This is a genomic window from uncultured Psychrobacter sp., from assembly GCF_947500265.1.
GTDB lineage: Bacteria > Pseudomonadota > Gammaproteobacteria > Pseudomonadales > Moraxellaceae > Psychrobacter.
This window is the reverse complement of sequence record NZ_CANMRN010000010.1, coordinates 1-57,671: the sequence shown is the minus strand read 5'-3', so window position 1 is coordinate 57,671 and position 57,671 is coordinate 1. Positions and strand designations below refer to the sequence as shown.

Sequence of the window (57,671 nt, the reverse complement as noted above, 5' to 3'; positions counted from 1 at the left end):
AGCAACCTGTGATTATGACGGCATTGCCGATGTATCATATTTTCTCATTCACCGTATGTGGTATGTTCGGTCTGTATCGCGGTTGTGTTGTATTATTAGTACCAAACCCGCGCGATCTTGATAGCTTGTTAAAAGCATATAAAGCCAATCCACCAGCGTTCTTCCCAGCGGTAAACACGTTGTTCAACGCACTTGCCAACAACGAAGAATTTATCGCGATGGATCATAGCAAGCTGCGTCAATCGATGGGCGGTGGCATGGCAGTACTGAGCCCAACAGCAGAGAAATGGCGTCAAGTAACTGGTAATATTATCATTCAAGGTTACGGCCTGTCTGAAACAGCACCAGTAGCGACCTCTAATCCTAGCAACAGCAAGACATTCACAGGTACCATTGGTGTACCGATGCCAGCAACAGATGTGGCAATTTTGGATGATGCAGGTAATGAAGTGGCACTTGGTGAGCGCGGTGAGATTAGTGTTCGTGGTCCACAGGTCATGAAAGGTTACTGGAACCGTGAAGATGCTACTGCCGAAGTCATGACAGCAGATGGGTTTTTCCGTACTGGTGATATCGGTATCATGGCTGACAACGGATATGTGACCATCGTTGATCGCAAAAAAGACATGATTTTGGTGTCTGGTTTTAACGTTTATCCGAATGAAGTCGAAGAAGTCATGGCTGGACATCCTAAGATTTTGGAATGTGGTGTCATCGGTATCGAAGATGAGAAGAGCGGTGAGATTCCTAAGATCTATGTTGTCCGTAACGATCCAAGTCTGACCACCGAAGAAGTTCTTGAGTACGGTAAAGAGAACCTAACAGGTTATAAGCGTCCTCGTCGTGTTGAATTTATTGATGAGCTGCCAAAATCGAACGTTGGTAAGATTTTGCGTAAAGATCTACGCGTACTTGAAGAAAAAAACCACGGTTAACTTGCTGATACACGTACCTAGAGAGTTGTTTGATAGCTGCGTGTATTATTAGCCAAAGACACATGTGAAAGTAACGTACGATTAGATACTGTCGTAACTAAAGTAGTAACCAAAAATGATAAGGCTGCAACCATGCTGTCTTATCATTTTTTTGTCTTTATCGCTTTTGACATTTGCGGATGACAGCTACTATTAATAGAGAATATCTATTAAAACTGCTATAGTGCCCATCGACGTATTTTTGTTTTTATCCAAAAAATCGTACTGGTTTTACTTAAGGTAACTGGTGAAATCATGGTAGTAAATATCGTTTTCGACTTAGTCGTGCTGAGTGGTAGTATTATTTATCATAGACCCAGTAACATACTTTAATTTGCAAAGCTTATGAATGACAAACCCGATCATACTTATCTATTTCTTATTCATAAGCTTCTGCTGTCAGCAATAATCATAAAAAATGGTGTTTCCATTAGCATATTCAATGTTTTTAACAGTAACATTTAGGGAAAATTATGACGGATAATATTAATAAAAAAACGACAGATAATAGCGCTGCAACTGATGATAAAGCCAATACTACCAACGACGTTTATCAAAGTAATGCGTTTCCTACTATGCCGACCATCGACAGTGATAGTCCGTGGCTGAGCGCTTATGAGCGCTATAGCATCGATGCTACCATCGAGATGCCAGAAGACAATACCTCTTTACTTGATGTGTTCGAGCGTAATTTTAGCCGTTATGGCCAAAAACCTGCCTATATCTGCATGGGCTCATCGATTACTTTTAAGCAATTAGACCTATATAGCCGACAGATTGCCAGTTATTTGCAATCAATAGGACTGGTCGAAGGCGATAAAGTTGGGGTAATGATGCCCAACGTCTTGCAGTACCCAGTGGTTGCTTTGGGTATCATTCGTGCAGGGATGGTCTTGGTCAATGTAAACCCTCTATACACTAGCCGTGAGCTGTCACATCAGTTGCATGACAGTGGTGCGAAAGCGCTATTTATCGTTGAAAACTTTGCTAAGACGTATCAAGATGCCGAAGACAAAGGTCAGGTAGAGCATGTAGTGGTGTGTACCATTGGTGATATGTTAGGTACGATTAAAGGAGCCGTGGTCAACCTCGTGGCTCGTCATGTCAAAAAGATGATTCCTGCTTATAGCATACCGAATAGCGTGAGCTTCAAGCATGCCTTAAATGCTGAATCAGCCAGTAAGTACCAGCGCCCTGAGTTAAACTTAAGCGATGTGGCTCTACTGCAATATACCGGTGGTACGACAGGAGTAGCGAAAGGCGCGATGCTGTCTCATGGCAATCTAGTCGCCAATATGCTACAGGTCAGTGCGCTGATGAATAGTGCATTTGATGATGATATAGATGGTAGAGATGTGATTTTGACCGCACTGCCGTTATATCACGTATTCTCATTTATGGTCTGCGGTATGTGTAGTATGTATCAAGGCTATGCCTCGCTACTCATTCCGAATCCGCGCGATCTTGATGGGCTTATCAAAGAGATGGCCAAGTACAAGCCAGCGTTTATCCCTGCGGTGAATACCTTGTTTAATGGGTTAGTACACAAAGATAACTTTGCTGATTTGGACTTTTCTAATCTAAAAGCGTCTATCGGCGGCGGTATGTCAGTATTACCTAGCGTAGCGAAAGAGTGGCACAAAATCACTGGTCTGCCTATCGTTGAAGGTTATGGCTTGTCTGAGACCTCACCTGTCGTAGCATTTAATCCGATGACTATTGCGGAATTTACTGGAAAAATCGGTATTCCTGCCCCTAGCACCGATATCGTACTCATTGATGATGACGAAAATATAGTAGCCATGGGCGATCGTGGTGAAATCTGTGTAAAAGGTCCACAGGTCATGATTGGTTATCAGAATCGTCCGAAAGAAACCGCTGAATCCTTTACGGGTAGTGGTTACTTAAAAACGGGCGATATCGGCATTATGGACGAAAAAGGCTTTATCAAAATTGTCGATCGCAAAAAAGACATGATTTTAGTCTCTGGTTTCAACGTTTATCCAAACGAAATCGAAGAGGCGATGAGTGAACATCCAGCAGTCGTAGAATGCGGTGCTATTGGTGTTCCGAACGATGATCGCGGCGAAGAGCCAAAGCTGTTTGTGGTCAAAAAAGGCGACGTGACTGAAAAAGAACTATTGGAATATGGCAAAAAACAACTGACTGGCTATAAGCGCCCACGTCATATACAGTTCGTTGACGAATTACCAAAGTCGAACGTTGGCAAAATCCTACGTAAGGAATTGCGTAAGATGGAAGGGTTAGAATAGTTTATATCTGACATTCTGTTGATAACGGTGGCGTAATGGCAGGAGCGAATCTTGCTATTGCGCCGTTGTCACGTTAGGATATCTTAAGATTTTAGTCGACTACATGCCTATCAATGTGTTTACTGACAACTGATAGGTATTTTTATGACACTGCTTTTATAACATTGTACTAGGAATTTTTATGCGTATTGACAATCGTGAGCTTGACCAACTTCGCTCGATCAGCTTTGAGCGCCATTATACAAAGCATGCTGAAGGGTCAGTATTGGTAAGTTTTGGCGATACCAAAGTACTATGTACTGCCAGTGTAGAATCTGGTGTGCCGCGCTGGCTCAAAGGTAAAGGCAAAGGTTGGATCACAGCCGAGTATGGTATGTTGCCACGTGCGACCAACACGCGCAATCAGCGTGAAGCGGCTCGCGGTAAGCAGTCAGGTCGTACGCAAGAGATTCAGCGTTTGATCGGTCGTAGCTTACGTGCCATGATTGATCTAAGTAAACTTGGTGAAAACACCATCTATCTTGATTGCGATGTGTTGCAAGCGGATGGTGGTACTCGTACGGCTAGTATCACTGGTGCTGCGATTGCGCTTATCGATGCGCTAGAGAGTATCCAAAAGGCCAAAAAACTCAAAGCAGATCCGCTAATCGGACTGGTTGCGGCGGTTTCTGTTGGTATGAAAGATGGCGAAGCGTATCTTGATCTGAACTACGAAGAAGACTCTAGCTGTGATACCGACTTGAACGTCGTGATGACCCAAAAAGGCGAGTACATTGAGCTGCAAGGTACTGCTGAAGAAAAGCCGTTCACTCGTGCTCAAGCAGATGCTATGCTGTCATTAGCTGAAAAAGGCATTGCCGAATTGATTAAAATGCAACAGACGGCACTTGGTTGGTAGACTAGCGCTTAGATATAACACACTGTCTTTGTTTTTAGTGTCAATAACTGCCTGTTAGCTGCTAATAGGCAGTTTTTTAATAGAAAATATTCGTACATTACGTAATAGGTAACAACACATGCTCAAGCTAACTGATGATGGCGCCAAAATCACCTTACAAGGGCAATCAAATGCTGCTGATAATGGCATGTTTTGGTTTGGTTCTGCCTTATTGGTAGGAGCCGTCGCAGTCGCCATGGCGATGAGTTTGTTGCCTGAGCGTCTAGCCATCGGTGCGCTTGCACTGCTTATTATTGGTAGCTTTATTTTTAATAAAAAGCGCCAACAGCATAAAAAGGCTATGAGCGGTATGATTAGCAGTGGCACATTGTGGGTAAGGGCTGGCGAGCTGGTCCATGACAACCTAGGTAAGCGTGAGCATATTCATTTAACGGATGGCGATAAGATAACGCTGATTGGCGAGCAATTACAGATTGTCGATAGCAGTGATGTTCGCAAATATCGTATTACTGGCTTTGAGAGTGCTCAAGAAGCAAAAGCTGCGAAAGCTATCTTAGAAGGGCAAGCGCTAACGAAACGCCATGTAAATATTAAAATGAAGAGTAATTAGTATCTTTTCTCAATTTCATACTTTACCAAAGCATAGCTATTGTCTTCGTATTATCTACACTTTAAACTCAAGTGTCATTTTAGATCTCACTCGACGTATCTCTCCAATATTGTCATCTATCAGTATATTTATACCGTCTATCACCTATCGCAGGCGAATAGTGCTTGCAGATTTGTGCGCAAATGGTTTATAAGTAGGATTATAAAATTTATCCTTCTTATTATTGATACTGTCATTGAGATTTAGTTGACAAGGAGTTAGTCATGTCGCGTTTGTCTATACCGTCAGTCGCCGCGTCGTGCGGTTTTTTACTATTTACCTGCGGCATGGTAGGGCAAGCCCATGCAGATAGTATGAGCATGCTTATCGCTCAAAAATCTACTCAACTAACGACGAATATGTCCTATCGTTATCCTGAGGTACAGCGTTCAGCACCTACAGTCTTACCAGCGTTTTTATCAGGCAACTATGACAATGTCGATAGCGAGTATCTACCGCTATTAAGCAATGCCGAGACGCAGAGTAGTATGGCAGCACGTGAGGTGGTCAGTACCGCACGCAAAATGGCACTTAACGAGCGCACGATTATTCAAGGTGGCTGCTGGGACTATTTAAATACTGTATTTAATCGGGCAGGGGTATCGCGTAATACCATACACAAAGGCACTTATGCGCAAGGCCCCTATGCTAGTAGCAGCGAGATTGAAGCAGGCGACTGGCTCTATTATATCAATCATGGCTACAATGGCGTCGAGCATAGTGGACTGTTTGTCGGTTGGGTCGATGAGCGTGCCAAGCAGGCATTGATACTGAGCTATGCTGGCGAAAATCGCCGTGAACCAGCTCGTTATCGCGTTTATGATTTAAGCAATGTTTATCAAATTATGCGCCCAAGCGTTTAGTGTTTGATATTTCCAGTTTGACAACCTGTTTTATAAGTGAATAAAAAAGCGTCCGCAACTCATTGAAGTTACGGACGCTTTTGTTTTACAGGTTAAATGGTTTTTCTGATACTAAAACGGTTTTACCACAACTAGAATCACAATAATCACTAAGGCAAATACAGGCACTTCATTAAACCAGCGCCAGAATTTATGCGTTTTATAATGTGGATTATCAATTAGCTTCTTACGGTAAAAGCCGCAAGCACCATGATAGCCTGACAGCAGCACTACTAATAGCAATTTGACGTGTAGCCAGCCTTGGGTTTTGTAGACATCCCAGCCCAGACCTAACATCCATAGACCAAAGATCCATGTCGCTATCATCGATGGGGTCATGATGCCGCGATACAGCTTGCGCTCCATAATGGCAAAGCGCTCATGACTGATGCTATCGTCGCTCATCGCATGATAGACAAACAGGCGCGGCAAATAGAATATCGCCGCAAACCAGCAGACCATCGAGATAATGTGCGCCGCTTTAATCCAGTTAAAATAATCTGCCATCATAGTTTCTCTTGCTTAGCTTGTATTTTTTAGCGTGGGCTTGGGCTTAATCTGCCAATACAACTTGTGTTTGATGACCATTCATAGCATCCATCACAGGCAGTACTTTAGGTGCTCTTGGTGTGGCAAACTGTTTGGTTAGGCCAAGCTCACGCATGAGTCTATCGTCGCCTGATTGACTTGCATTACCAGTGGTAAGAAGCTTGTCACCATAAAAGAACGAGTTAGCGCCTGCCATAAATGCTAATGCTTGCTCAGAGTCAGATAGACTTTCGCGGCCAGCAGATAGACGCACGTAGCTAGTCGGGCAGCAAATACGGGCGACCGCAATAGTACGAATCCATTCAAGTACAGACAGCTGACCTTCGGCCAATACTTTATCACCAATCGGTGTGCCTGCGATAGGCACCAGTAAGTTGACTGGAATTGATTCAGGCGCTTTTGGCATTTTTAGCAGCTCAAGTACCCAATCGATGCGGTCGTCACGGCTTTCGCCCATACCAACGATATTACCACTACAGACATTAATGCCAGAGTTACGCACGTTTTCTATCGTATCTAAACGCTCATCATAGCTGCGCGTGCTGACGACTTGCTCATAGTAGCTACGCGAAGTATCTAGGTTATGGTTGTAATAATCTAACCCTGCATCGGCCAACTGCGTTGCTTGATTGGTATCGAGCATACCCAGTGTCATACAAGTTTCAAGTCCCAGGGCTTTTACTTCTTTGATCAGCTCAACCACATAAGGCATGTCTTTGGCACTTGGATGTTTCCACGCGGCACCCATGCAGAAGCGCGATGAGCCACTGTTTTTGGCTCGTTTGGCCGCTGCGATGACTTTGTCAACTTCTATGCGTTTTTCTGCTTGTAGTTTGGTGGTGTCGCGATGATGACCTGACTGTGAGCAGTAGCCGCAATCTTCAGGGCAGTTGCCCGTTTTGATAGAGAGTAGCGTGCTGATCTGTACTTCATTGGCAGTAAAATGCTTTCTATGAATAGTCTGTGCTTGTAACAGCAAGTCCATTAGAGGTAAATCAAACAGTTGCGCGATTTCTTCACGGCTATATGTCGTAGCTACTTTACTATCAGTTTGAGTCGCGTCTGTGGCTAGACTGGCCAAAAAATCACTGTTGGTCGTATCTGGCTGAGTGGCTACATCAGTTGGCTGGGTGGCGTCAGGTTCGGAGATGCTAAGCAATCCTGCCATAAGGTAAGTCCTTTTATAAGAATGAGAGGGTATTAAATAAAACCAATGTTTTTATCTATTGTCATTTATAAGGTAACAAAAAAGGTTGCCGTATAGTATACCGCAACCTTTTTAGAAAATCAGAACACTGCTAGACAGTATGTATAATTGTCACAGTAGCGCACATAAATAGTAACTATACGTTTGGCTATCTAGTTCTATATCATCCATTCTACCAATGACTACCGCTCAGTGCACCATTCTTTTTATTTACCAAGTTTGTGCTTAGCGATACCAACCCAATGCTCAGCAAATTTCTGTGCTTTATACGCGTAAGGTTTGGCTTTTTGAATATATGGTTTGCACTCTTCTGGGATAGCTGGAACGATATGCTTAGCAAGTTTGTTGAACCACATCATTAGGCTATAGTCGCCTTCAATGCTCAAGTTACCTTCTTGTACAGCAGTCATAAAGGCAGGTAAGCTACCTTTGGTTAGCAGTCTAACGCCAGTCATAGAGTCTTTGAAAGTGATGGTCAAATCGGCTTCTTTTGCATGACCGCTTTGTTGACTAAACTGTCCATTGTCAAAGCTAAAAAAACGGGCGATATCAGACTCAGTACTAGCAAATTCAATCGTAACTTGACGATCAGCGAATAACGCTTTGACGTCTTCGTTATCGCTATCAGCTAACATAGACAAACGATAGCCAACGACAGCCAATAAAGCATCTAATGGATCAGATTTGATATCTAATACAGGAACAGTAAACATAGCAGAACTCCTAAAGAAATGAGGCATAAAAATAAAGCGTACTTTATACCAGTTTTTATGACAAATATATAACTGGATTATAAACTATCATAGGGTGCCAACTCTTTAGGAGTTAAGTAGAGAGCGTTAAGTATCTTGTAACATTCGATGTCACTGACGTAAGTAAGGTGTTGATATAGACAAACAGAGGTATAAATAGGACAGTTTTAACGGAAACGTGGCTGATAATTATCATCATAGACAGGAGTATGCTCGATATAGCGTGCGGCTTCTAGCTCACGTTGCTGGCTAACTGTCTGACTCACATCATCATAGCGTAATGCCCGATACAGTACCCAAGCTGCCAACGGTAACCAACTGATGCCCATAGCGATGATATAGCGATGCCATGACGATAGCTCAATCAACATAGGGCGACCTGCTAATATATTTTGAATCAACTCAACGGTGAACCAATAGGCCATCCCGCCAAACAGATATAGCAGTAGCCAACGATATGACGATACGGCAAGCACCACTACTAAACTGGCTAGCAGTCCATAACCAAGCCATACCGCGCCGCTCCATGCCTCTACACCGATAAAAGAAAATATAGTCATTAACATCATTCATCTCGCTATTCATAAGGTGAATTCCAATAAGACTATTATGAGAGGTTATTGAGTAAAGCTGAAGAGGGTGCAGGCGACTTTGCGACAACCGTTGACGTTTGGTTTTTTGGCTTGTTTTGCGATATTTGATGGCTAGGTTTTAGGCTAAGCGCCGTAAGGAGTGGCGCTTATTTTGAGTGATATGGAAATGGTTTTGTTTGCTCGGGAGGGTGTTTGTTAGCTAGCAAAGTAAAATAGCAAACAGGATTGACAGTTTGCTAAATACTTAGACTCGGTTGGTGCGATTACCCCACCACGATAATAACGAAACTAGAATAGCACCGAGCAACATAAGTCCTACTGTCGTTGACCACTGTGCGCCAGTAGGGTATTGCCATGGCATGACATTATGGACGGCTTCAGTATTTAACGAGCCTAGCGCATCTACTTTCCATGGCCATACTTTTATTAGAGAGCCTGCGATAAAGCCTGTCAGCAATGCCAAGGTAGCCTGATAATAATGTGAGAGTAGCCACTTGAGTGCACGCGTGAATAGCAATAGCCCAGTCGCCATACCCGCAATGACTGTGAAAATGGCGCTCAAATTCATCGTATCGACTGCTTCTAATACTGCATCGTAAGCGCCTAGCAATAGCAAAATAAACGACCCTGATATTCCCGGTAGGATCATGGCACAAATAGCAATTGCCCCTGCAAAAAACAGATACGGTAAGCTAGGCGTGGTCGTGAGTAACGGCATACTACTAATGGCCACAGCGGCAATAAGCCCAGTCGCAAACAGTGCGACACGCCCTATATTCCAGCGCTTAATTTCACTAAGTAAGATAAACACCGTTGCGACGACCAGTCCAAAAAAGAACGACCAAATAAGCAATGGTTGATTGTCCAATAAATGCTTAATGATACCGGCTAAGGTCGCAAAGCTAGTAGCAATACCCAGTAGCAAACACAATAGAAACGTCGCGTCTACTTGTCGCCAAATCGCCGCGAATCCTTTGATGCCACCTTCTTGTCGAAAGATCGCCCAAAGATTGGGGCCGATGCTGCCAAGTGCGTTAATCAAGCGCTCGTAAATCCCTGCAATCAGCGCAATAGTGCCGCCAGAGACGCCAGGCACAATATCAGCTGCTCCCATGGCCATCCCTCTGACATAGATACCTACCAGCTGCTTGGGGCTATCGGTACGTACAGGTACCGTATCTTGCTCTAATGGTGTTGGCGCTGACGGCTGAGTTGGCCGTGGAGATTGTGATGCCGTCATGGGTATTCCTTTATCATTTAAAAATAAGTGTTATCTGAAAGTAAGCATTGGCTAAAAACAGGCGTGAGCTAAACATCAGTGTGCATAGCAGATTTTATTAATTATCATCACGTACTAAGGCATGTCTTCAATTCATTTGATAGTCATTTAACTGAACTAAAAATGGATAAATCTTGTCAGACATCGTCAAATAGCTAGTTAATATATCGGTACTATCTACGCTATTTTTCTTGTCTAAGCCGCGCCCTAAAGCATAAAAGCCAGATTAATGACAAAACATTAACCTAGCTTATTGAATGGCATAAAGCGTTCTGCAATTACTCAGTAGGCGCCAGTGCCGGATAGCCAAGAGCGTACAGAGTCCCTTCAAGCCCTGTCACGTTGATAGCGGCATCAGCACGTGCTTGAACGATTGGTTTGGCATGATAGGCCACACCCAGATCGGCCAATGCCATCATCGGTAAGTCATTAGCACCGTCACCGACACAGACCACTTGTGACATCTCAATACCTAAGCGCTCAGCGGTATGCTCAACGATAGCAGCTTTTTTAGCACCATTGACAATAGGCCACTGTACATGACCAGTAACTTCACCTTCTTCAATATCTAAAGCATTGGCATGTACTTCATCGATACCCAGCTGCTCAGCGATGTAACGAGCAAAATAAGTGAAGCCGCCTGATACTAGCACCGTATGATAGCCCAATGCTTTTAGCGCACTGATCGTCGTACGCGCACCAGTCGATAACGTTAGACGACTACAGATATCATCCAGCACATCAGTAGAAGTACCTTTTAGCAAAGCCACACGCTGAGCAAAAGATTCATCAAAATCAATCTCACCGCGCATTGCGGCTTCAGTGATGGCTTCAACTTCTTCGCCAATCCCAGCTGTTTTTGCCAGCTCTACGATGACTTCTTGCTCGATCAAGGTTGAATCCATGTCAAAGCAGGCAAGCTTGTGTGTCCGTAGCATATGACCGACAGACAGGATATGACAGTCCACGACATTTAGGTTATCGGCGCTGTCGGCACTGCGTGTGTTGTTATATTCTTCAGTTAGGTCACGACGCAGGCGAGCGGTCAGCTGATCATCAATAATGTGAGCGGCTGCGGTTTTTTTGCCAGGGTGCATCAGCGTGTCAGTGACTGGCACTAACAGATAACGGTAGACCTGAGTATGGGTAAAGGGTAGGCGCTGTGCGTCCGCTGCTGTAGGCTCTGTATCAGATACCGTGATATTGACGAAGCTAGCGTCAGTATCTTCGGCAACCGTCACTAGATGCCAGCTTGGCTGCTCATCGACCCACGACTGAACGTACTGATGAATATCTAATGCAGATACCTGAGTCGGCAGTACTACGATGAGCGCAAAAACAGGTAGCGACTGTAGCGCATCAAAGTCTTGCAAATTGGTATTTTCGGGTAATAATGCCGCAATAGAATCGACGGCTTGTTGCCATGCTTTGCTGTCTTTTGGTAACGAATAAGATGTATTTTTTGGCATGGCTCAATTGTCCCTTGTATGCTCATATAAGATTAGGAATAATAACAGTTTTACTGGGCAGCGCCTATAGATGACGCGCAAAGTAACAATGATGCTAAAAAACAGATTTTATGGCGTAAGAAGCCATAGAAAATGCGATAAAGTTATTATGATAAATTTATAAAGCGCTCACGCTATAAGTCTTATTATGGTGATATAGTAGATGAGATAAGCTGGCTGTTTATCTAGGTACATTCGCAAAAGATTGCAAGGTAAAAGGTATTAACGTTGGCAACGATATTGACGGTAGTCATAGTAATGATGTCATCAGTAGTGCTTTAGATACAACAGTGTCTTAGATGTAATAGTGCTGTCGATAGTCGCTAATAATCTGTACCGCTTTATCACTATGTGCGCATCACAGTTGGCGCATATCAAAATTGTTTAAAAATTAGCCAAAAAATGAGCAATAGCCTCGTTTTTTAATTTCTTCTCTCCAAAAAAGTTTAACATATCATGACGTATTTAGCGCCGCGGCAAGGGTTGTTTGCCATTATTCTTCTGGTTAGTTTTTGTTTGCAGACGCTGTTATTGGTCATTAGTACTGACCAACAGCTGAGCAATAGTCGTGCGTTAAAAGGCGAGCAGATGGTCGCCCAGCTGATTGATGAAGCAAGGTTGTCTTTAGAAAATAAAGACCGTGTGAGTTTAAGCGTTATTGCCAACCGCTATACCAGCGAGCAAGACGTCACACGGATACTGATTAAGGACAACAACGATGATATCTTGGTGCCAGTAGGCAATGCGCCGATGCAGCAAGGTGACACTATTCGTCAAATCGCCACCAATGGCGATGCAGTGATCGGTAGCGTTGCACTGACTTTGAAAGACGTCAGCAAAGGCGAGATCATCGCCATGCAATGGCCGTTTGTTATCGGCACCATGCTGTTACATTTAATGCTTTGGTTGATTTACGGTTACCTTGCTCGTCCGACCAAAGAGCAAATCAATGCATTGAGTCGAGATATCCAAGAGCTGTATCGTGACCAATATAGACCAGTCGATCAACGCGGCTACGACCGTGAACTTGAGCGCCAATCAGCGTCTCATTTAGCAGACAGTCAAGTAGCGACTGATAATACGGATAATGCTATAGATGACGAAGTAACTAATGCCCGCAAATTTAATGTGCATAACGAAGTGAACGAGTATCTTAGAACCCAGCAAAACCAAGAGGCAGGTAGTGATACTGACAATCTAGCAAGTGCGAGTGAAGGTAGCGAAAGTGAAGTAACAGATACAGACGGTGTCACTTCTCAAGCTGTCAGTCATACGTCTAAACTGTCTGCCACACGGTCCGTTGATAGCGTCAAAGTCCAAGTCGTATTCCATGATGAGTTCAATATGCTTGAACGCCTTGCACCTGCGCAGCGTCTTCCGTATCTAGCACTCTGCACCCAGCTGCTCAATCAGGCCGTGACTGAGCTACTAAGACAGCCATTGCTGTTGGGTGTGAGTGCGATGAATGAAGCTCACTTCGAAGACAATGGCGCAAGTGTGGTACTAAAGGCTGATAATAGCCATGCAAAAGTGGCACTCGCAGGCGTGATGCTTGCCAAGCTATACTTAATGCTCAACAAAATTATCCACGATAAGCACATTGAGCTGTCACGTTTTGCTTTGCCAGCGAAAGCGGGCGTGAGTGATGATGCGCAGTCAGAGCCAATGACTCACTTGCTCCAGAGTATCGGCAAAAAAGAGCAGCTATTGATACTATTGCCAAATGCCGGTCTCAAGCAAATCAGCAATCATGTACAAGTACATAACATCATGCGCCCAACCACTGTCTATGAGCGTGAGTGTGCGATATTTGACGGTGCTAACGACTCATTGATTCAGCGTTTGGCCGATGTGCGCAATGCAGTTCTAATGATTGAAGATGAAGATGAGCTACACATTTAATGCCGACTGTATTTGGTCATTTGTATTACAATTGTCTGTTATATAGCCTACTGAACTATCTTAATCGTAGGGTTGAAATGTACCATATTGCGAAAAAGGATTGACAACATTCAATAGAGACTTTATAAGGCATATATATATTGATGTATTCTTAATACCCTTGCCTAAAAATGATAGGAGTTTGTCATGAGTGACGCTGATATTGACGACGATTTTGATGATGATTTTGTCGACGATGATGATGCAAAGATGGTTGAAGAAGCTGAGACGAGCGTACGTACACGTTTAAGTAGTCTTGAAAAACGTCGGCTAATCGATAACTTGCTAGAAGAAAAGCGTTTGGCTAAAGAGTTAAAAGACGATCTAGACGATATAGACAACTTCGATGAAGATGGCGATGATTGGGATGATGACGATTTTTAATTTATCGTCGTCAGTCTTTTAAGCGGACTAAAGTGCTTTAATGATGAACCATTAACTGGGTTGCCTGCTGTTTGGTGTTTTTTCTGCTCGCTCGCATCCAGTTATGTTCCATACTACTTACCTGATAGAGGTTGCTTAGCTTGAATGAGTTGAGCAGTCTTTACCCTCAAATTACCCGCCATCTGTCATTTAACCGATCGCTCATTGTGATTGACGACATCTATCTTTTAAGGAATACCAAATTATGAGTAACCAACTAAGTTTTGATGAATTACTGGACTATTTGGACAATCAAGAAAGCCAGTTCGTGCTAGATAGTGTCGCAGCGCATGGTTTTTTGACAGCGACAGTCATCGGTCGTCCATTGCCTAACTGGATGGATGCCCTGTTCGAAGGTCACGTGAGTGAGATTCCAGAAAACGTCATCGACGGTATCAAACGTTGGCGCGATTCAATCATGGCTGAGCTAAAGAACGAGACACCGATCGAATTACCGTTTGGTGAAGATGCTGGTAACGAAGAAGTGGCAGTTGATTTCTCTGACGAGTCAGACATCGTTGCTTGGTCAATCGGTTTTGTCGATGCCATGTATGGTGATGAAGCAAGCGACTGGTTCGAAGATCAAGAAACGGCAGAAGACGTAGCAGTATTGACATTGCCTATGATCGTACTTAGCGGTATCGATGATGAAGATCCAGAGCTGTCTGAGATGCGTAAAGACGAAGATAAAATGGTACAGATGGCCAATAGCATCGAAGGTAATTTGACTGAGCTGTTCTTATTGTTCCATACCAACGATTAGTAAGGCTAAGAAACAGCGTTGCTACTAGCAGTGCTGTTTCTGTCTTGTTTTGTCTATGCTGTATCGCAGCGCTTTGGTTTACTATATATTTTATAAGTCACCGATAAGGTCATCCTATGACTGTGCAACTCTCTAATCTTGAACACTTACCTAACTATCAAATTACCGAACGCCTAGACGTGGTGTACGGTAGTACTGTGCGCTCAAAGCATGTGGGTAAAGACTTGTTCGCTGGGTTAAAAAACATCGTTGGCGGCGAGCTGACGGCTTATACCGAGCTATTAGAAGAGTCACGCCAAGAAGCAATCGATCGCATGATTGTCAAAGCAGAGGCGCTAGGGGCTGATGCGGTGGTCGGTCTGCGTTTTTCAACTTCTAGTATTGCCCAAGGTGCCTCAGAGCTGTTTGTCTATGGTACAGCGGTCAAGGTCGCGCCGATATCACAGCAGCAGTATCAAAACCCGCCAAGCGATGGACACAACCATTCTAGTCAAAATGTGAGTACTCAGACCCAAGTCGCACCCGATGATTTACCGCGTTTCAATCCTTTTGGTTGATTCTATAATACTAAAAACTACAATACCAAATCCTATAATGCTAAAAGCACCGATGCTTTTTATGATGAGAAACGTGCTATGAATGATTCACTCACGCAAGTGCTCATCAATTATGGGCCGTTTGTCTTCTTATTCGCGGCTGGCTGGTTCTTCGGGTCACGCCATGAGCGTCAGCATTTGGCACAGCTAACAGTAGCAGAGCAAGCATTGGGCGATATCACCGTCTCAAGCGAACGTCTATACCGTCCCAAGTTAGCGGTGGGTAGTGAAGGCGAGCTGGTACTTGGTAGTGTCGTCATCGCTCAAGATTATTTCAAAATGATCATCGCTCGCGTATTAAGTGTCTTTGGCAAAAATTTAACCACCTATGAGACTTTGCTAGATCGTGCCCGCCGCGAGGCCATCGTTCGTATGCGGACTGAGGCAAAAGCCAAAGGCTACACGCATATCTACGGGTTACGTCTTGAGGTAACCAATGTCAACCAATTAGGCAGTATGGTTGAAGCCATCGCCTACGGTACGGCAGTGATTAGTATTGACCATATTAAACCTACATCTGCTGTAAATCACAAAACCTCCGCTTAAATCATTTCTACTTTATTTTCAAGTGTAAAAACCTATAATTGACTGACGAGTAGTCAGAAAAATCAAAACCATACACTTTTACAACGATATACTGAATTTTGCCGTTCCGTTATTATTTCGGTTCGTATAAACCAGTTTTATCAAAAATTGTCGGTTTAAAAACACGACTGTATGGAAAAGTGTCATATAAAGAGCTGACAACGTCGGTGGCTTTTACCCAAGATATCAGCAGGATTGGCTGATTGAGCATGACGAGGTTGTCATAAACCTGCCCGTGTAAGGGCTCTATCTACAAGGATGTAGTTATGGAAGGTGTTGAGTTAGTCACGTTTGTAAATGCAAAAGTCATTCCCATTAGTATCTTTTTGATTATGATGGGAATGGGATTGTCCTTAGTTACCAATGATTTTAAGAGAGTCGTCAAGTACCCTAAAGCGGTCGCCATAGGCTTGACCAATCAGCTAATATTTTTACCATTGGTAGGTTTTGCTTTGGCAACCTCCATGTCTCTCGAACCAGAGTATGCCGTTGGGGTTATGTTGCTGGTACTGTGTCCTGGTGGCACGACATCGAATCTATTTACCTATTTAGCCAAAGGTGACGTTGCACTTTCGGTCACCATGACCGCTATTGCCAGTGTCATTACCGTATTTACTATTCCTATCGTCCTCAGTTTTTCGCTCGTATACTTCATGGGTGCTGGTAGTGAGTTTCAGTTGCCAGTGGTCAAGACCATGATTAGCCTAATTGCTCTGACTATCTTACCCGTCAGTATTGGTATGTTGATCAAACGCTATGCGCCTAACGCAGCAGACAAGGGACAGGTGATGGTGTCTCGTTTTGGCGTGATATTTTTGAGCTTCTTGGTACTTTTCTTGAGCTATGTACAACGAGACATTATCGTTGAAGCGTTAATCGCTACTGGCCCTGTGGCATTGATACTGAACGTATCGACGATGGCGCTTGGTTATTACACCAGCAAATGGTTTGGTCTAAATCCTGCGCAAAGACGCTCGATTACTATGGAAGTCGGCCTACAAAACAGTACGCTTTCAATGTTTATGGCACTGACGTTATTGGCTAACTATAAGATGTCGATGACACCAGCCATTTATACGCTAATCATGTTCTTGACCGCTGGTATCATGGTTAGAGTATTTACTGCCCAGCACAATAAAGCCAAAAGAACCGAGATAGAAAACAGTGTATTGGCAGCACGTAGAATGTAAAAGGTTTAAGATAACCGCAGTAACGCATTGTTGCGCCAGTTGAGACAGTACTTGACAAACAAGCAGCAATGTATGATGCAATAAAAAAAGCCCATAATCCGCTTTGTATAATGAAGCGTGTTATGGGCTTTTGTGTTTAGTGTTACTTTTAACTCAAACTAGTTTTAGCTCAAATCAGTTTTATCTCAAGTCTAGAATCTTCGTCTGTCCATTTTCGCTCTTGCCTCGGCAGCTTGCTCTTTGACTTTTTCAATTTCAAATAAGAACGTACGGTTTTTGAGTACCGCGACGAACACCACACCGCCAACCGTATTGCCCACCAGTACCACAACTAAAAATACCAAGTAGCGCCAGAGACTGACGGTATTGCCATATAGTAATGCTGAAAATACCTCGATATTACCCACGATACTATGATGCAAACCTAAAAACCCAATACTACCAGTGATAAGCGTCACCAGTACGATACGGCTAAGCGTGTCACGTGCAGAAGTCACCAGCCATGCAGCCACGCCCATCATCCAGCCTGCCAGTACCGCGCTGCCAAAGATAACCCACCACTCAAAACCTAAGATATGCTCGGCATAGACATCGATAGCATGGTCTGTAAACAGATGCATATGCAGCCCCAGACCGATCATTAATGCTGCAAATATACAACCGCCAACGATATTACCAGCGATGACAATTCCCCATAGCCGCAGCAGTTTATGTAGCGGCTCAATTTTATTTAAGACAGGTAAGCTCAAGAGGGAAGTCTGCTCAGTAAATAATAACGATTGACCAATCACCACGATAATAAAGCCGATCGGATACAACAGTGACGACAGCACCATGGCATAGCGACTTGGCATCACATCATTAAGTAAGGCAAACGCTGATAAAATCATAAAAAAGCTGATGCCAATCTCTAGCCCAGCCGTAAAGGCACTGGTAAATAGCGAGCCAAGTGAACGCTCAAAGGTTTCTTTGGCGTGGATAACTTGCTCGACTAAGATACTGGCGTAGCTTTTTGCTTGGCTGAGATTGTCGTCACTGGCAACCTTTTTGATGGTTTCTTTGTCTTCATCGCTAATTTCTTCTGGCAGGTCATCGTTTTCTAGGTCTTCGGTGGCTTTAATAGGTTCGTCTGCGTCACTATCTGAAGTTTCGTTTGCATGACTATCTGTAGTGTCGTCTGCTTCCTTGTCTACCTCAATGTCTTTAGAAAAGTCGCTACTTTCTTCTAGCGTATCTTCACCTTCAGGCACAGGAGTAGTGGTACTCGCATTTGTACGCTCATCGTTTGGTCGATTAGCCTGAGAATCATGGTCATGCTCGGTATCTTGGGACACGGTTGGCTCGCTGGTTATAGGCTAATGATTTTGCTGCATAAGTAATCTCTATTATATTTCCCATTCTTCTGATTGCTGTTGTTAATTGATTAACAATTTGATTAAAAACTGCCTTCAGGCTTTATAAATTGTCTTACCATCTAACAAAATCTGCCTATCTGCGTTAAAATCACACTATCAACTATTTTTCCTGTTTTTATAGCGTTTTGCGCTATCTCATTTTGACCACATTCATTATCAACAATAAGATCACCCTATTATGAGCAATCCTAATACCGATACCAGCATTGACAGCAATGCGAAGACCAATCTGACCCAGTCGATCCAAGCGGCGTTAAGCCAATTAGAGAGTGCCTATAATCCTGCGGAAGTCGAAGCCGGTATGTATCAAGGCTGGGAAGAAAGCGGCTATTTTCAGCCGACTTTTGATAAAGACGAGTCGTTTTCTATTGCGCTGCCACCGCCAAACGTCACTGGCTCGCTGCATATGGGACATGGTTTTAACAATGCAATCATGGATGCGCTCACGCGTTATCACCGTATGGATGGCGACAATACGCTTTGGCAGCCAGGTACGGATCATGCGGGTATCGCCACCCAAATGGTCGTTGAACGTCGCCTAGAGGCGCAAGGTATCAAGCGCCGTGATATGACACGTGCAGATTTCATCGATAAAGTCTGGGAATGGAAAGAAGAGTCGGGTGGCAATATCACCAGCCAGATTCGCCGTTTGGGTAGCTCGGTTGACTGGTCGCGTGAGCGCTTTACCATGGATGATGGTCTGTCCAATGCGGTAAAAGAAGTGTTCGTTCGTCTTTTCGATGATGGTTTAATTTATCGCGGTAAGCGTTTGGTTAACTGGGATCCAAAGTTCCAAACTGCGCTGTCTGATTTAGAAGTAGAAAACCACGACGAAAAAGGCAGCTTGTGGCATTTCCGCTATCATTTCACAGATACAGAGCTACTAACTCAAGATGGTAAAAACTATCTGGTTGTAGCCACCACGCGTCCTGAGACACTCCTTGGTGATACCGCTGTCGCCGTTAATCCTAGCGATGAGCGTTATGCACATTTAGTCGGCAAAACCATTACCTTGCCAATTACGGGTCGCGTCGTGCCTATCGTCGCTGATGATTATGTCGAGAGCGACTTCGGTACGGGCTGTGTCAAAATCACCCCAGCGCATGATTTCAACGACTATGAGCTAGGTCGTCGTCATAGCTTGCCATTGATTAATATCTTAGATGAGCGCGCCAATATCTTGCCAGCGATGGAAGTTTATCCTGATCTGCAGACGCGTGAGCCAGAGCTAGAGACTACGCCAAGCGAGTACGCAGGACTTGAGCGTTTTGCTGCGCGTAAATTCCTTGTAGAGCAAGCAGGCGAGCAGGGCTGGTTAGAAGACATCGAAGACTATGCACTAAAAGCCCCGCGTGCTGAGCGTGGCGGTACGATCGTTGAGCCGTGGTTGACCGATCAATGGTATGTCGCAGTTAAAGAGCTTGCCAAGCCAGCGATTGACGCGGTAGAAGACGGCAGCATTGAGTTCGTCCCTGCGCAGTACAAAAACATGTATATGGCGTGGATGACCGATCTACAGGACTGGTGTATCAGCCGCCAGCTATGGTGGGGTCATCGTATCCCTGCATGGTATGACGATGCGACAGGTGAAATCTATGTCGCCCGTGACGAAGCGGAAGTACGTAGCAAATACAACTTAAGCGACGATGTAAAACTGCGCCAAGATGATGACGTACTCGATACGTGGTTCAGCTCTGGTCTATGGACATTCAGTACGCTTGACTGGGCAGACGTCAACGCTGATCCACGCGTGATGGATACTTTCCACCCCACCAGCGTGCTCGTGACAGGTTTTGACATTATCTTCTTTTGGGTTGCCCGCATGATCATGATGACCATGCACTTTGTGAAAAACGAAGACGGCACGCCGCAAGTACCGTTTAAGACCGTCTATGTGCATGGTCTGGTACGTGATGGCAATGGTCAAAAAATGTCAAAATCAAAAGGTAACGTCTTAGATCCGATCGATCTTATCGATGGTATTGAGCTAGAAGCACTGGTAGAAAAACGCACTAGCAATATGATGAACCCGAAAGACGCGGCCAAAATCGAAAAGCAAACGCGTAAAGAGTTCCCAGAAGGCATCCCAGCGTATGGTACGGATGCACTGCGCTTTACCTTTACCTCATTAGCCAGTACGGGTCGCGATATCAACTTTGATCTAAAACGTGTCGAGGGCTATCGCAACTTCTGTAATAAAATCTGGAACGCCAGCCGTTTTGTACTGATGAACTGCGTCGATGGTGAAAGCAATGCCAAGCCTATCGATCAAGTAGCAAACCCTGACGTATGGGAGTTACCAGAAAAATGGATCATGAGCCGTTTGAACTCTAGCATCAAAGAAATTCATCAGCATTTTGCTCAGTATCGTCTAGATATGGTCAGCCAAGATATCTATGAGTTTATCTGGAATGAGTACTGTGATTGGTACGTTGAGCTTGCCAAAGCCAGCCTAAATGATGACTCGGTATCAGACGAGCGTAAAGCGCAAATTCGCTATGTGCTGCTGCACGTACTAGAGACTGCGCTACGCTTCACACATCCAATCATGCCGTATCTGACTGAGCAAATCTGGCAGACCATCGCGCCGCTACTGGGTCGTAAAAACACGGACAGCATCGTGGTCGCTGACTATCCACAGACCGATGCCAGCCAAATCAGTGAGCAGACCGAAGCGGATATGGCATGGCTACAAGAGCTAATCGCGAGCGTCCGTAACATCCGTGGTGAGATGAAACTGGGTAACGCGGTACGTCTGCCAGTGCTACTACAGAATGTCTCTGCCGATGAAGAAGAGCGTCTATCTCGTATCAAAAACCAGTTCAAAGCGCTTGCCAAAGTCGAGAGCTTAGAGATCGTCAAAGAAGGCGATGAAGTACCACTATCGTCATCAAGTATGGTCGGTCAGCTGCGGGTACTCGTACCGATGAAAGGTCTGATTGATCCTACGGCTGAGCTAGCACGTTTGGGTAAGTCATATGATAAGTTGAAAGGTCAAGCCGACGGTATCGCGCGTAAGCTAGGCAATGAAGGCTTTGTCAGTAAAGCACCTGCGGAAGTGGTCGATGCGGAAAAGGCGAAATTGGCTGAGCTAGAAGGGCAGTTAACGGCAATGACGGCGCAGATGGAGCAGTTGAAAGCGTTGTAATGAAACGGTTGTAATAATCTGTTAATGGTAAAAAACGCCTCCGTAATGGAGGCGTTTTTTTTGGATTGGTAGTTGGTTTTTTAATAATTAGATAAATAATTGTGTGGTATTATTCGACTATATTTTATACTTCATTATTACTTTTTTAAGGTCAATGTATATGACGTGCAGCATGCCAGATTGTAAAAATGAAACATTTGAAAATTTAGATAAGTGTGCGTTGCACTGTTCTTATAATGATATTAATATAAGAAAATATTTAGATTATGAATCAACTTTTAGAAAGGAGTTTCATCAGTATATATTAAATAAAATAAAAAAATTCAATAGACATAAAGAAGAAAATAGTGAAGAAGAGAAAAAGATAAGAAATGGAATAATTAATAATATTAAAAATATAAATAAAGGATTTATTGATCAAAATATTGAACTAAATAGGATTTTAGAAGATAATGAAGTATGTATAGAAAATATAGAGTTTCCCGTTTTTATAGATGAATATTTATGTGGATACGGCTATGTGCTAAAAAATATAGGAAAAGTTTTTTTAAAAAATGTAAATTTTATAATATCTGTAGAAGCGAAGATAGTAATATTTTTTACGAATATTGCTTATTTCTGGATAAGTTAAATATATATGCAGACTCGATTTTCAATGAAAATGATGAATTTTCTTTGAAAGTAAATGCAGGTGATAGAGATTATAGATACAATAGATGTGTTTTTAATAAAGATGTAAGTATAGAAAATTATAAAAATATAAACCTAATAACTTATAATGTATTTGATAGATGTGAATTTAAAAAAGATGTATCTATAAAGAAAGTAAAAGTAGCTAAAATATTTTTAAATATTCCTGAGTATAAAAAAGAAAGCGGGATTATTGAAGAGTATGAAGTAGCTGATTATAAAAAAAGGAAGAGATAAATAATATATTTACCTTCAAAAAAATAAGTATATATGAGTGTGAGTTTTTTTACAAATTCAAAATAAATGGTATAGAAAAATACGATAAGAAAAAGTATTTACAAAGTAAAAATAGAGGAGGTGATAGTCTACATATACCTAGTCTGGAAATAAAAAGTCTTAAGATAGAAGATACTAAGTTTAAAAGTAAGTTTGAAGTAAAAAATGCTACATTGGAAAAAATGGAGTTTTATGATTCTAATGTAGAGGGTATTTTTGATATAAGCGAGTGTCGTATAAAAAAGGCTAATTTTTATAAAAGTATATTTGAAGAGTTTGCAGTTTTTAGTAACGTATATTTTGGAGACGATACTGAGAAAAATATAACAGATTTTACAAACACTACCTTCAAAGAGTTTTCTAGCTTTAGAGAAGCTAACTTCACCTCAGGATTGAGGTTTTCTCAGGCAAACACAAAGCAAGAGCCTAATTTTTTGAATGCTGATATAAATACAAAGTATACGGATAGAGAGACCTTAAGAATAATAAAAAACTCATTCGAAAAAGTAAATAATAAGATAGAAGCAAATAAATTTTTTATATCTGAAATGAAATATTATAAAATAAGTATTAAGAGTAATATTTCTGATAAAATTCCTTTTTTTTATCGCGCTAAGATCATCTTGTTATTTATCATATTAGCGATAGTATTATTGATTTCTATAAAAATGTGGATGGCTTCGCTAGTAATCTTCTTGCTTTTGTTTATTGTTACATTAATAGCATTTTTCTCTTTAGATGATTTCTCAAGCTATTTTGTATTATGTGCTAATTATTATATCTCTAGATTTGGTGAAAGCTATATTCAGCCTTTTATAATATTCTTATCTTCGATAGGTGTTTACACTGGTATCTTAGAAGTACATAAATATATTTTTAGTGAGGAACCTATAGCAAGGTATGTTGTATCACTTAGAAATTTTGTAACACAAGACTGGTTTATATTTCTATCAAAACTTTTAAATGCTTGTGCCGCCAATGTTCCTCTATTCAGTAAGGCACTTGAAAAGAAAAGCGGTATAGAATTTATCAGCCTACTGTTTTTTATATGGTTCGGCATACTCACATGGCAAATCATCATTGCTGTTAAACGAAATACGCAACATTAAATAAGATTGGGATAACACCATGAACCATCTCACCGTCGGACAACGCGCGCCTTTAAGCAACCTTGCTATTGACGATACCGCACCAATCACGCTCAAGTTTACCCGCCAAAGCCCGATAGAGATGGACATCAGCTGCTTTGCCTTAGACGCAGCGGGCAAACTGATAAATGATGATTACATGGTGTTTTATAATCAGCCAACCTCACCGTGCGGGCAAATCAAGCTCACCCATTACGAGTCGCAGCCAACGGCAAATAAAGGCATCCAAGCCGAGTTTGAGGTGAATTTATCCAAACTGGCGACTAATATAGACAGCTTGTTTTTTGTATTATCAGCCGACACGCCGCTCAATCAAATTCAGTCGTTAGAGATTGGCATTTGGCAGCAGTCACAAAAAGCACAGGCAGAGTATCAAGCAGCCGACTTTGCCCAGCAGCAAGCCAGTATGCTGATGCAGCTTTACCGTAAGGGTGGCGTTTGGCGAGTATCCAACGTCGCGCAAGGCTTTAACGGAGGGCTTGCCGCCATCGTGCAGCATTTCGGTGGTGACGTAGAAGAGAGTAGCCCACAAGTACTCGAGCCGACCGCAGCGCCAGTTCAAGCAAAGCCATCGTTAGAGAAGGTCATGCTAGAAAAAGCGCCAAAACTGGTCAATCTGGCCAAAAAAGCCACGATATCGCTTGAGAAGCGCCAATTGCAGCAATTAACGGCAAAAGTGGCGTTGGTGCTAGACGCTTCAGGCTCAATGAATAGACAGTACAAAAAAGGCCGCGTGCAAGAGGTGGTCAATCGCATATTGCCATTGGCAGTGAACTTCGATGACGACCAAGCGCTAGACTGCTGGGCGTTTGCCCGAGATCCGCAGTATTTGGGCGAGATTGGACTGAGCAACTATGACGGTTTCATTAACAACGCTCATGGCGGTTGGCGTAAATGGGCACTTGGCCCGCGCATCAACAATGAAGCAGAGGTCATGAAAGCCGTGACGGAGTTTTACCAAAAAGACGGCTTAGATGTGCCTATCTACGTGCTATTTATCAGTGATGGCGGGGTGAATGACAATCGCGGTATCACGAGAGTCATGACGGAAGCCGCGAAACTACCGATATTTTGGCAGTTCGTGGGCTTGGGTGGTCGTGGTTATGGCATCCTAAAAAAACTAGACGATATGACAGGGCGCGTGATTGATAATTGTGACTTTTTTGAACTTGATGACTTGGATGACATTAGCGAAGAAGCTTTGTATGAAAACATGCTAGAAGAGTTTCCAATGTGGCTAAAAGAAGCCAAGCAGCTTGGTATCGTGCAGTAATAACCTTGTCAGTCTATTAACCATAAAAAACCGCCACAGCAAATACTATGGCGGTTTTTTATTATTCAAAATAGTTTATTTCTAAATTCTCTACAGTTCCCACAGCGATTGATACTGCTCATCAGTCAAGGTCACGATATCGATCTCTGCTAGCATCTCACGCAGCTCTTGCCACTTATTTGCATCAGGCTTGATCGGCGTAATCAATCTGCCCAGCGTATTATCAATGATCGCATCCATCAACGCATCGGCCTCGGTTTTACTATAGTCATAATACATACGATGAGCAGTCTCTGGCTCGTTTTTGCACAGTTCTGTCATCTGGTTGGTCACTTGGATAAAGGTATCTATCGCGTCCTTTTTCGCGCTATAGATCTCATCTGTCGTCAGAATCTCTAACGCTGAAAAGTTCGGATAAGGTGACAAATGCTGATCGATAAATTCAAAGTTCAACCCTTCATGAGTCGCTTCAACGCCTTCAAAATTATAAAAGCATAGCCATGCGCCATCTAGGCTTGAGTCTTCTTGCAGGTTCTTTATATGATAAAAGTCTTTTTGTACAAAGCTCACATTATCACGGCTGATACTAAAGCCATTTTTCTTGGCATAGCGCGCCAATATCTCAAAGCCAATACGATTGGTTTTTTCTTCAGCGGCAGGGGTGCAGATGCGAATAGGCTGATTGTTTTTGAGCTTATCCATGCTGGACTGTTGCATCAATATGCCACCATCGGTCTCAAAAAAGCAGCCCAGCGCGCGCAGGTTGGGCGCGTAATGCTCAAACAGATGGATAGGCTCATTGACATGCAGATCGATACTTTGGTTCTGTAATTCCGCAAAACCATCATAATGGTCATCTGGCTCGATAATGGTGATATCAAGCCCTGCTTGCTCATATGCGCCCGTGGTCACACCAGCGATAAAGGGCAGATGATCAGGGTTTAAAAACCATTCGAGGGTCAGAGTAAGTTTGGTGGTCGGCTGCATGGTTGTTTCCTTTTTAGGTATGGAAAACAATCAGACTGATACTATTAAAGTAAAACAAGAAAGGCCAAATAAGAAAGGTAAAGTCTCGATGCTAACTATCAAATGCTCGGCGTTTAATATAGTTATCACCAGTACATCATCTATAGACTGCGCTTATTTATAGACCTCTAAGGGTATGTCACGCTTGTTTCCTACGTCAGTGCTAACTGCTTCAGGTTCACGGGTGTGTCTCAGCGATGATGTGGGCTGTGTCTACAGCGTCAAATCAAAGCACCCCGACAAGATTGATTGGTATTGCATTGTTTTTGATCAGTACTGCTAATGAATCCGTACTGTGAATGGCTATTATCGATAGCTACTGCGTCATCATAGACGACTTACAAGATGGGATGCAAGCGTATCGGGAATGACGATGGCAGGTGATGACTGATGTTCATTAACCGCTCTTTATGATAGCTGTTGTTTAACACGGCTACTGATAGTTATTTTTAGCGACGTATTAATAAAAGAGTGCAGCATTTATTATTAGTACTTACCCAATTACTAACCAAACATACCTATCAATAGCAAAAACCTTATATAAATAGTCTTGTGCGCAGACAGGCGATATTGCATGATTAGCCTTCTATGCCGCTGCTTATATGATAGGCGCTACTCTAGACAATCGACAATCGACAATCGACAATCGACATTTGGCATAATTGACAACTTACACGACCGACAACTTATATGACCGATAATAAAAAAGCGTTCTATTACCGACCTAAGACCGATCAATCCAAAAGCCCAATGCTGCGTTGGACCTTTGTGACGCTTGGTTGGCTGTTTTTTATTTTAGGTATTATCGGTATATTGTTGCCAGTGATGCCTACTGCGCCTTTTATCTTGCTAGCAGCAGGTTGCTGGGCACGTAGTTCTCGACGCTTTCATTTTTGGCTGATTAATCATAAATACTTTGGTAAATTCGTCCGTGACTGGGAGGAGAATCATGCCGTTCCGCTTTATGCTAAGTGTTTAGCAACGGTTATGATGGCAGCATCGACAATTATGTTATTTTATCGTTTGCCTGCCGATATGATGTGGATGGCATGGGCGGTAGCCGCTGTCTGTAGTGGGGTAGCGATATATTTGTTCCGTTTACCAAATGCCTAAATCCGTTGCAATTTGTGCCAAAATCGGTCAATAAACGGCTCTGGTTACACGAAACATGAGATAAGACTTGCGATACTGGGATGTACCCCTTATAATACGCCCAAGCTTAAGAGCAGTTCTGCACCAAATCATTACCTCGTAGTATTAGTTATAATCCTTCGTTTTAATATTTATCGTTCAGTAGCTATTTGCAAGCGTTACCGGTCACTAGACCATTAATAAATTTAAAAGTAGGATTATACTATGTCAGACGTTCAAAAAGGTACAGTTAAGTGGTTCAACGAAGCTAAAGGCTTTGGTTTTATCGCTCCAGAAACTGGCGCAGACGTTTTTGCTCATTACAGCGAAATCACTGGTTCAGGTTTCAAAACTTTGGCTGAAGGCCAAGAAGTTGAGTTCACTGTAACTCAAGGCCAAAAAGGCCCACAAGCACATAACATCGTTGCTATCTAATTTGTCTTTATAGACAGATAGATGAATAGATGTAGAAAAGCGAACCTTCGGGTTCGTTTTTTTTCGTCTGTGTTTCGGTATTCAGAGCATTAGTGTTTAGAGCATTAGTACTTAAGAGATTGGTATTTAAGAGATTGGTATTTAAGACAATGGTATTAAAGTCAGTACTAGTCCAAGATTAAAGGTTTTAACTAATCATATTAGACCAAATAAAAGATTCAAAAAGGCCTCCGACTATAAATAGTTGGAGGCCTTTTATATTATGCAGTGACATCAGCTGTTAAGAATGAATATTTAGCTTATTATATAAAGCTAATACCGATATTAATCAGACCACCACCCAGTATTAACCAACCAAACATAATAGCACCCAAGATAAGCGGTCTAACGCCAGCTTGCTTGATCGCACTTAGATGCGTGGTCAAACCTAATGCAAACATAGCCATCGTAAGTAGTACATCATCTAGCATAACCATATTGCGTACGATATTCTCAGATATTGGCACCCAAGTATGTATCAACACAATGCCGATAAAAATAAACGCAAACCATGGCACTTTGACTTGTTTGACACGAGTCATAAATGACGCTGTCTCGTTTTTACTGCTTTTATCTTCTATAGCGGTATTATTTACGGTGCGATCTTTGGTAAGCGCAAACGATAATACAAGCAGGAAAGGCGCGAGCATCATGACGCGTATCATCTTGGTTACGACAGCGGTATCGCCAATCTCGGTATTGATTGCATTGCCTGCGACCACGACTTGTGCTACTTCATGGACGGTTGAGCCAGTGTACATGCCGTATTGTTGGGCGCTGAGCCAAGGCTGTAACCAACCAAGATGATATAGAAAAGGATAAAGTAGCATCGCGATAGTGCCGAACACCACCACAGTTGCCACGGCGATAGTGACTTTATGAGCTTGCGCGTTGACCACAGGCTCTGCGGCAATGACGGCAGCAGCACCGCAAATACTTGCCCCTGAGCCAATCAAAATGACCGTTTCTTTATCGACTTTTAACCACCTAGTACCTAACCAATAGGTCAGCAAAAAAGTTGATGTCAGTACCAGTGCATCCGTCATAATCGCTGGCATACCGACGCTCGCAACTTGCGTCATGGTTAGCTTAAACCCATAAAACATAATTGCAAGTCGCAGTATCTGACCCTTGGCAAAGCAAACGCCGCCGTTTAAACGTTCAGTGAATTTGGGATAGATAGTATTACCTAAGATCATACCTAGCAAAATTGCTAGCGTTAAAGAGGACAATCCAACGATACGCCCGTTTGACCAGATATCCAAACTGCTGTCCAACCATAAGCAAAACAAACTACCAATCATAACGACTACCAATCCCGCCAAGTGACGGTGATTAGGGGTATAGTTATGAACGGAGTTGCTAACTGATTGGACGAGTGTGTGCATGACGCGGCATCCTATTACTTATATTAAGATAAGCATAAGCTTATGAATAGACAGTATATGCCTGCTATATTTATAATAAAAACAGATTAATAAGATATAAACTATCGATTTTTTAGGTTAGTATTTATTATAGAAATAAATATACCGCGCATGAGCAGCAAAAAAAGACACATATAGCAAATAAGACAGGCTAAAAACTGACATAAGGTATTATCAATATCATGAAAAAATCTGTGCAGACAGTGCCAAAGATTACGCTTAAGCAGCTTGCTGTTTTTGTCAGTATTTATCAGACAGGTAGCACCAGTCGTGCCAGTGAGGAGCTGCATTTATCACAATCAGCGGTCAGTAGCGCACTGACAGAGTTAGAGTCTAGACTACAGATGCCGCTATTTGAGCGCGTCGGTCGCAGGCTTAATCAACACCCTAATGCCCATCCCATTTACATACAGGCACAGGCTATCTTGGGTCAGTCGCTCACGCTTGAGCATTATCATCAATATCAAGCAGGACAGATTCACATCGGTGCTAGTACCACTATCGGCAATTATGTGCTGCCATCTTTACTTGGTAAGCTGTATGAGGCGCTACCCGATGCTAATGTTGATATGTATATTGCCAATACCCAAGAGGTAGTTAGCGAGGTTGAGCAACTAAATATTGATATCGCACTAGTAGAAGGGATGCCGCGTCCGGTAGATATGAAAGCCATTGAGCAGCGCGAATGGCGTACCGATACGCTAATGATATTTGCCAAGCGTGATAGCAAGTGGCTAAAGGGTATAGCTACCTATAGCGAAGACGAGGACTGCTATCAGCTGACCATTAATCAGCTAGCGCAATTACCGTTACTGGTACGTGAGGCAGGGTCAGGAACACGGCAAATTATCGACGAGCAATTGCTTAAGTATCTACCCAATGCAGAAGTGGTCAAGGCGATACATCAGTCTGAGGCCATTAAACATATGGTGAGTGCAGATATTGGTCTTGGTTGTCTATCGCAGCATGTGATTGAGACGGAACTCTCGACAGGGGAATTGGTACAAGTGAACGTGGCGGGAATTGATTTATCGAGGACATGGTGGCTGGTCTGGCATAAAGCCCGTCACCAAGGCCCCATTTGGCAAACCTTTATAGATATCATTCAACAGGACTGATTGAAATAATTTTTAAATTATTAGCCATAAAAAAGCGCAGCGTTAAAAGTTACGCTGCGCTTTTCTGTTTAGGATATGCTTCATATCACATAAGACAATCAAAGCATATTTTATGCTGAAACAGGTTTGTCCAATCTCACTACAAAGCTGTCGCAAGGTACATTGGGCAAGATATTATCCGCAGTTGCGCCACTTATCCATGCAGCGATACCGGTACGCTTATGACGACCGATGACCAACAGATCGACATCGTGTTTATGACAGTAGCTGACGATACCTTCACTGCTAGAAATAGCAGTCGTGACTTCTGACGTTGCTGCATTTAGCTGATTGCGTTCAAGGAATTGTGCCAGCTTTGCGCGTGCTTCTTGGCAGCGTTCATCATCAATCTCATCGTATAGGCTAGAGGCGGGCACCAGCTCATAGCCGAAGCCAACCATGGTGTCTTTGACAATATGCAAAACAGATAGCTTAGAGCCTGGACGGTTTTCGACGATGCGCTTGGCCTTTTGTGCGACTATATCTGCATCAGAGAGTAAGTCGGTGACCAGTAAAATATGTTCGTAACTCATAGCGTCTTCCTCATGTCAGATAGTATTTACTATAGCACTACTCTAGGGCGCTGTTAAGTAAAGCTTGTCGTCTTTGGCAGCGGATGAGAGCGATACCAATTATTCCAAGACAGGCTGATCAAGCTTCACCACTAAGCTGTCGCAAGGCACATTTGGCAAGATACTGTCGGCAGTGGCTCCTACCAGCCAAGCGGCAATACCATGGCGCTCATGGCGTCCAATGATAAGTAAGTCGACGTCTTTTTCACGGCAGTAATTAATGATACCTTTGCTATTAGAGATGGCAGCGGTGACCTCAGAGTTGATTGCTTCTAGCTCGTTACGTGCCAAAAATTGCGCCAGCTTAGCCCGTGCTTCTTGCCACTTCTCACTATCGACATCACCCGAGAGGCTAGAGGCAGGCACAAGCTCATAGCCGAAGCGCACCATGTCATCTTTGACTATATGCAAGACAGACAGTCTGGCTTCAGGAGAGCCTGCGAGGATACGCTTGGTTTTTAGCGCCACTTTGTCCGCATCGGATAGTAAGTCAGTGACCAGTAAAACGTGTTGGTAGCTCATAAGATACTCCTAGTTAGTCATTAACTTTATAGTAGCAGTGCAAATCACCTTTGTTAAGCGATAAATCCATAATAAAATTGTGGATATTTATAAATTTGTAACTTTAAGGCTCTGATAGCTAAAGTTGATAGCCGCGTAGATTATGTGGTGGATTATTGCGTGACTGTTGCCTTGACTTATCCATGTCGCAGCCCCACTAATAGCGCTAAGCCAACTCTTTTTTAGCCAATTTATTACTCTATTTTCCCTGACAGTCAGGGCACTATACGCATGATAAGCGATAAGGATAACTATGACGGACACGCCATTTACTGCTGATTTAACCTTGCATCCAGCATTTGAGCTGATTGAGCATCGCCATATTGAGGCGCTATCGATGGATGTGCTGATCAGTCAGCATGTAAAAACAGGAGCGATGCATTATCATCTGGCACACCCAAGTGATGAAAATGCGTTTTTGGTCGGTTTTCGCACCCAGCCAATGGATTCAAAAGGCGAGGCGCACATCTTAGAGCACGTGGCATTGTGTGGTTCGAACAAGTTCCCAGTACGTGATCCGTTCTTTTCAATGATTAAACGTTCATTAAACACGTTTATGAATGCGATGACCGCAGCTGATTGGACGGCCTATCCGTATGCGACGCAAAACAAAAACGACTATTTTAACTTGCTCGCTGTCTATCTAGACGCTTCGTTTTTCCCCAATATCCATCCGCTCGATTTTGCTCAAGAAGGCATTCGCGTAGAGCTTGACGAAAATGATAAGCCGCAGTTTAAAGGTATCGTTTTTAATGAAATGAAAGGTGCGATGAGTGGCGAGATTGATCAGCTATATCATACGGTTGCTCATCATCTGTTCCCAACAACAACCTATCATTATAATTCAGGCGGTGATCCTGCCGATATTCCTGACTTGACGCATACTGAGCTGACCGAGTTTCATCAAAGCCATTATCATCCGTCAAACAGTGTCATCATGAGCTTCGGTAATATTCCTGTTGCCGAGACGCAAGCGAAAATACACGAAGATGCTTTGATTCAATTTGAAGCAGGCAAAAAGCATGTATCGCGTCCAGAGCAGCGTTTGTCTGCGCCAATCAGTGCAGTTGATACTTATACTGCTGACGAAGCGGGCCCAGATCAGACGCATCACGTGGTTGCTTGGTTGCTCCCATCGATTACCGATCCTAAGCAGCGCTTAGCGTTACGTTTGTTAGAGGGCGTATTGATTGAACATGCAGGCTCGCCATTGCGTGCTTATCTTGATAGCCATCCACTAGGTAAAGCGCCAAGTCCACTATTGGGTCTTGATGACAGCCATTATGAAATGGTCTTTTATACGGGTCTACGAGGTTCTAACCCTGAACATGCCGAAGCAGTCGAGCAGGGCATTATTGACTTGCTGACCGAAGTAGCCAATTCACCAGTTGATGATGAGACAATCGAAACCATTCTGCATCAGATTGAAATTGATCAGCGTCACATCGGCGGCGATAGTATTCCTTATGGTCTAAACCTTATGCTAGAGGGCTTTAGTACCGCCATTCATGATGGCAATCCTATCGACGTTTGGGAAGTAGACGAGCATCTACAGTGGCTACGTGAGCAAGTCGTCGATCCACAGTGGCTACCGAACTTGATTAAAACGCATCTATTGAATAATCAGCATCGCGTACGCGTAACGATGACCCCTGATAGCGAAAAAACAGCCCGTTTGGCAGCAGCTGAGCAGACTCGTTTGGATACTATCGCGATGGATTTGACTGCTGATGATAAAGCTATTTTAAAGCAACAAGCCTTAGATTTGGCTGCACGTCAAGCCGCGCCAGATGATTTGAGCTTATTGCCAAAAGTAGGTCTAGAAGACGTACCAACGGATATCAGCTTTAAAGAAGGCACGCAAAAGCAGGTGCGTTTGAGCGGGCAAGACAGCACGCTATTTGAGTATGAAGCGGGCACCAATGGCATTTATTACTATCAAGTGATTGTCCCGCTCACTGAAGCAATCGGTAATGCGAGCGCAGATGAGCTACCAGTCAATGATGTGATTAATCATCCATTGTTGCCTATTTATTTAAGTCTACTGTCTGAGCTGGGTACGGACTCGCTTAGCGCTCATGAGATGCAAGCCAAGCAGGCAGCGCATTCTTCTGGTGTGACTGCACGTATCAGCCAACGTACCAACGTCGATGATAGCCAAGCGATTAGCAGTTATTTTGTCGTGGCAACGCGTGCGCTAAATCGTAAGCCTGAAGCGATTGATTTGCTCAAGGAAGTGATGGAGCACAGTATCTTTTCTGAGCATGACCGTATCAAAGAAATTTTGCAACAGCGTCAAGCCGGTTGGCAGTCAAACCTAGCAGGATCTGGTCATTCATATGCGATGCAAACGGCTAGTCGTGGTATGAGTCGCCAAGCGCAGTTGGAATATGTGCGCAGCGGCCTACCAGCATTGAACGCACTTAAAGATTTCTTAGCACATGCTAGTACAGATGATGCCCAGTGGGATCAATTGGCTACCAGCTTGATGGATTTACATCAACGTCTCATCAGCTTGCCTAAGCATGCCGTTATTATCTGTGAAGCAGAGCAAACCGAACGTTTAAGCAGTTTAATCGTTGATAGCTGGAAAGACAGCCAAGCGACGACCGCTTCTAATGATTTAACGAACGCAGTAGCAAATATCCCAAGCGAATTTGCAAACCTGCAACTAGATACTGCGTTAAATGGTGCCACTGATGCGGGTAAGACGTTAGAGAATGGCGACGATGTTAAAAACGACGTGTTAGATGTTGCAGATTTAGCGTGGTTAGTGCCAACCAACGTCTATCACAATGCCAGTGCTTATACTGTACCTGCTGCTGACCACCCTGATACCGCTGCACTAATGGTATTAGCGCCTTACTTACGTAACGGCTATTTGCACAGTGCGATTCGTGAGCGCGGCGGTGCCTATGGCGGCGGTGCAGGTTACGATGCCAACGCTTGTGCTTTTAAGTTCTTTAGCTATCGTGATCCACAGTGCGCTGAGACCTTTGCTCACTTTGACGCCAGTATCGAATGGCTATTAAACGAGCCACAAACTGATGAGCAATTGGAAGAAGCTATCTTAGGTATTATTTCAGGTATGGATAAGCCGGGCTCTCCTGCAGGTGAAGCAATCAAAGCCTGCTTTGCAAATCTGCATCATCGCGGTGTTGACTGGCAGCGCAAAATGCGTGCGTCAATATTGGCCGTAACGGTCGCTGATTTGCAGCGCGTTGCCAAGCAATATCTGCAAGGTCAAAAGCATGTACGTGCAGTGCTAGCGCCTTACGACAAAGAAGAGGCAGTAAAAGGCCTAGGCTTTGAGGTTTGTAGAATAAAGAGCTAAGACAATTAGGTTTGTTTTTGATTAAAAGTTAAGCACAAAAAAGCCAAGCATCATGCTTGGCTTTTTGCGGTTAGGTAATTGACTAATATCGCTTGATACTCAAATCTTTGCCAATTTTATCCTGATGAATCGGAAATTCTGACAATTCGTTATACTGCTTACGATCAGCAAAGTAGCTTTTTAAAGTACGGCGAATGGCTTCAAACGCCAGTGTATCCCATGGAATATCTTCTTCGCTAAACAGTGCACAGTCGAGACTTTCTGAGCCGATACCATACGCGCCATCTTTTAGATCGGCCAGATAGATAGAGTAGATCTGCCCAATATCTGGTAAGTCATAAATGCAGTATAGATGCGGATTCAGTACGATGGCATCAGCTTCTTCGTAGCTCTCGCGTGCTGCGCCTTCAGCCATGGTTTCGCCATTTTCCATAAAACCTGCAGGTATCGTCCATAGCCCATATTGTGGCTCAATGGCACGGCGGCAGAGTAGTACTCTATTTTCATGTACCACCAGCGAGCCACAGATAACTTTTGGGTTTTCGTAGTGGATATAGTGGCAATTGGGGCATACCAAACGCGGCATATTGTCCGTAGGTGGGATTTTTCGTTCTGCTTCATGACCGCATTGGAGGCAATAGCGCATATCAACTACCTTGTTATAAAAGTTATTGTGTATGATGTTTTTTATAGGTTATAAGACCTATATTCTGAAGTGCTGCTGTCATCGTTTCGAGATAAGTTAGATACAAGGACGGTAAGGTAAGTACCACAAGCAGTAAACTGAGTGAACCTGACGATAAACCTAATTTAAACGTACCTGACTTAAGATATTATTCTAAAGAGCAGCTATCGTCTTAAGATAGCACATATTATCGACGGACAGAATCACGATAACAGTAACGCATCATTTCACAGATAGGCTTACTGTTATTGGTCAACAAGGCCGTTATTGAGCATTGATAAGCAATGAATCAGTCACATAAATAGCATGCAGCCACTATTATATTGCGCTAGTCTAGTGAGTGTTCAATAATTATTGATACTAAAGCCGCTGACAAGTCGCGTGGCCGAGAACAATAAATAGATTATTGATTCTATTTATTAGTCGCAATTTTAATAGAAAACAAGACAGATGCTGTTGATACCGCTTAATAACGATAAAAATATAGGGTAATTATAATGTTATTCCCACCGCAGGCTATAAGCTTCGATAACCTGTCAGTTGCTGTACCTACTTTTATTCGTCATCCGACGCTTCGTCAATTAGCCGAACGAGTGCAACATGAGACCTTAAATGCGCTGACAAGTCCGGCGATGTACGAGGCTCATAACACCTCTTATAGTAGCCGCGTTTTAGACAGCCTATATCAGACACCGATTGCCGATGCATCAATACTGGTCGCTATTACTCATGAGCGCAGACCTAAATTATTATTAACACGCCGCGCTGCCCATATGAACAGTCATGCGGGGGAGGTCTCCTGTGCCGGGGGTAAGTACGAGGTAGGCGATGGCAATAATGTCGTTACCGCATTGCGTGAAGCCTGTGAAGAAACAGCGCTACCGCCCAATAAAGTCCAGTTGCTTGGTCAGCTACCCATCCAAACTTCAAAAAGTGGTATGAGCGTACGCCCAATCGTGGCACTCATCGCTCCTGGTCTAGTACTCGTACCTGAAGCGGGAGAAATATCACGTATCTTTTGGGCAGATTTAGAATCGTTAGTCACTCAACCAACGGTAGAGTATGAAATTGAGTATAAGATGCAAGAGCAAATGGCTACCATACTGACGCCGAGCTGGCAGGTCGATGGTGAGACAGTATGGGGGCTAACAGGACGGGTAATTGCCAACCTATTAGAAACAGGATTTGATCGACAGCTAGAGTGGTATTACCGCGTCGAAAACAAACGCTGATAAATGTCATCTATTAATAATATAGTCGATTCAATTTAAAAGTAGTACAAGGCAACCGAGTGTAGATGTATATGTGATACTTCAAACGAGGTTAACACAGTAATGCTTTTATAGTGGGATGACTATAATCATCTATTTATAATAATCATCGTTCTTTTTCAGCCACCAGTTCATATTGTCTTGGCGTTTGGCACGGAATGCTTCTAGCTTATGAGCAACGGACGAATTATGCTGCCGTGCAGTATCGAGCGCAAAAAGAATCGGTACAGAAGATAACACGCCAAAGCGTATCTTTGACTTTGGTAAGTCCAGACCATCGCCTATATCATCACCGACCAAAGTCCGAGTGACACTCGCGTTGACCATTTCGACAAAACGTCCACGGCGATTGTCTTCACCCATTAGCTGACGCGGCAAATCATGCAATGCTTTTGCCAATGGCTGTCCCATCTTAAAATCTAGCTGCTGAATCGATAGGTAGGTATAGAGCCATTCCCAGCATGCCGCTTCATCTTTTGGTAAGCGCTCTAAATCAACACCCATCCAATAACTGGCAAGACTCCATAGATGTAAGATACCTTCAGCTTCTTCTGTGCTAATACGTGCGCCCAGCAATCGTAGACCGCGCATAATCAGTAATGAGAACTGTAAGTGGGTGGCAATCATATCGGTTTGATTGATAGGGATGCCCCAGTAGTCGGTATTCCAACTACCGTCAAGGTTATGATGTTGCTCGGCGTTTGGTATCACGCCTGTGGCAGCATTGCCTTTACCTTTTAATAAGTTTTGCCGTACCAAGGTATGTATCTGACGTACTTGGATCGATTGTCGCCAGCCCTCAGAGCCAATAGCTAACACTTGATCAACAGGTTTATTTTGATTGCGTGTACTCACATTAGATGAGGGGTGTTCAGACACGGCCAAGATATAAGCATAAGTACGCATCAATCGAGGTAGCGCATCGTGCATCAGTGCACCTGTCTGAATGAGCGGCAGTGATAGGGCAGGGATGCTATAGCCAGCCATCAGAGCAACATTACGCAGTAGCCAAATGAGCATGAGTGGATAGCGCCGATAGGCAACCGCACCTATCTGGGCAAGTTCTGGGTCGAACCAGTCAGGATGGCTGCTAAATTGCTCAGTGAGTGCACTAAATAATGGGTTGGTTGCAAGGTCCTTGTTTACAAGATAATTGCTTGCAGAATTATTATTTGAACTATCGACTAGAATATTGTGCTGTAGAGGTTTTGCAAATTTTATGTTCTGAGCGGCTAACGCGTCTGCGAGTGGATCGCCAATATCATAACCTGCCACGATCTCATCAAGTAGAGCAGGCGAGATCGTAAAGTCTTTTGGTAATAGATAACGTTTAATGCGTTTTAAAACCTGCAAATCGCTATGGTCATCAATAGCAGTGGTACGTCCATGACGCTGATAAGCATTCGATGATTGAGCATTCGATGATTGAAAGTCAGGTTTGTCAGTTGCAGTACTTGCCGTATTGATGATTTTCTTATCCATAGTTATCAAGTACCATTTTCAGAGTGAGGACATGCCTTAGAACGTAAAACTTACATTGAGATAGCTTCGCATCACAATCATTCATAAAAATTACTGGATTGGTTCCATGAATCTAATTGCTGCTGTGTTGTTCGGATACGGCATTTAGTATCACGAATCTCATCAGATAGAGATAGCAGCCGTGCACGGGCTTCTTTTTCATTAGAAAAGTCTAGCATTTCACCATTTTCTAGCTTATCGAATTCTGATTGATAAGTATCTAAGAGGCGATTGTCTTTGTCTAACTGACTGTCTAAGGCGTAATAATCTAGCCCTTTTTGATTAGCCGTTTGCAATGTATTAGCCATAGCAATTGGACAAACATTGTTTAACTGACGACCACGTCTGCCAATGTTATAGGCATTATTGATGGTGCAGTACTGTTGCAGACCAAGTTTACGACCGCGCTCCCATGCTTGGTAGTCAGGTGCGACGCTAGCTTTGGCACAAGCTTTTGTATGAGAGGCTAAGCGGTCTGAATGATAACCTGCCACGCCATCGTTATAGCCGATAGCCTGCCAGTCACCGACGAGACATTCTTGCTTGGAGAGTGTTGCACAGCCTGCTAGCAGATAAATACTACCGAACACAGATAACCCTAATGCCAGTTGACGTACAACGCGGTGTATAGGTCGGTACATGGTTAGCTCCGATAGCTATGATAACTGTGAACACAAATAAATGATGCAATCAATCACGTTATGTAGTCTTGTCATTGATTACTAGGTCACTTGTAGATATCTCGATAACGTACATACAAATAAAATAGAGCAGTTTATAAGTGGCATTAATATTAAGCAGTACCATTATAAGCTACTCTACGTTTCGTTAATGCGGGCGAGTCAAGTCGACCGATGTACCGCTAGCATTGTCTTTTAAGCTCATTTTCAACATGATGTAACCAGCAATACCAGAGACGATTGAACCCATGATAATACCTAAGCGCTCATCAAACATAGTGGTGTCTCCAGCGAACGCCAAGCCACCGATGAACAAACTCATGGTAAAACCAACACCGCATAATAGAGCTGCGCCGTAGATTTGCTTATAGTCCATACCTTTTGGCATGGTTGAGATACCAAGTTTAAAGATTAACCAACACATAATCATGACGCCTAACTGCTTACCAATAAACAAACCAGCGGCAATACCTAGCGGCACTGAGTGGAATAGCTCAGCAAAACCTGCGCCTTCGAGAGAGATACCCGAGTTGGCAAAAGCAAAGATTGGCAAAATACCAAAGGCGACGGTATTGTGTAGATCGTGCTCTAGCTCTTCAAGCGGAGAGTGCTCAGGATCAGTGCGGTCGAACATCGGGATAAACAGTGCTAGTACCACCCCTGCCAATGTTGCATGGATACCAGACTTGAGTACGGCAATCCACATGATCAGACCAATGAGTAGATAGGGCGTGATGTTGGTAACGTTACGGCGATTAAGAACATATAAGAACGGCAAACATAGACCAGCTACTGCCAATGACTCTAATGACAACTCACTGGTGTAAAACAAAGCGATAATCAGAATCGCACCAATGTCATCAAAGATAGCAATAGAGACCAAAAATACCTTTAAAGAGTTGGGTACACGGTTACCTAAGAGACTCAAAATACCGAGTGCAAACGCAATATCTGTCGCAGCAGGAATGGCCCAACCTTTCCAAAACTCAGGCTCATTGTAGTTAAAGAGCAGATATACAATCGCCGGCATAATCATACCGCCGAGTGCAGCCCCTGCTGGCAGTATTATCTGCTTGACGTTGGACAGCTCACCGATGAGTACTTCACGCTTAAGCTCCAATCCAACCAAGAAAAAGAAAACCGCCATTAGACCATCGTTGATCCAGTGATGAGCATCTTTGGCAATCGCAAACTCACCAATCTGAATGGCGACTGGTGCATGAATAAAACCTTCATACCAAACATTAAGAGGGGAGTTGGCAATGATCATTGCAGCAATGGCAGCCAATGCTAAGACGATACCGCCTGCTGCCTCAAATTCAAAAAATGCTTTAATCCTTCGTATTGCCATATCATCCTCATTCGCTAAATACAATTTACTAAATAACCTCAAATATCCATCAATGTCTGCGCTACCTATAATTTTGAGGTAGCAAATAGACAGAAACAGTTTCTCATACTCTTATCAATATAGACAACAAAATACGTTGAGCCAGTGCCAACGGTCTACTTTTTTATATTCACAATAGCAATATTATAAAGAGGATTTGACGAGCACAATAGTTGTAAGTCGTTACATCTTTTTAATAAGTTGCTATTCGGCTGAGCATATTCGGAACGTTATTAGACAAATTTAGCAGACTTTGTTACGTTTTTGGCTTTTTTTACGGTTTTATCTTTATAATGAGCAGCGCTGTGCGACGTGTCATTATTGCTTTTGCTAGCACTGGTAAGCTGTCAGCTTATCGATAACGATATTTTAGCCTTATCTCAGAACGCCTTTTCTCTTCTTATAATATTTTGCAGGTCAGTGTCATGGACTTAACTTTCTCGTTAGAGATTATTTTAATGCTTACTGCGGTGGCCGCATTGGCAGGATTTATTGATGCTATCGCTGGCGGCGGCGGGTTGTTGACTATCCCTGCCATGCTACTGGCCAACATCCCACCAGTATTAACGCTCGGTACCAATAAACTGCAAGCGGCATCAGGCGCACTGGCGGCGTCTATTACTATGATTAGAAAAGGAGTCGTCAAACCGCAACGTATCAAAGTAGCTATCATCGCCGCTTTTATTGGTTCCGTTATCGGCACCATCGCTGTACAGATGTCACCACCTGACTTGCTTGAAAAGGTGATTCCATTTTTAATCGCGGCTATCGGTATCTATACATTATTTGCCCCTAGATTAGGTGAGGTAGAGGCTGCCCCGCGTATCTCAGAGGGCAAATGGCAAAAAGTCGTGGCACCGTTGATTGGTTTTTATGATGGTTATATCGGTCCAGGTACTGGGATGTTTTTTGCGCTTGGCAATGTAGCATTACGTGGTCGTCAAATTATCGAAGCAACAGGCGCGGCAAAAGTATTGAACTTATCGACCAATATCGGTTCGTTAATCTTCTTTATTTTGGGTGGCAACGTACTGTGGAAAGTGGGGCTAGCGATGATGGTTGGACAAACCATCGGTGCTTATTTTGGCTCGCATATGGTGGTTAAAGGCGGTAGCAAATTGATTCGTCCAGTGATTGTACTGGTCTGTCTGGCGATGTTGACCAAGTACGTGTTTGGCTAATCAGCTATTGATAGAACCGTATCAACCATTATTATTTACTGATTATTAATCATAAAAAAACCTCAGCCAACTTGACTGAGGTTTTTTATTTTATGTACTTCTATCTAGCAGGAGTGGGTTAGCGGCGACGATCAACATCATCGTATTCACTACCCATGATGCCATCACTAAAGACTTCAGAGAACTCACGCTCATTATCTTCATCGATATGACCATCAAATACATCTTTTGCACCAGCGTTAGGATCGTTGTAAATAGCCAGATCCATTTTGCCTTCTGATTTTGCCACGATAGTAGTAACAGCAGCATCACCACCGACGTTTACAGCAGTACGTAACATATCAAGGATACGATCCACACCTAAGATTAGACCGATACCTTCGATTGGTAGACCCACTTGAGCAAATACCATAGATAGCATGATTAGACCAACACCAGGCACACCAGCCGTACCAACAGACGCCAGTACTGACATCAAGATGACGGTTAAGTATTCGGTCACGCCCAAATCAATGCCGTAAATATTGGCAATAAAGATGGTCGCAGTACCCTGCATAATGGCCGTACCATCCATATTGATGGTAGCACCAAAAGGAACAGTGAACGACGCAACTGAATTGTTTACACCCATACGCTTGGTAACCGTACGCAAGGTAATAGGAATCGTCGCGTTTGAGCTTGAGGTACTAAAAGCGAAGATCTGTACTTCACGCATTTTTGCCAAGAACGTCTTGATAGACAAGCCTGAAGACACTTTTAGTACAATCATCATGGTGATAAAGAAGTGGAAGGCCAATGAACCGACCAATACCGCGACATAGCCAAGTAGTGACCAAATCAAGTCTAAACCTAGCTCTGCCATTGCTTTGGTCAATAGCGCAAATACACCATATGGTGCAAGGTTCATGATAATCGTGACCATCTTTAAGATAACTTCGTTGATCAGCTCTAGGCTCTGCACTAAGCCTTTGGCAGGTTTACCTACCATCAAGATACTGACACCGATCAAAATAGCAAAGAAGATGATCGATAACATATCGCCATTTGCCATCGCACTGATGGGGTTCGATGGGATGATGTTAGAGAATACATCAAGTAGAGGCGGCGCTGACGCTGCTTCAAACTCGGCTTCCGTTCCGATATTCATGCCTTTACCGATACCGAATAGCGAGCCAAGACCAATCGCAGTCGCAATAGCGAGTGCAGTGGTTATCATATAAATAATGAACGTTTTGGTACCAATACGTCCAAGTAGGCGAATATCACCAATACCGCATACACCGCAAATCAGTGAGATAAGCACCAAAGGTACGACCAACATTTTTAGCGAGTTGACAAATAGTTTACCAACAATGGCAAGGAAGCCATTGGTGATGTAAGTGTTAACAAAGCCACCTTCGCCGTTCAATCCTGAGTAGTTTAGAAATAGGCCCAGTCCAATACCGAGCACCATGGCAACAATGATCTTGCCCGTCAGTCCCAAATTCTTCCACATAATTCATATCCTTTGTGTGCATAACAGCTTTATAGTAAGTGTTCATTAGCCAACCTGATTGTACTTATCAGCCTTACTACAAAGCTTGTTATGACTATTAAGTTCCCGTGATTGTCGCTCGATGTCACATTTTCGTGGACAATATAAAAGAATAGCTAAGGGCACTGCAAGATTTTTTTTCTGATTTTATTCTAAATGTACATTCCTCGTTACAACTATGTGCCCATAATATAGTCAATATTTATTCTAAACGGTTTGTTTCCCATATGAAACAAAATATTCATGAAAGAGTTTTTAGGGTAAGTAAATATATCAAACTATTGATATTGAACCATTGATTTCAAATTACCAAAATGTAGAGAAAGGAATATGATTAATTAAGCTTAAAATTTTCAATAGACCAAAAAAAGCCAGACTATCGTTTATAGATAGTCTGGCTAATAAGAAGTGAAAGTTTTATTATAAAATCTAATAATACTGAGTTTCTAATAGCAATATTAAAAACAGAATAGACCATTAAACCTTATCGTCTTCTTCGCGTGACAAAGGTGATTGGCGCTCTAAAGGTTTGATATCATTATCACTTACTTCAGTATTGATCTCGTCAGGTGGTGCAATATGACGATTATGATTATTGCCCATACGCTCGTTAAGATGTGATTCAGCATCACGATGTCGATGATCGAGTGCCTCTATCTCAGGCTTTGACTCTTCAAAATCTGTCTGCGAATTTACTTCTTTGACAGTATCTTGCTCACTGACCAACTCTACATCGCCATCACTTTCATAACCATGATTAGGATTGGCATCGCCAGTATGGTTTTCTGTATTTGCAGGACTGTCTAGATCGTTAATAGTTGGTTCGTTAGTGGCTAGCTCATCAACGGCAGATGCATCGGTATCCACAGCGATACCGTTTTCACTCTGAGCTTGTCTTTTTAGCTGTGCGTAATCAGTCAGTTGATGAACCGCATTTTCAAGCGCATGCGGATTGTCACGTTCTAGCGCTTCCGATAGATGCTCGTCAAACGTATCAGTCAATAATGAATCAAAACGCATGGCGTTATATTGAATCAGAACTTCTGCCTCTTCTTCGGTAATGCCACCATTTTGACTGGCATGCACCACATGATCTTCAAAGGTTAGACCTTCAAAGCTGTCTTGATGCTCTGCCTTTTTGAACTTCTGCCACAATGGTTCGATTTCGACCAACGTCTGATAAGCATGTTCCATACGACCAGTCACATCGTCTGCATCTGTGTTGTAATAAACCATTGTTTTTAGATAATCGCGGAACGGGTTGGCTGCAAAATCATCCATGAAAGTATCACCTAATTGGCGTTTTAGCTCATCGCTTGCTGGGGTGAAGATACGTCCACTTGGGAAAGTCACAAAGCTAACCACATTGGCTGCCATACGATTCGGGAAGTTAGCGAAGAATGACACAAAGGCTTCTTGAATTATATACAAGCTGTTTTGTAGCGCAACTTCGGCATGCAATCGCTCAGATTCTGATTTACTACCATGCTCATAGAATTGCAAAATAGCAGTCGCAATAAATAGATGACTATGGATATCTGCTAAACGACCAGAGAGCATCTCTTTACGCTTTAAGTCTCCTGCTAGTAGTCCTAATGCCATATCAGCAGTTAGGGCAAAGCTCGCACTTAAACGGTTGATATGTTTGTAGTAGGGACGGGTAAAAGCATCTGCGAAACTCGGGGCTTTATCGCTACCACCGATATAACCTGCGACAAAGGCTTTTGCACCACGGTTAAACGTGTAGCCTAAATGCTTAAAGAAAAGGGTATCGAATTTTTCAGTAGCAGCCGATTTGTCTTCGCTTTGTAGTAACTGAAGCTCGTCGAATAAATAAGGATGACAGCGCATCGCACCTTGACCAAAGATCATGAGCGAGCGGGTCAAAATGTTGGCGCCTTCGACAGTGATAGAAACAGGAATCGCCTGATAAGGTGTCGCTAAGAAGTTGCGCGGACCCATTTGCACAGCACGACCACCGACCACATCCATACCGTCGTTGACGACGCTACGCATGGTTTCAGTCGCATAGTATTTGGCCATGGCAGTCATGACTGAGGGCGTGCCACCTTGGTTTAATCCGCAAGTGACCAAATGTCGGAACGCTTCTAACATATAAGTGTTACTCGCCATACGGCTAGTAGCGTCTTGTACACCTTCAAATTTACCTACTGATATCTTGAACTGTTCGCGAACTTTTGCGAATGCGCCGACAGATAGGTAAGTCATTTCACTGGCTGATGTCGACAAAGCAGGCAGAGAGATACCTCGACCAACGCCCAAGCATTCCATCAGCATACGCCAACCTCGACCAGCGTTCTCGACGCCACCAATGATGTAATCTAATGGAATAAAAACATCTTTGCCATCGACTGTACCATTCATAAATGGGGAGCCAATTGGATTATGACGTGGCCCTGTTACGACACCTTCGTGGTTAGCTGGAACGAGGGCACAAGTAATACCGTAGTCAGTTTTTTCAGGATTGCCAAGCAGACCTTCTGGATCATGCATTTTGAATGCTAGACCAACCACAGTAGCGACAGGTGCTAGGGTAATCCAGCGTTTAGAGAAGTTCATGCGTAGGCCAAGCACTTGCTCGCCTTCGTGCATACCGTAACAGACCACACCTGTATCAGGAATGGCACCTGCATCAGAGCCCGCTTCGGGCCCAGTTAAACCAAAGCAAGGTACTTCGTCACCTTTTGCAAGACCTGGCAACCAGCGCTGCTTTTGCTCGTCTGTACCATAGTGCATCAATAGCTCACCAGGGCCGAGCGAGTTGGGAACCATACAGGTCACAGCGGCAGTCGGCGAGCGCGAAGCAATCTTGCTCATTACACGGCTCTGCGCATAAGAGCTAAATTCTAAGCCGCCAAATTCTTTTGGAATGATTAAACCTAAGAAACCATTACTTTTAATAAATTGCCATGCCTCAGGTGATAGGTCTTTATCTTTATGCTGGATTTGCCATTCATCAAGCATGGCACATAAGGTTTCTACTTCATTATCGATGAAACTCTGCTCTTCTTCTGAGAGCTGCGGATAAGGATAATTGGCAAAGGTATCCCAGTTCGGTGCACCCATAAACAGCTCTTTTTCCCACCAGCTAGTACCCGCATCAAGCGCTTCACGTTCTGTATCACTCATACTCGGCATCGCACCGCCCAGCGCTTTATATACAGGCTTAGTGATTAACGATTGGCGAAGCGGTCCAACGAGTAAGACCAAGCACAGTAATGCCATTGGTATACCCAAAATGAGCGACCATGGGCTGATAATTGCGGTGACGATAACCGTAATCAGGGCGACGATGCTACCGGTGACCCGTGATAAGGACAACAAAAAGATGGCCAAGACCACGGCTAACTGAATGATGACTGCCAAAATAAACAAGCCAATTGCCATGACTATCTCCTTTAAAACACTGAATAAGAAATGCGAAAAGTACGTAAGTAAATAAGCTAACTATAATTATTTTTTGTCTTGCCACTTACTATTTATAAATATGTCGAATGATTTATTAATCTTTAGATGCTCGGTTCTAAGTTTCTTAAGTACTAGTATTAACGGTCTAGTAAGTAATTGACAAATAAATGGCAAGAATGGCTACTAATATGAAACAGTTGTCGATAACTATCAAGAGCCAAAATGCTACGCTCTGTCGATGATATGTATCAAACACAATTGTTTACAGGTTTTCCAAACAGACATGTGGGTTACATAGCTAGCTATTATCGAAAACTAGCCAAAAAGTTAGCTAAAAGGGGCAAGGCAGCTCTCGGCATAAGACAAAGTGTCGTTACGTCCGACGATGATGTGATCGACAAGCGAGATGTCTAACAGGTCACAGGCTTTTTTTAGCTCATAGGTCAATAAATTATCTGCCGTTGATGGCTTGGAATCGGTATGAGGATGATTATGCGCGATGATAAGTTGGCTAGCAGCATGGCTTAGTGCATGTCGAAGTACGTGCTTGATGCATACCGAGCATGATGAGATACCACCAGTAAATAGTATCTCGAAGTTTAAAAGGTTTAGAGCATTGTCTAGACAGAGTACCGCAAATACTTCACGATGCTCACCGCGCAACTGAGTACTGATATAGTCTTTGACCGTTTGGGAGCGGCCGAGTGCTTGCCCAGTTTTGAGTTGGCTATCCAGATAGCGCGTACCCATCTCAAGTGAGGCTAATATTTGGGCGTACTTTGCAGGGCCAATACCATGGCAGGCAAGAACCGTCTTTTGAGGGGCGGCTAATAGCTCAGCTAAGCTACCAAACTGATCAATCAAATGCCGCGCTAATTCAATCGCTGATTGAGACTGAGTACCCGTACGCAAAAATATGGCCAGTATCTCGGCATCGGACAAATGAGCTGCACCAAATTTTAAAAGTTTTTCGCGTGGCCTGTCATCCTCGTGCCAGTCTTTGATCGCCATTGTCACTCCTTGAAAATGGGTTGGTACTCGTTATCTGAGATAGATACGGAAAATCTTACCCAATTTATCTCATAATTGTTACTATAAGCGCAATTTTATCTTTTCACTTTTTTGTTGATGCCACGCTTATGTCCAATATTGTGCTTGCTATTACTGGCGGTATCGCCGCTTATAAATCTGCTATATTTGCCCGCTTGTTAGTCAAGGCAGGCTTTGATGTGCGCGTTATCATGACGACGGGTGCACAAGCATTTATCACACCGCTGACGCTACAAGCATTGACGGGTAACGAAGTGCATGTCTCGTTGCTTGATGAGCAAGCCGAGGCAGGCATGGGGCATATTGAGCTGGCTAAATGGGCCGACTTAATCGTGATTGCACCTGCTTCAGCCAATACGCTTGCGCGTCTGGCCATGGGGATGGCTGATGATCTATTGACCACAGTGTGCCTTGCCACTACTGCGCCAGTCATTATTGCTCCTGCCATGAATCAGCAGATGTGGGCGCATCCAGCAGTCAACCTAAACGTGCAAACATTGCGCGATATGAATTATCAAATTATCCAACCAGCTAGCGGTGAGCAAGCGTGCGGTGATGTCGGAGCAGGGCGATTGCCTGAGCCTGAGCAATTATTGGATGAGGTGTTACTGTTCATAGCGATGAATACGACGCCGCAATTACTGGCAGGCAAAAGAGTAGTCATTATCGCTGGTCCAACCGTAGAGGCGATTGACCCTGTGCGTTATTTGTCTAATCACTCTTCAGGAAAAATGGGCTTTGCATTGGCACGTGCCTGCGTGGCTGCTGGTGCAGACGTTGTCTTAATCGCTGGTGGTAAAGTGGCATTGCCCACGCCGCTTAATGTCACAAGAATCGATGTGCTGTCTGCCCAAGATATGCTGATAGCGGCGCAGCAATGTGTGGAAGGTACGCATAGCGAGCTTCAATTTGTCCTTGAAGATGAGCATGACCATTCTCATGAACACGATCACTCTCATAACCATACCCATTCTCATGAACACGATCACTCTCATAACCATACCCATTCTCGCGAACATCATCATGGCGACTGTGGTTGCGGTGATGACGATGTAAGCGACCATGATCATAACTATAATGACTTGCTACAGTCTTATGATGACAACCAATTTGTGAAAGCAGATATCTTTATTGCGACCGCCGCCGTGGCAGATTATCGTACGGAAGAAGCCGCACCGCAAAAAATCAAAAAGACACAAGATGCCATGACGCTCAGTCTGGTTAAAAACCCTGATATTCTAGCGACGATTTCTCTGGCACATCCAGAGCTATTTGTCGTCGGCTTTGCAGCAGAGACGCAAGATGTCGAGCGTTATGCCCGTGGTAAGTTGGTCGCAAAAGATTTGGATATGATTGCTTGCAATGATGTCTCACGTGCAGATATCGGTTTTGCCAGTGATGACAATGCGATGCAGGTGTTTTTCTCTGAGCGCTATGAGCGTGACGCGGTAACACTTGAGAAGAACAGTAAAGATAAAATTGCTGAGCAACTGGCTAGCATCATCGGTCAAGCAATAGGTCAACGTAAAGATAGTTAGAGCTACAGGCGCTAAATCTGATAGCTAGCATGTAGATAGTGTGTAGATACAGACGCTGAGCCTCAAATGGTGTGACCGATATGATGAATATAGCTGGTAACGATAGCACTCAGATGCTAGTGCTGACGATCATTTTTGCGCTTGCTTCACTGCTACATGGTATTAGCGGACTTGGCGCAACGCTAGTGACGACCACCGCGCTTGCTAGTATGTACCCATTGCAACACGCCATTGTGTTAGTAATTTTCCCCTCGCTAGTTGTCAATGTGATGACCTGGCTAGTAGGCGGTGAGCGCACCATTTGGCAAAACTTTATCTACTACGGCAGACGCTATTGGTTGCTTGCGCTTACTAGCCTATTGGGTAGCATTTTAGGTGCGAAACTCTTGCTATGGGTTGATAGCGCTTATATTCTTTTATTGTTGGCCGCGGTCATTGCCTTTTACGTTGTGAGTAGCTTACTCGGCAAACAAATCCGTCTACCAAATACTAAGCCTATGTTAATTGCCGTTGGCTTTGGTGCAGGCGTCATCGGCGGCTCGACCAATGCGATGTCGACCATACTGATGATGTATTTATTGTCTGCTAGTGACGATAAAAACACTATCGCCAAAGTCGGTAACATGTGCTATTTCTTAGGAAAGATTGCTCAAATTATCGTGTTGCGTGAGCCCATCATGGCACTGAGCAGTGGTGAGTGGCAGCTGATTACTTTTTTGAGTGTGCTGTCTATAGTCACACTGCTAGTTGGAATCCGTTTGCGTCGCTATTTACCGCAAGCGCGTTTTCGTCAGCTTATTTTATTGATTTTAATCGTGCTTGGTATACGCGTTGGCTGGCAAGGCATTACCGCATTGTTATAGCTAGGGTATATGAGCCTTTTCAGCGATATTTTATTAGACCAATTCTTCAAAAAATATCTGCTGTGCCAAACGAAAGGTATTACAATGCGCTTCAACCACATCTTCGATATCTTCTGAGTAGCCGCCACCCATCACGATAGCGACAGGGATATTGGCGGCTTTTGCTTGCTGCAGGACATATTCATCACGCGCCTTGCACCCTGCTTGTGTCAAACCAAGTTTGCCGAGTTTATCGGTAGCGAGCACGTCGACTGCAGACTGATAAAAAATCATATCTGGCGCAACCTCAGCGATTAAGCGTGGCAGCGTATCTTCTAATATCTGTAAATACTCAGCATCGCCAGTATCATTGTCCAGCTCAATATCTAAGTCTGATACTTGCTTACGAAACGGATAGTTCTTTGCACCGTGCATGCTAAAAACAAAAACGCGTGGTTCATTTGCCATGATACTGGCGTTACCATTGCCTTGATGAACATCTAAATCTATAACTAAAATCTTTTGTGCCTGTCCACGATTTAGCAATAAGTTGCTAGCGATACAGACATCATTAAATACGCAAAACCCTTCTCCATGACCAGCAAAAGAGTGATGGGTGCCGCCTGCGACGTTCATGGCCACGCCATATTGCTGAGCATATAGCGCGCATTCATACGTTGCATGAGCAATATAACGTCCGCGCTCGACCAACTGCGGTGTCATCTCAAATCCGATCGCACGAGCAGCCTTGCGCGGTAGTGTTTGAGTTTTAAGCTGATACCAGTACTCTGCGGTATGCGTGGTCAAAATCTCATCTTCGCTTAAGCGAGCAGGGGCAAAGAAGTTATCTTGGCTGATCGTTCCTTCTGCCAGTAGACGCTCAGGAATCATAATGTACTTTTGCATAGGGAAGCGGTGCTTTTCGGGCACGGAATAGCGAAAGACGTCAGAGTAGGCAATTTTTAGCATAAGATTTCTAGCTTAGTATTGATGGTTTTTTGGATAGAAGAATAAAGGGATAAGTATCAGCTATCGTAGATTATGGCTTGATTGAAAAACCAGTTTATCGAATGAACTTAATTATCGAACGGACTGAACTATTGAACAAACTGAGTCGGTAAAAAGAACGTGCGCGCGTCTGCCTGTTGACGTAGCTCTACAAGTAGCGTTTGCATGTCTTCAGCAGGGTCTTGGTTATTAACTAAGTTGCCAAATAGCTCGTTAGCGACCGTGGTCATCGCAACCACGCTTTGTAGTAAATGCTCAATGATCTCATTATCTAGACCAACCGCTTCGACATCGATAGCATTTTTGTAGCGTATCTCACCATCGTTAACATCCATCTCTAGATTACCGACTAGCATGTCGTAGTTGATTTGGGTGATGAGTAGCATCGCGGCACTTTGATGACTTTCTGGTATCAAAAATGGCAAGATGCCGTAGATGGCCAGTAGTTTGTTTTTTTCTTGTACCCGAAACAGATAGCCACAGTTTATTTGCTTATGACGCATCCTCAAGGATAAATGATGCGACTTCTGGCTATCGTTGGTTTTGGGTCGATAATGCGTGTAGTGCCATTGTTTGTCATTGAAGTATTGCTTTAAACAGTCGACGATAGGCGTATTACTTTGGTTTTTAGATTCTGCATTTGCGCTATCGGTTTTCAAGTTATCGGTTTTGAGTTGAGATGTATTTGCTTGAGCGTTATCCTGTTCGCTGCCTTGATTCGCCTCTAATTCATGAGAGATATCAGCCGATATATTTTTTGTATTACTAATCTCACTGCCAGCAAGTGATGTACGCCCTTGCTCGCTTGCAGCATCGACGACTGACTGCGGTGCGGCAGCAGTCAGTAACCGTTTGATCTTTTGCCACAAGCTGAGTTTATTGCGTTGACTCATAATAGTATGCTGACAAGTAAGGGTTATAAATTAATCGTGAGTGAGTGCCAAGCCTTCTTTGATAGCAGGCTGTGCATAGAACGCTGCTAGCATTTCACGAATATGAGCCGTCAACCAAGGCGTCTCAAGAGCATCGTACACGATAGGCAGTAGTGTAGTGCTACATTGCTTCATGGCAGCTTCGTCAATGTGTAAACTCGCCGCGATGGTCGCCATCGTGTCAGACTGATGATTGGCATACCAAGTGTCAATGCTTGCCGAGACTAAGTTGTGCAGATACGGTGACAGTCGCAGGCGATTGTAGCTTTGTTGGATACTGGCTTCGATATGGTCAATGCTACTATTACCGGGTTCATCGCTTAAGTAGGTTTGTATCTCGCTGATCGGTTGGTCCTTGATGCGATCCCAGCCCATGACCATCAGACGCGCCACTTCTTCGTTTGATAAGTGTTCCTGTGCATTGGCCTCGGCTTTACGCGTCAAATCTTTGATATTGCGATGCAGGTACGTTTGCAGTTTTTCATCGAGGTTTCTGTTGGTCGCCTTTTCAAAAGAGCTGCGTCCAAGCTTCATCAATTTACCAACGCCACCTGCTTTATCGAGGGTGCTTTCCATAAAGTCATTGATAGCGTGATAGAGTGTTTGGGTCAATAAATCTGCAAAGGTTTCGTTACCGACCAGCGTATGAATCAACATGTTACGCTGCTGCTTATGGCTACCGATATAGTTGGCCAGAGTTTCGACTTGGGCATCATCGACCAACTCAGACAAAGGCACGTTGTCATTGACTGGATGATAAATAATAGTGTGCAAAATATCACGGATATCAGTACGCATCACCTCAGTCATCGGCTGATTTAACAGCCAGTCTTTCATCAGCTGCTGTAAATGATCGCAGGTAATATATTTGCTTAAAGGCTGCGCACCAAACCATTGCCAAGCTTCCATCGCTAGTGGCTCAGCTTGATTGTGCAACCACTGCTGTATAAAGTTAATTTGAGCATCGATCAAGCTATCTACTGTCAAACGGTTGGCTGATGGCTGTTTTGACAAGTTAGTGTCTGCGTTGTCATTGTTAGTCTCTGCAGCAGTATTAGGTTTTTGGTTATCTTGTGAAGTCGGCATAGGTTTTGAAGTCATATTTTAAAGTCGTATTTTTTTGAGGTCGTACTTTTTGAAGTCAGAGTAATCGACAATTTGCTATACTGTGTGTTTGTAGCGAGCATAGGGTATTATGCCACGAACATTGCCTTTGTTTGTGATGAATATTGACTGCTGCTTGATAAATAACCAGGGGTTTTGATGACGGTTTTGGATACGCCTTTACTTGCACTTGAGGAGCTGACGGTTCAGCGCGGTGAGATACCGCTGTGCGAAGGAGTTGCGTTGCAGCTATCTGCGGGTAGTATTTGCCATCTCATCGGGGCAAATGGGACGGGAAAGACCACGTTACTCATGCAATTGGCTGGATTGTTACCTGTTTTGTCAGGTGAAGTTACTTATCAAGGTCATGCGGGTTTGCCCATCCAGCCTTTATATGTCTCGCATCAATTAGGCATCCATCCGAATCTGACAGTAGCACAAAACCTGACGTTTCTACTGAACTTATATGGCATCACGCTAAGCGCTGCTGATATTGATGATGCACTCACATGGGTTGGGCTACAAGGGTTTGAAACGATTAGCTCAAGTCATTTGTCCGCTGGGCAAACGCGCCGCATCACGCTGGCGCGATTGTACCTACTAACTCCTGATGTGACACCGCTCTGGTTACTTGATGAGCCTTTCACGGCGCTAGATGTCGATATGGTGGCACGTATGGAAGAGCGATTACGCGATTTTGCACAGGCTGGCGGGTCGATACTAATGACCAGTCATCAAGCAGTCGGTGTCGCCAATCAGGTACTCGATTTGTCAGATTATATGGTATAAGTTTGATTGCTATCAGTACCATCAGTATACGTGCAAGGACAAATAATGACAGACAGTCCAATACAAGTAGGATCAGTAGCAGCCATGAATAAAAGTCCAAATGCTATTGTCGCAGTGCCTCGCAGTATTGGCTTCCTGCAGCTTTGGCGCCGCGAATGGCAAGTCAAGCAGCAAGGAGCGGTGCAATGGTTGTATCCATTAGTGCTGTTCTTAGTGATTATTACTTTGTTTCCGTTGGCAGTTGGTAGTGAGCCTGCGCTATTACAGCGTCTGGGCGTATCAGCAGTGTGGATTGCTGCGTTATTGTCACTGGTAATGGGCGTTGATGGATTATTCAAGCCTGCGCTTGATAATGGTACGCTTGCGCAATTGGTCGTGGCCAAAGCGTCACTACCGCTATGGGTGCTGATTAGACTGGTCATTCATTGGATTTTTAGCAGTGGTATTGTGGCAGCGCTTAGCTTGCTTGCCGTGCCGTTATTTCAGCTCAGTTGGTTTGAAGCGTGGATATTGATGGCTTCTATCGTGACAGGTAGCCCAATGCTCCTAATGCTATCCGCGATTGCCAGTAGCTTGACGCTATCGTTAAAGAATGGGGCAGTATTGGTGCCTTTGATTGCTTTACCGATGCAGTTGCCGGTATTGATTTTTGCTACAGGTGCAGTTGATTTATTCGCTTCTGGGCTTAACGGCTTGCCCATTTTAGCCTTATTACTAGCAGGAAGTATTGTTTCTGTCTTAGTCATGCCTTGGGTGATTGCTACAACTTTAAAAATGTCATGGCTTAATTAAACGATTTGCGTTTTGTAATCCTAAATCCAGTTATCTAAATCTAGTTATCTGCATCACACGTATTAACATCGTGGTGAAAACTGGCAATTTTGCTATAATAGTCAATTGAATACGTAAACAGCTCTTTGTAGATTCTATCCAGTGTTTAACGCCAGCAGGTGAGTTGATAGTGGTGCTTTAGTAGACCGCATTCTTTATCGCCAGTAAGCTGTGTAATAGGTTTCTTCCCATGCCCAACCTGAATAACGTCTCATCCCCTAGCTTGTGGCAGCGCATTTGGCAGGGTTTCTTGACCACTGTGGGTACCAAGCAGTTTTTTCGTATCTTTAGCCCTTGGGTCAAGTGGTTAGCGATATTAGCCAGTCTCTGTTTGCTCATTGGTAGCGTATGGGGCCTTGCTTTTGCGCCGCCTGATTATCTTCAGGGCAATAGCTATCGCATTATCTTTATCCATGTTCCAGCGGCCAGTCTTGCCATTTCTATCTATTTTTCTCTCGCAGTCTTGGGGGTAATCTATTTGGTATGGAAGATTAAGACGGCCAGTCTGGTCGCGCAGGCACTTGCTCCGATGGGGTTTTTGCTGTGTGTCATCAGTTTGCTTACAGGCTCTATCTGGGCAAAGCCAACATGGGGTACTTACTGGGTATGGGACGCACGTCTTACTTCAATGCTGATATTAGCGTTTCTATACGCGGGCGTGATGGCACTGTTTGCTGCGTTTGAACATACGGCCAATCGCGGTAAAGCGGCCGCCATTTTATCTATTGTGGGCGCAGTGAATCTGCCTATTATCAAGTACTCAGTAGAGTGGTGGAATACCTTGCATCAAGGCGCGACCTTTAGCTTGACTGCCGCACCGAAGATGTCGGCAGATATGTGGATGCCTCTGCTACTGATGATTATTGGCAGCTATTTACTGGTTGCGACATTAGCGATTTATCGTACCAACACGCTGATTTTATACCGTGATCAAGGCAAAGCGTGGGTCAAAGAATACATTCGTGGTCAACACAAATAACGGCTAGGAACATACTATGCAGCCTTACTTTTATAGCGTATCTGAGTTTTTCGCCATGGGTAAGCATGGGGTTTTTGTGTGGTCGTGCTGGGCGATAACGATTGGCGTGATGTTGGCATTTATTATCTATAGCCGCAGACAGCGACAGTCACTTATCAAACAGCTAACCATCCAGCAAGCGCGTCAAGCCCAGCGAACGACCAAAACCTCAACGCCTGTAACCAAACAAGCTGAATAAAAATCATCTTAATATCATGGTTTTAGCGTAAGAAGCCGTATCCTTACACTGACAAAAATATGACCTTGCGAGTAGCGATGAGGCTTATTGATTTGTCTGAAAAATGCTACCATATAGCGATTAGAAGAGTACGATTAGAAAGACATTTTCAAAACGTTTTTCTAATGGTAGTTTCTTCAAAATTTTCTGTTTTGTAGATTGATTATGGATCCTAAAACAGTGACTCATCAATGGGGTAGTGGTATGAATGCAGTTCGTCGGAAAAAACTGACGTGGGTTATGTTTACGCTGGCAGGTGCGGCAGTAGCAGTTATGTTGGTTATTTATGCCATCGGGCAGCAAACTGACTACTACTTTGATGCAACCGCTATTGCCCAAGGCGAAGCGCCTCAAGACAAACGTATTCGTGCTGGGGGTATGGTGGTTGCCGGTAGTGTGCAGCGTGCAGCAGACAATCCATTAAATGTTGAGTTTGCGATTACTGATTTTCAGTCAACCGTGCCCGTGACTTACCAAGGTATTCTGCCAGATTTATTTGCTGAAAATTCAGGCGTCGTAGCTACGGGTAAAATGCAAGGCGATACTTTCGTTGCTGGGGAAGTGTTGGCTAAGCATGACGAAAACTATATGCCACCAGAAGTTGCCAAATCTATGAAAGAAAACAATCGCAGTGGAGCGATACCTACTTCTGAACAGTATAATCCTGCTGAAAAAATTCATGAGACCGAAACGCTACAACAGTAGCGATTATAAGTTGTCGTACCATATAAAAAAAAGCCACCGATTATCGGTGGCTTTTCATTGAGCTTTGTTTAGCTAATCAGTTGATCGTACTTATTAACCCTATTAGTCATCCCATACTGGGCTATAGTCAGGATGTTCAATTTTACGACCGTCAGAGCTGGCTAGGTTACCAATTTTTTCTAACTCATCTGCACTTAATTCGACCTTGATGGCATCTAGATTGCCTTGCAGGTGATCAGGGTTAGAAGTTTTCGGAATAGCCACACGATGCTTGTCTGATAAGATCCATGCTAACGAGATTTGTGCTGGCGTTACGTTGTGCTTATCTGCAATCCCTTTAATTACTTCATTATCAAATACATCACCACGTGCTAATGGTGAGTAGGCCTCTAATAGAATGTGATGATTATTTAAGAAGGTCTGCAATGTGTTTTGTTTAATGAACGGATGAAACTCTACTTGGTTCACGACGATAGGCACATCAGCATATTTCTTGGCCTCAATGATATTAGCGATATTGAAGTTTGAAACACCAATATGACGCGTTAAGCCTTGCTTTTGGAGTTCACACAGCGCAGGAATGGTCTCAGATAACGGTACGCGGTCATCAGGCCAGTGCAATAGCAACAGATCGACATAATCTGTACCCAAATCTTCCAAAGAACGTTTCGCTGCTGCGACCAGTTTTTCTGGCTCAAACTTCATATCATCTGGAAAAATCTTGGTAGTCAAAAAGAACTTATCACGAGCCACGCTTGACTGTCTGATACCTTCGCCCACTTCTTTTTCATTACCATAAGCTTGAGCGGTGTCGATATGCTCATACCCCATTTCTAACGCTTTTTTAACCACGTCTACGCAGTCTTGTCCAGTTGACTGCCAAGTACCTAGGCCTAGGATTGGGATATTTGCTTGTCCAGCGGTACGAATATTATAGTTTTTAGCGCTCATATTATTATCCTTATTGTTTATATCTTATAATTTTCGTTAGTTTTAAATGTCATCAATAGTATGGTCTAACGAGTAAATTACTATTGAGCCTGTCCACTATAAGAAAAACTAAAGACAAGTGGAAGAGTGAGTGACGGTTTCCTACAAAGGGCAAACAGGCTGTAACGTGATTTTTGATAGTTATTTGATAGTTATTTGATAGTTATTTGATAGTTATTTGATAGTTATTTGATAGTTATTTGATAGTTATTTGATAGTTA

General features: G+C 43.5%; 51 protein-coding genes and 1 riboswitch (1 of these 52 running past the window's edge). Of the genes, 29 read left to right on the top strand and 22 right to left on the bottom strand.

Going from position 1 to position 57,671, the window contains the following annotated elements; genetic code table 11:
* The 5 genes from Q0788_RS12650 to Q0788_RS12630 form a co-directional block, all read left to right on the top strand.
* Positions 1-935, top strand: partial view of an AMP-binding protein gene (locus Q0788_RS12650; RefSeq protein ID WP_298811233.1) — the 3' portion only. 793 nt of this gene lie to the left of the window's left edge; only the last 935 of its 1,728 coding nucleotides appear in the window; its start codon lies beyond the left edge, outside the window; it ends in the stop codon at positions 933-935.
* Positions 936-1,447: 512 nt separating this feature from the next.
* Positions 1,448-3,247: an AMP-binding protein gene (locus Q0788_RS12645; RefSeq protein WP_298811232.1), complete on the top strand. Its 1,800-nt coding sequence runs from the start codon at positions 1,448-1,450 to the stop codon at positions 3,245-3,247.
* 181 nt (positions 3,248-3,428) lie between these two features.
* Entirely contained in the window at positions 3,429-4,145 is a 717-nt protein-coding gene (rph, locus tag Q0788_RS12640; RefSeq protein WP_057761673.1) for a ribonuclease PH, read from the top strand.
* A 118-nt stretch (positions 4,146-4,263) separates the two neighbouring features.
* Complete coding sequence (locus tag Q0788_RS12635) at positions 4,264-4,755, top strand: hypothetical protein (RefSeq protein WP_160023504.1); 492 nt, start codon at positions 4,264-4,266, stop codon at positions 4,753-4,755.
* A gap of 263 nt (positions 4,756-5,018) precedes the next feature.
* A complete protein-coding gene (locus Q0788_RS12630; protein ID WP_298811227.1) occupies positions 5,019-5,657 on the top strand; it encodes a hypothetical protein in 639 nt (212 codons plus the stop codon).
* Positions 5,658-5,768: 111 nt separating this feature from the next.
* On the opposite strand, the gene hemJ is transcribed toward Q0788_RS12630, so the two are convergent.
* The 6 genes from hemJ to serB all read right to left on the bottom strand — a co-directional run bounded on the left by hemJ (position 5,769) and on the right by serB (position 11,545).
* Positions 5,769-6,203: a protoporphyrinogen oxidase HemJ gene (gene hemJ / locus Q0788_RS12625; RefSeq protein WP_057762639.1), complete on the bottom strand. Its 435-nt coding sequence runs from the start codon at positions 6,201-6,203 to the stop codon at positions 5,769-5,771.
* 46 nt (positions 6,204-6,249) lie between these two features.
* Positions 6,250-7,413, bottom strand: a complete 1,164-nt coding sequence (gene bioB, locus Q0788_RS12620) for a biotin synthase BioB (protein WP_298811224.1) — start codon at positions 7,411-7,413, stop codon at positions 6,250-6,252.
* A gap of 245 nt (positions 7,414-7,658) precedes the next feature.
* Positions 7,659-8,165, bottom strand: coding sequence for an SCP2 sterol-binding domain-containing protein (locus tag Q0788_RS12615; protein WP_290178609.1), 507 nt, complete (start codon positions 8,163-8,165; stop codon positions 7,659-7,661).
* Positions 8,166-8,371: 206 nt separating this feature from the next.
* Positions 8,372-8,764: an AciT family ciprofloxacin tolerance protein gene (gene aciT, locus Q0788_RS12610; protein WP_298811221.1), complete on the bottom strand. Its 393-nt coding sequence runs from the start codon at positions 8,762-8,764 to the stop codon at positions 8,372-8,374.
* Between the two features lie 277 nt (positions 8,765-9,041).
* The gene (locus tag Q0788_RS12605; protein WP_298811219.1) at positions 9,042-10,037 is read right to left on the bottom strand and encodes a DUF368 domain-containing protein; all 996 of its coding nucleotides are present in this window, start codon (positions 10,035-10,037) and stop codon (positions 9,042-9,044) included.
* A 317-nt stretch (positions 10,038-10,354) separates the two neighbouring features.
* On the bottom strand, positions 10,355-11,545 hold the full coding sequence (gene serB / locus Q0788_RS12600) for a phosphoserine phosphatase SerB (RefSeq protein WP_298811216.1): 1,191 nt from the start codon (positions 11,543-11,545) through the stop codon (positions 10,355-10,357).
* Between the two features lie 495 nt (positions 11,546-12,040).
* Here serB and Q0788_RS12595 point away from each other — a divergent pair, with 495 nt between their 5' ends.
* From Q0788_RS12595 to Q0788_RS12570, 6 genes are all read left to right on the top strand, one after another.
* Positions 12,041-13,486, top strand: coding sequence for a hypothetical protein (locus Q0788_RS12595; protein ID WP_298811213.1), 1,446 nt, complete (start codon positions 12,041-12,043; stop codon positions 13,484-13,486).
* A gap of 186 nt (positions 13,487-13,672) precedes the next feature.
* Positions 13,673-13,909, top strand: a complete 237-nt coding sequence (locus Q0788_RS12590) for a PA3496 family putative envelope integrity protein (protein ID WP_057761656.1) — start codon at positions 13,673-13,675, stop codon at positions 13,907-13,909.
* Between the two features lie 244 nt (positions 13,910-14,153).
* The gene (locus tag Q0788_RS12585; RefSeq protein ID WP_057761653.1) at positions 14,154-14,711 is read left to right on the top strand and encodes a YecA family protein; all 558 of its coding nucleotides are present in this window, start codon (positions 14,154-14,156) and stop codon (positions 14,709-14,711) included.
* A gap of 116 nt (positions 14,712-14,827) precedes the next feature.
* The gene (locus tag Q0788_RS12580) at positions 14,828-15,268 is read left to right on the top strand and encodes a YbjQ family protein (protein WP_298811209.1); all 441 of its coding nucleotides are present in this window, start codon (positions 14,828-14,830) and stop codon (positions 15,266-15,268) included.
* Between the two features lie 78 nt (positions 15,269-15,346).
* Positions 15,347-15,853, top strand: coding sequence for a heavy metal-binding domain-containing protein (locus tag Q0788_RS12575; RefSeq protein WP_298811207.1), 507 nt, complete (start codon positions 15,347-15,349; stop codon positions 15,851-15,853).
* Positions 15,854-16,158: 305 nt separating this feature from the next.
* Positions 16,159-17,082: a bile acid:sodium symporter family protein gene (locus Q0788_RS12570; RefSeq protein WP_298811205.1), complete on the top strand. Its 924-nt coding sequence runs from the start codon at positions 16,159-16,161 to the stop codon at positions 17,080-17,082.
* Between the two features lie 191 nt (positions 17,083-17,273).
* Here Q0788_RS12570 and Q0788_RS12565 read toward each other — a convergent pair whose 3' ends face one another.
* A complete protein-coding gene (locus tag Q0788_RS12565) occupies positions 17,274-18,416 on the bottom strand; it encodes a formate/nitrite transporter family protein (RefSeq protein ID WP_298811202.1) in 1,143 nt (380 codons plus the stop codon).
* Positions 18,417-18,675: 259 nt separating this feature from the next.
* Here Q0788_RS12565 and Q0788_RS12560 point away from each other — a divergent pair, with 259 nt between their 5' ends.
* From Q0788_RS12560 to Q0788_RS12540, 5 genes are all read left to right on the top strand, one after another.
* Positions 18,676-21,645 carry a valine--tRNA ligase gene (locus Q0788_RS12560; protein ID WP_298811200.1) on the top strand — a complete coding sequence of 990 codons (2,970 nt, stop codon included), beginning with the start codon at positions 18,676-18,678 and terminating at the stop codon, positions 21,643-21,645.
* Positions 21,646-21,817: 172 nt separating this feature from the next.
* Positions 21,818-22,276 (top strand): hypothetical protein, encoded by a 459-nt coding sequence (locus Q0788_RS12555; protein WP_298811198.1) that lies wholly within the window; start codon positions 21,818-21,820, stop codon positions 22,274-22,276.
* Between the two features lie 44 nt (positions 22,277-22,320).
* Complete coding sequence (locus tag Q0788_RS12550) at positions 22,321-22,572, top strand: hypothetical protein (RefSeq protein ID WP_298811196.1); 252 nt, start codon at positions 22,321-22,323, stop codon at positions 22,570-22,572.
* A gap of 221 nt (positions 22,573-22,793) precedes the next feature.
* Complete coding sequence (locus Q0788_RS12545; protein ID WP_298811193.1) at positions 22,794-23,720, top strand: hypothetical protein; 927 nt, start codon at positions 22,794-22,796, stop codon at positions 23,718-23,720.
* Positions 23,721-23,739: 19 nt separating this feature from the next.
* Positions 23,740-25,032 (top strand): VWA domain-containing protein, encoded by a 1,293-nt coding sequence (locus Q0788_RS12540; RefSeq protein WP_298811190.1) that lies wholly within the window; start codon positions 23,740-23,742, stop codon positions 25,030-25,032.
* Positions 25,033-25,122: 90 nt separating this feature from the next.
* On the opposite strand, the gene Q0788_RS12535 is transcribed toward Q0788_RS12540, so the two are convergent.
* The gene (locus Q0788_RS12535; RefSeq protein ID WP_298811187.1) at positions 25,123-26,019 is read right to left on the bottom strand and encodes an ABC transporter substrate-binding protein; all 897 of its coding nucleotides are present in this window, start codon (positions 26,017-26,019) and stop codon (positions 25,123-25,125) included.
* 171 nt (positions 26,020-26,190) lie between these two features.
* Positions 26,191-26,307, bottom strand: a riboswitch (TPP riboswitch).
* 441 nt (positions 26,308-26,748) lie between these two features.
* Between Q0788_RS12535 and Q0788_RS12530 the strand changes: the two genes are divergently transcribed.
* Together Q0788_RS12530 and Q0788_RS12525 are read left to right on the top strand one after the other, a co-directional pair.
* Positions 26,749-27,171 carry a YbaN family protein gene (locus Q0788_RS12530; RefSeq protein ID WP_298811185.1) on the top strand — a complete coding sequence of 141 codons (423 nt, stop codon included), beginning with the start codon at positions 26,749-26,751 and terminating at the stop codon, positions 27,169-27,171.
* A gap of 243 nt (positions 27,172-27,414) precedes the next feature.
* Positions 27,415-27,624: a cold-shock protein gene (locus Q0788_RS12525; protein WP_045453470.1), complete on the top strand. Its 210-nt coding sequence runs from the start codon at positions 27,415-27,417 to the stop codon at positions 27,622-27,624.
* Positions 27,625-27,926: 302 nt separating this feature from the next.
* Here Q0788_RS12525 and Q0788_RS12520 read toward each other — a convergent pair whose 3' ends face one another.
* The gene (locus tag Q0788_RS12520) at positions 27,927-29,051 is read right to left on the bottom strand and encodes a YeiH family putative sulfate export transporter (RefSeq protein ID WP_298811184.1); all 1,125 of its coding nucleotides are present in this window, start codon (positions 29,049-29,051) and stop codon (positions 27,927-27,929) included.
* Between the two features lie 221 nt (positions 29,052-29,272).
* On the opposite strand from Q0788_RS12520, the gene Q0788_RS12515 reads away from it, so the two are divergent.
* Positions 29,273-30,208 (top strand): LysR substrate-binding domain-containing protein, encoded by a 936-nt coding sequence (locus Q0788_RS12515; protein ID WP_298811183.1) that lies wholly within the window; start codon positions 29,273-29,275, stop codon positions 30,206-30,208.
* 110 nt (positions 30,209-30,318) lie between these two features.
* Here the strand turns inward: Q0788_RS12515 and Q0788_RS12510 are convergent, their stop codons facing one another.
* Together Q0788_RS12510 and Q0788_RS12505 are read right to left on the bottom strand one after the other, a co-directional pair.
* On the bottom strand, positions 30,319-30,780 hold the full coding sequence (locus Q0788_RS12510; RefSeq protein WP_057761630.1) for a universal stress protein: 462 nt from the start codon (positions 30,778-30,780) through the stop codon (positions 30,319-30,321).
* A 99-nt stretch (positions 30,781-30,879) separates the two neighbouring features.
* Entirely contained in the window at positions 30,880-31,341 is a 462-nt protein-coding gene (locus Q0788_RS12505; protein ID WP_298811182.1) for a universal stress protein, read from the bottom strand.
* 292 nt (positions 31,342-31,633) lie between these two features.
* Between Q0788_RS12505 and Q0788_RS12500 the strand changes: the two genes are divergently transcribed.
* Positions 31,634-34,714: an insulinase family protein gene (locus tag Q0788_RS12500; protein WP_298811181.1), complete on the top strand. Its 3,081-nt coding sequence runs from the start codon at positions 31,634-31,636 to the stop codon at positions 34,712-34,714.
* An 82-nt stretch (positions 34,715-34,796) separates the two neighbouring features.
* Here the strand turns inward: Q0788_RS12500 and Q0788_RS12495 are convergent, their stop codons facing one another.
* A complete protein-coding gene (locus tag Q0788_RS12495; protein WP_102091805.1) occupies positions 34,797-35,360 on the bottom strand; it encodes an NUDIX hydrolase in 564 nt (187 codons plus the stop codon).
* A gap of 536 nt (positions 35,361-35,896) precedes the next feature.
* Between Q0788_RS12495 and Q0788_RS12490 the strand changes: the two genes are divergently transcribed.
* Positions 35,897-36,631 (top strand): CoA pyrophosphatase, encoded by a 735-nt coding sequence (locus Q0788_RS12490; protein WP_298811174.1) that lies wholly within the window; start codon positions 35,897-35,899, stop codon positions 36,629-36,631.
* Positions 36,632-36,763: 132 nt separating this feature from the next.
* On the opposite strand, the gene Q0788_RS12485 is transcribed toward Q0788_RS12490, so the two are convergent.
* From Q0788_RS12485 to nhaA, 3 genes are all read right to left on the bottom strand, one after another.
* Positions 36,764-38,152: an oxygenase MpaB family protein gene (locus Q0788_RS12485; RefSeq protein WP_298811173.1), complete on the bottom strand. Its 1,389-nt coding sequence runs from the start codon at positions 38,150-38,152 to the stop codon at positions 36,764-36,766.
* Between the two features lie 77 nt (positions 38,153-38,229).
* Positions 38,230-38,832, bottom strand: a complete 603-nt coding sequence (locus tag Q0788_RS12480; protein ID WP_298811171.1) for a DUF2799 domain-containing protein — start codon at positions 38,830-38,832, stop codon at positions 38,230-38,232.
* Positions 38,833-39,019: 187 nt separating this feature from the next.
* Positions 39,020-40,222 carry a Na+/H+ antiporter NhaA gene (gene nhaA / locus Q0788_RS12475; RefSeq protein WP_179799353.1) on the bottom strand — a complete coding sequence of 401 codons (1,203 nt, stop codon included), beginning with the start codon at positions 40,220-40,222 and terminating at the stop codon, positions 39,020-39,022.
* Between the two features lie 464 nt (positions 40,223-40,686).
* Between nhaA and Q0788_RS12470 the strand changes: the two genes are divergently transcribed.
* Entirely contained in the window at positions 40,687-41,442 is a 756-nt protein-coding gene (locus Q0788_RS12470; RefSeq protein WP_057761611.1) for a TSUP family transporter, read from the top strand.
* A 118-nt stretch (positions 41,443-41,560) separates the two neighbouring features.
* Here the strand turns inward: Q0788_RS12470 and Q0788_RS12465 are convergent, their stop codons facing one another.
* The 3 genes from Q0788_RS12465 to radC form a co-directional block, all read right to left on the bottom strand.
* On the bottom strand, positions 41,561-42,937 hold the full coding sequence (locus Q0788_RS12465) for a dicarboxylate/amino acid:cation symporter (protein WP_101206037.1): 1,377 nt from the start codon (positions 42,935-42,937) through the stop codon (positions 41,561-41,563).
* Between the two features lie 516 nt (positions 42,938-43,453).
* Positions 43,454-46,384: an acyl-CoA dehydrogenase gene (locus Q0788_RS12460; RefSeq protein WP_298811167.1), complete on the bottom strand. Its 2,931-nt coding sequence runs from the start codon at positions 46,382-46,384 to the stop codon at positions 43,454-43,456.
* A 348-nt stretch (positions 46,385-46,732) separates the two neighbouring features.
* A complete protein-coding gene (radC, locus tag Q0788_RS12455; protein WP_298811164.1) occupies positions 46,733-47,416 on the bottom strand; it encodes a DNA repair protein RadC in 684 nt (227 codons plus the stop codon).
* 128 nt (positions 47,417-47,544) lie between these two features.
* Here radC and coaBC point away from each other — a divergent pair, with 128 nt between their 5' ends.
* Positions 47,545-48,993 carry a bifunctional phosphopantothenoylcysteine decarboxylase/phosphopantothenate--cysteine ligase CoaBC gene (coaBC, locus tag Q0788_RS12450; protein WP_298811161.1) on the top strand — a complete coding sequence of 483 codons (1,449 nt, stop codon included), beginning with the start codon at positions 47,545-47,547 and terminating at the stop codon, positions 48,991-48,993.
* Between the two features lie 80 nt (positions 48,994-49,073).
* Positions 49,074-49,856 carry a sulfite exporter TauE/SafE family protein gene (locus Q0788_RS12445; RefSeq protein WP_101206033.1) on the top strand — a complete coding sequence of 261 codons (783 nt, stop codon included), beginning with the start codon at positions 49,074-49,076 and terminating at the stop codon, positions 49,854-49,856.
* Positions 49,857-49,889: 33 nt separating this feature from the next.
* Here the strand turns inward: Q0788_RS12445 and Q0788_RS12440 are convergent, their stop codons facing one another.
* From Q0788_RS12440 to Q0788_RS12430, 3 genes are all read right to left on the bottom strand, one after another.
* Complete coding sequence (locus Q0788_RS12440; protein ID WP_298811159.1) at positions 49,890-50,804, bottom strand: histone deacetylase; 915 nt, start codon at positions 50,802-50,804, stop codon at positions 49,890-49,892.
* Between the two features lie 128 nt (positions 50,805-50,932).
* Complete coding sequence (locus Q0788_RS12435) at positions 50,933-51,736, bottom strand: YbjN domain-containing protein (protein WP_298811155.1); 804 nt, start codon at positions 51,734-51,736, stop codon at positions 50,933-50,935.
* 30 nt (positions 51,737-51,766) lie between these two features.
* The gene (locus tag Q0788_RS12430) at positions 51,767-52,876 is read right to left on the bottom strand and encodes a hypothetical protein (RefSeq protein WP_298811152.1); all 1,110 of its coding nucleotides are present in this window, start codon (positions 52,874-52,876) and stop codon (positions 51,767-51,769) included.
* 162 nt (positions 52,877-53,038) lie between these two features.
* On the opposite strand from Q0788_RS12430, the gene ccmA reads away from it, so the two are divergent.
* The 5 genes from ccmA to ccmE all read left to right on the top strand — a co-directional run bounded on the left by ccmA (position 53,039) and on the right by ccmE (position 56,460).
* Positions 53,039-53,668, top strand: coding sequence for a heme ABC exporter ATP-binding protein CcmA (gene ccmA, locus Q0788_RS12425; protein WP_298811149.1), 630 nt, complete (start codon positions 53,039-53,041; stop codon positions 53,666-53,668).
* Positions 53,669-53,752: 84 nt separating this feature from the next.
* Positions 53,753-54,460 carry a heme exporter protein CcmB gene (locus Q0788_RS12420; RefSeq protein ID WP_160023583.1) on the top strand — a complete coding sequence of 236 codons (708 nt, stop codon included), beginning with the start codon at positions 53,753-53,755 and terminating at the stop codon, positions 54,458-54,460.
* Between the two features lie 229 nt (positions 54,461-54,689).
* On the top strand, positions 54,690-55,478 hold the full coding sequence (gene ccmC / locus Q0788_RS12415) for a heme ABC transporter permease CcmC (protein WP_057761594.1): 789 nt from the start codon (positions 54,690-54,692) through the stop codon (positions 55,476-55,478).
* A gap of 16 nt (positions 55,479-55,494) precedes the next feature.
* The gene (gene ccmD / locus Q0788_RS12410) at positions 55,495-55,716 is read left to right on the top strand and encodes a heme exporter protein CcmD (protein WP_160023571.1); all 222 of its coding nucleotides are present in this window, start codon (positions 55,495-55,497) and stop codon (positions 55,714-55,716) included.
* 243 nt (positions 55,717-55,959) lie between these two features.
* Positions 55,960-56,460: a cytochrome c maturation protein CcmE gene (ccmE, locus tag Q0788_RS12405; RefSeq protein WP_102091822.1), complete on the top strand. Its 501-nt coding sequence runs from the start codon at positions 55,960-55,962 to the stop codon at positions 56,458-56,460.
* A gap of 102 nt (positions 56,461-56,562) precedes the next feature.
* On the opposite strand, the gene Q0788_RS12400 is transcribed toward ccmE, so the two are convergent.
* Entirely contained in the window at positions 56,563-57,411 is an 849-nt protein-coding gene (locus Q0788_RS12400; RefSeq protein ID WP_298811143.1) for an aldo/keto reductase, read from the bottom strand.
* Between the last annotated feature and the right edge of the window lie 260 nt (positions 57,412-57,671).

What these genes read in the sequence shown, in the direction of transcription:
- Q0788_RS12645 (WP_298811232.1), top strand. Translation starts at nt 1,448, where the DNA reads ATGACGGATAATATTAATAAAAAAACGACAGATAATAGCGCTGCAACT.
- rph (WP_057761673.1), top strand. Translation starts at nt 3,429, where the DNA reads ATGCGTATTGACAATCGTGAGCTTGACCAACTTCGCTCGATCAGCTTT.
- Q0788_RS12635 (WP_160023504.1), top strand. Translation starts at nt 4,264, where the DNA reads ATGCTCAAGCTAACTGATGATGGCGCCAAAATCACCTTACAAGGGCAA.
- Q0788_RS12630 (WP_298811227.1), top strand. Translation starts at nt 5,019, where the DNA reads ATGTCGCGTTTGTCTATACCGTCAGTCGCCGCGTCGTGCGGTTTTTTA.
- hemJ (WP_057762639.1), bottom strand. Translation starts at nt 6,203, where the DNA reads ATGGCAGATTATTTTAACTGGATTAAAGCGGCGCACATTATCTCGATG.
- bioB (WP_298811224.1), bottom strand. Translation starts at nt 7,413, where the DNA reads ATGGCAGGATTGCTTAGCATCTCCGAACCTGACGCCACCCAGCCAACT.
- Q0788_RS12615 (WP_290178609.1), bottom strand. Translation starts at nt 8,165, where the DNA reads ATGTTTACTGTTCCTGTATTAGATATCAAATCTGATCCATTAGATGCT.
- aciT (WP_298811221.1), bottom strand. Translation starts at nt 8,764, where the DNA reads ATGACTATATTTTCTTTTATCGGTGTAGAGGCATGGAGCGGCGCGGTA.
- Q0788_RS12605 (WP_298811219.1), bottom strand. Translation starts at nt 10,037, where the DNA reads ATGACGGCATCACAATCTCCACGGCCAACTCAGCCGTCAGCGCCAACA.
- serB (WP_298811216.1), bottom strand. Translation starts at nt 11,545, where the DNA reads ATGCCAAAAAATACATCTTATTCGTTACCAAAAGACAGCAAAGCATGG.
- Q0788_RS12595 (WP_298811213.1), top strand. Translation starts at nt 12,041, where the DNA reads ATGACGTATTTAGCGCCGCGGCAAGGGTTGTTTGCCATTATTCTTCTG.
- Q0788_RS12590 (WP_057761656.1), top strand. Translation starts at nt 13,673, where the DNA reads ATGAGTGACGCTGATATTGACGACGATTTTGATGATGATTTTGTCGAC.
- Q0788_RS12585 (WP_057761653.1), top strand. Translation starts at nt 14,154, where the DNA reads ATGAGTAACCAACTAAGTTTTGATGAATTACTGGACTATTTGGACAAT.
- Q0788_RS12580 (WP_298811209.1), top strand. Translation starts at nt 14,828, where the DNA reads ATGACTGTGCAACTCTCTAATCTTGAACACTTACCTAACTATCAAATT.
- Q0788_RS12575 (WP_298811207.1), top strand. Translation starts at nt 15,347, where the DNA reads ATGAATGATTCACTCACGCAAGTGCTCATCAATTATGGGCCGTTTGTC.
- Q0788_RS12570 (WP_298811205.1), top strand. Translation starts at nt 16,159, where the DNA reads ATGGAAGGTGTTGAGTTAGTCACGTTTGTAAATGCAAAAGTCATTCCC.
- Q0788_RS12560 (WP_298811200.1), top strand. Translation starts at nt 18,676, where the DNA reads ATGAGCAATCCTAATACCGATACCAGCATTGACAGCAATGCGAAGACC.
- Q0788_RS12555 (WP_298811198.1), top strand. Translation starts at nt 21,818, where the DNA reads ATGCCAGATTGTAAAAATGAAACATTTGAAAATTTAGATAAGTGTGCG.
- Q0788_RS12545 (WP_298811193.1), top strand. Translation starts at nt 22,794, where the DNA reads ATGGAGTTTTATGATTCTAATGTAGAGGGTATTTTTGATATAAGCGAG.
- Q0788_RS12540 (WP_298811190.1), top strand. Translation starts at nt 23,740, where the DNA reads ATGAACCATCTCACCGTCGGACAACGCGCGCCTTTAAGCAACCTTGCT.
- Q0788_RS12535 (WP_298811187.1), bottom strand. Translation starts at nt 26,019, where the DNA reads ATGCAGCCGACCACCAAACTTACTCTGACCCTCGAATGGTTTTTAAAC.
- Q0788_RS12530 (WP_298811185.1), top strand. Translation starts at nt 26,749, where the DNA reads ATGACCGATAATAAAAAAGCGTTCTATTACCGACCTAAGACCGATCAA.
- Q0788_RS12525 (WP_045453470.1), top strand. Translation starts at nt 27,415, where the DNA reads ATGTCAGACGTTCAAAAAGGTACAGTTAAGTGGTTCAACGAAGCTAAA.
- Q0788_RS12520 (WP_298811184.1), bottom strand. Translation starts at nt 29,051, where the DNA reads ATGCACACACTCGTCCAATCAGTTAGCAACTCCGTTCATAACTATACC.
- Q0788_RS12515 (WP_298811183.1), top strand. Translation starts at nt 29,273, where the DNA reads ATGAAAAAATCTGTGCAGACAGTGCCAAAGATTACGCTTAAGCAGCTT.
- Q0788_RS12510 (WP_057761630.1), bottom strand. Translation starts at nt 30,780, where the DNA reads ATGAGTTACGAACATATTTTACTGGTCACCGACTTACTCTCTGATGCA.
- Q0788_RS12505 (WP_298811182.1), bottom strand. Translation starts at nt 31,341, where the DNA reads ATGAGCTACCAACACGTTTTACTGGTCACTGACTTACTATCCGATGCG.
- Q0788_RS12500 (WP_298811181.1), top strand. Translation starts at nt 31,634, where the DNA reads ATGACGGACACGCCATTTACTGCTGATTTAACCTTGCATCCAGCATTT.
- Q0788_RS12495 (WP_102091805.1), bottom strand. Translation starts at nt 35,360, where the DNA reads ATGCGCTATTGCCTCCAATGCGGTCATGAAGCAGAACGAAAAATCCCA.
- Q0788_RS12490 (WP_298811174.1), top strand. Translation starts at nt 35,897, where the DNA reads ATGTTATTCCCACCGCAGGCTATAAGCTTCGATAACCTGTCAGTTGCT.
- Q0788_RS12485 (WP_298811173.1), bottom strand. Translation starts at nt 38,152, where the DNA reads ATGGATAAGAAAATCATCAATACGGCAAGTACTGCAACTGACAAACCT.
- Q0788_RS12480 (WP_298811171.1), bottom strand. Translation starts at nt 38,832, where the DNA reads ATGTACCGACCTATACACCGCGTTGTACGTCAACTGGCATTAGGGTTA.
- nhaA (WP_179799353.1), bottom strand. Translation starts at nt 40,222, where the DNA reads ATGGCAATACGAAGGATTAAAGCATTTTTTGAATTTGAGGCAGCAGGC.
- Q0788_RS12470 (WP_057761611.1), top strand. Translation starts at nt 40,687, where the DNA reads ATGGACTTAACTTTCTCGTTAGAGATTATTTTAATGCTTACTGCGGTG.
- Q0788_RS12465 (WP_101206037.1), bottom strand. Translation starts at nt 42,937, where the DNA reads ATGTGGAAGAATTTGGGACTGACGGGCAAGATCATTGTTGCCATGGTG.
- Q0788_RS12460 (WP_298811167.1), bottom strand. Translation starts at nt 46,384, where the DNA reads ATGGCAATTGGCTTGTTTATTTTGGCAGTCATCATTCAGTTAGCCGTG.
- radC (WP_298811164.1), bottom strand. Translation starts at nt 47,416, where the DNA reads ATGGCGATCAAAGACTGGCACGAGGATGACAGGCCACGCGAAAAACTT.
- coaBC (WP_298811161.1), top strand. Translation starts at nt 47,545, where the DNA reads ATGTCCAATATTGTGCTTGCTATTACTGGCGGTATCGCCGCTTATAAA.
- Q0788_RS12445 (WP_101206033.1), top strand. Translation starts at nt 49,074, where the DNA reads ATGATGAATATAGCTGGTAACGATAGCACTCAGATGCTAGTGCTGACG.
- Q0788_RS12440 (WP_298811159.1), bottom strand. Translation starts at nt 50,804, where the DNA reads ATGCTAAAAATTGCCTACTCTGACGTCTTTCGCTATTCCGTGCCCGAA.
- Q0788_RS12435 (WP_298811155.1), bottom strand. Translation starts at nt 51,736, where the DNA reads ATGAGTCAACGCAATAAACTCAGCTTGTGGCAAAAGATCAAACGGTTA.
- Q0788_RS12430 (WP_298811152.1), bottom strand. Translation starts at nt 52,876, where the DNA reads ATGACTTCAAAACCTATGCCGACTTCACAAGATAACCAAAAACCTAAT.
- ccmA (WP_298811149.1), top strand. Translation starts at nt 53,039, where the DNA reads ATGACGGTTTTGGATACGCCTTTACTTGCACTTGAGGAGCTGACGGTT.
- Q0788_RS12420 (WP_160023583.1), top strand. Translation starts at nt 53,753, where the DNA reads ATGAATAAAAGTCCAAATGCTATTGTCGCAGTGCCTCGCAGTATTGGC.
- ccmC (WP_057761594.1), top strand. Translation starts at nt 54,690, where the DNA reads ATGCCCAACCTGAATAACGTCTCATCCCCTAGCTTGTGGCAGCGCATT.
- ccmD (WP_160023571.1), top strand. Translation starts at nt 55,495, where the DNA reads ATGCAGCCTTACTTTTATAGCGTATCTGAGTTTTTCGCCATGGGTAAG.
- ccmE (WP_102091822.1), top strand. Translation starts at nt 55,960, where the DNA reads ATGAATGCAGTTCGTCGGAAAAAACTGACGTGGGTTATGTTTACGCTG.
- Q0788_RS12400 (WP_298811143.1), bottom strand. Translation starts at nt 57,411, where the DNA reads ATGAGCGCTAAAAACTATAATATTCGTACCGCTGGACAAGCAAATATC.